Origin of the sequence: Streptomyces sp. NPDC059524, from assembly GCF_042749255.1 — a bacterium.
GTDB classification, from domain to species: Bacteria; Actinomycetota; Actinomycetes; order Streptomycetales; family Streptomycetaceae; genus Streptomyces; species Streptomyces xanthii.
In genome coordinates this window covers 1-56,408 of sequence record NZ_JBHYTK010000022.1, presented here as the reverse complement: position 1 = coordinate 56,408, position 56,408 = coordinate 1, and the positions used below count along the sequence as shown (strand labels likewise).

The 56,408-nt window shown below is 72.8% G+C and carries 50 protein-coding genes; 17 read left to right on the top strand and 33 right to left on the bottom strand.

From position 1 onward, the window contains the following. Nucleotides 1-226: 226 nt before the first annotated feature. A complete protein-coding gene (locus ACFW9D_RS09485) occupies nt 227-1,711 on the bottom strand; it encodes an MFS transporter (protein WP_384619674.1) in 1,485 nt (494 codons plus the stop codon). Between the two features lie 177 nt (nt 1,712-1,888). Here ACFW9D_RS09485 and ACFW9D_RS09480 point away from each other — a divergent pair, with 177 nt between their 5' ends. Further along, nucleotides 1,889-2,332, top strand: a complete 444-nt coding sequence (locus ACFW9D_RS09480; protein ID WP_384619707.1) for a MarR family winged helix-turn-helix transcriptional regulator — start codon at nt 1,889-1,891, stop codon at nt 2,330-2,332. 101 nt (nt 2,333-2,433) lie between these two features. Here ACFW9D_RS09480 and ACFW9D_RS09475 read toward each other — a convergent pair whose 3' ends face one another. Further along, nucleotides 2,434-3,270 carry a diacylglycerol kinase family protein gene (locus ACFW9D_RS09475; RefSeq protein WP_384619671.1) on the bottom strand — a complete coding sequence of 279 codons (837 nt, stop codon included), beginning with the start codon at nt 3,268-3,270 and terminating at the stop codon, nt 2,434-2,436. Nucleotides 3,271-3,452: 182 nt separating this feature from the next. Between ACFW9D_RS09475 and ACFW9D_RS09470 the strand changes: the two genes are divergently transcribed. Further along, complete coding sequence (locus tag ACFW9D_RS09470; protein WP_384619668.1) at nt 3,453-4,736, top strand: adenylosuccinate synthase; 1,284 nt, start codon at nt 3,453-3,455, stop codon at nt 4,734-4,736. Nucleotides 4,737-4,826: 90 nt separating this feature from the next. On the opposite strand, the gene ACFW9D_RS09465 is transcribed toward ACFW9D_RS09470, so the two are convergent. Beyond that, nucleotides 4,827-5,507, bottom strand: coding sequence for a DNA alkylation repair protein (locus ACFW9D_RS09465; protein ID WP_384619665.1), 681 nt, complete (start codon nt 5,505-5,507; stop codon nt 4,827-4,829). Nucleotides 5,508-5,658: 151 nt separating this feature from the next. Between ACFW9D_RS09465 and ACFW9D_RS09460 the strand changes: the two genes are divergently transcribed. Further along, nucleotides 5,659-8,508, top strand: coding sequence for a hypothetical protein (locus ACFW9D_RS09460; protein ID WP_384619663.1), 2,850 nt, complete (start codon nt 5,659-5,661; stop codon nt 8,506-8,508). Between the two features lie 20 nt (nt 8,509-8,528). Here ACFW9D_RS09460 and ACFW9D_RS09455 read toward each other — a convergent pair whose 3' ends face one another. Continuing rightward, entirely contained in the window at nt 8,529-10,388 is a 1,860-nt protein-coding gene (locus ACFW9D_RS09455; RefSeq protein WP_384619704.1) for a serine/threonine-protein kinase, read from the bottom strand. A 232-nt stretch (nt 10,389-10,620) separates the two neighbouring features. Here ACFW9D_RS09455 and ACFW9D_RS09450 point away from each other — a divergent pair, with 232 nt between their 5' ends. The 4 genes from ACFW9D_RS09450 to ACFW9D_RS09435 all read left to right on the top strand — a co-directional run bounded on the left by ACFW9D_RS09450 (nt 10,621) and on the right by ACFW9D_RS09435 (nt 17,152). Beyond that, nucleotides 10,621-11,976, top strand: coding sequence for an aspartate aminotransferase family protein (locus ACFW9D_RS09450; protein WP_384619660.1), 1,356 nt, complete (start codon nt 10,621-10,623; stop codon nt 11,974-11,976). A gap of 1,810 nt (nt 11,977-13,786) precedes the next feature. Beyond that, the gene (locus ACFW9D_RS09445; protein WP_188338151.1) at nt 13,787-15,103 is read left to right on the top strand and encodes a sensor histidine kinase; all 1,317 of its coding nucleotides are present in this window, start codon (nt 13,787-13,789) and stop codon (nt 15,101-15,103) included. Then, a complete protein-coding gene (locus ACFW9D_RS09440; protein WP_188338150.1) occupies nt 15,100-15,753 on the top strand; it encodes a response regulator transcription factor in 654 nt (217 codons plus the stop codon). Before ACFW9D_RS09445 ends, ACFW9D_RS09440 begins: the two co-directional genes overlap by 4 nt. A gap of 184 nt (nt 15,754-15,937) precedes the next feature. Continuing rightward, nucleotides 15,938-17,152, top strand: a complete 1,215-nt coding sequence (locus ACFW9D_RS09435) for a cytochrome P450 (protein ID WP_384619656.1) — start codon at nt 15,938-15,940, stop codon at nt 17,150-17,152. Nucleotides 17,153-17,170: 18 nt separating this feature from the next. On the opposite strand, the gene ACFW9D_RS09430 is transcribed toward ACFW9D_RS09435, so the two are convergent. Next, the gene (locus tag ACFW9D_RS09430; RefSeq protein WP_384619653.1) at nt 17,171-18,802 is read right to left on the bottom strand and encodes an ABC transporter permease; all 1,632 of its coding nucleotides are present in this window, start codon (nt 18,800-18,802) and stop codon (nt 17,171-17,173) included. Beyond that, on the bottom strand, nt 18,799-19,722 hold the full coding sequence (locus ACFW9D_RS09425) for an ATP-binding cassette domain-containing protein (RefSeq protein ID WP_384619650.1): 924 nt from the start codon (nt 19,720-19,722) through the stop codon (nt 18,799-18,801). The genes ACFW9D_RS09430 and ACFW9D_RS09425 overlap by 4 nt, the downstream gene beginning before the upstream one ends. A 102-nt stretch (nt 19,723-19,824) precedes the next feature. Between ACFW9D_RS09425 and ACFW9D_RS09420 the strand changes: the two genes are divergently transcribed. Further along, nucleotides 19,825-20,352, top strand: coding sequence for a GbsR/MarR family transcriptional regulator (locus ACFW9D_RS09420; protein WP_384619647.1), 528 nt, complete (start codon nt 19,825-19,827; stop codon nt 20,350-20,352). 260 nt (nt 20,353-20,612) lie between these two features. Here ACFW9D_RS09420 and ACFW9D_RS09415 read toward each other — a convergent pair whose 3' ends face one another. The 16 genes from ACFW9D_RS09415 to ACFW9D_RS09340 form a co-directional block, all read right to left on the bottom strand. Then, nucleotides 20,613-21,290, bottom strand: coding sequence for a response regulator (locus tag ACFW9D_RS09415; protein WP_384619644.1), 678 nt, complete (start codon nt 21,288-21,290; stop codon nt 20,613-20,615). Nucleotide 21,291: 1 nt separating this feature from the next. Further along, entirely contained in the window at nt 21,292-22,677 is a 1,386-nt protein-coding gene (locus ACFW9D_RS09410) for a sensor histidine kinase (protein ID WP_384619641.1), read from the bottom strand. Between the two features lie 55 nt (nt 22,678-22,732). After that, entirely contained in the window at nt 22,733-23,917 is a 1,185-nt protein-coding gene (locus tag ACFW9D_RS09405) for an acyltransferase (protein WP_384619638.1), read from the bottom strand. Beyond that, on the bottom strand, nt 23,910-24,986 hold the full coding sequence (locus ACFW9D_RS09400) for an alpha/beta hydrolase (RefSeq protein WP_384619635.1): 1,077 nt from the start codon (nt 24,984-24,986) through the stop codon (nt 23,910-23,912). The genes ACFW9D_RS09405 and ACFW9D_RS09400 overlap by 8 nt, the downstream gene beginning before the upstream one ends. A 161-nt stretch (nt 24,987-25,147) precedes the next feature. Continuing rightward, nucleotides 25,148-26,047 (bottom strand): alpha/beta hydrolase, encoded by a 900-nt coding sequence (locus ACFW9D_RS09395; protein WP_384619633.1) that lies wholly within the window; start codon nt 26,045-26,047, stop codon nt 25,148-25,150. Between the two features lie 146 nt (nt 26,048-26,193). After that, nucleotides 26,194-27,393, bottom strand: coding sequence for a kynureninase (gene kynU, locus ACFW9D_RS09390; RefSeq protein WP_384619630.1), 1,200 nt, complete (start codon nt 27,391-27,393; stop codon nt 26,194-26,196). Further along, nucleotides 27,386-28,252 carry a tryptophan 2,3-dioxygenase family protein gene (locus ACFW9D_RS09385; protein ID WP_188338139.1) on the bottom strand — a complete coding sequence of 289 codons (867 nt, stop codon included), beginning with the start codon at nt 28,250-28,252 and terminating at the stop codon, nt 27,386-27,388. Before ACFW9D_RS09385 ends, kynU begins: the two co-directional genes overlap by 8 nt. 144 nt (nt 28,253-28,396) lie before the next feature. Continuing rightward, nucleotides 28,397-28,810: a DUF3151 domain-containing protein gene (locus ACFW9D_RS09380; protein WP_188338138.1), complete on the bottom strand. Its 414-nt coding sequence runs from the start codon at nt 28,808-28,810 to the stop codon at nt 28,397-28,399. Nucleotides 28,811-28,839: 29 nt separating this feature from the next. Next, nucleotides 28,840-29,994 carry a MalY/PatB family protein gene (locus tag ACFW9D_RS09375; protein WP_384619626.1) on the bottom strand — a complete coding sequence of 385 codons (1,155 nt, stop codon included), beginning with the start codon at nt 29,992-29,994 and terminating at the stop codon, nt 28,840-28,842. Between the two features lie 104 nt (nt 29,995-30,098). After that, entirely contained in the window at nt 30,099-31,130 is a 1,032-nt protein-coding gene (fbaA, locus tag ACFW9D_RS09370; protein ID WP_384619623.1) for a class II fructose-bisphosphate aldolase, read from the bottom strand. A 143-nt stretch (nt 31,131-31,273) separates the two neighbouring features. Next, on the bottom strand, nt 31,274-31,828 hold the full coding sequence (gene pyrE / locus ACFW9D_RS09365; RefSeq protein WP_188338135.1) for an orotate phosphoribosyltransferase: 555 nt from the start codon (nt 31,826-31,828) through the stop codon (nt 31,274-31,276). Nucleotides 31,829-31,852: 24 nt separating this feature from the next. Then, nucleotides 31,853-32,641, bottom strand: coding sequence for an aldose 1-epimerase (locus tag ACFW9D_RS09360; RefSeq protein WP_188338134.1), 789 nt, complete (start codon nt 32,639-32,641; stop codon nt 31,853-31,855). Nucleotides 32,642-32,678: 37 nt separating this feature from the next. Continuing rightward, nucleotides 32,679-33,536 (bottom strand): SRPBCC domain-containing protein, encoded by an 858-nt coding sequence (locus ACFW9D_RS09355; RefSeq protein WP_384619620.1) that lies wholly within the window; start codon nt 33,534-33,536, stop codon nt 32,679-32,681. A 374-nt stretch (nt 33,537-33,910) separates the two neighbouring features. Further along, complete coding sequence (locus tag ACFW9D_RS09350; RefSeq protein ID WP_384619617.1) at nt 33,911-35,425, bottom strand: polyamine aminopropyltransferase; 1,515 nt, start codon at nt 35,423-35,425, stop codon at nt 33,911-33,913. 90 nt (nt 35,426-35,515) lie between these two features. Beyond that, nucleotides 35,516-36,040 carry a DUF2617 family protein gene (locus ACFW9D_RS09345; RefSeq protein WP_188338131.1) on the bottom strand — a complete coding sequence of 175 codons (525 nt, stop codon included), beginning with the start codon at nt 36,038-36,040 and terminating at the stop codon, nt 35,516-35,518. Between the two features lie 374 nt (nt 36,041-36,414). Continuing rightward, nucleotides 36,415-36,741, bottom strand: a complete 327-nt coding sequence (locus ACFW9D_RS09340) for a hypothetical protein (RefSeq protein WP_384619614.1) — start codon at nt 36,739-36,741, stop codon at nt 36,415-36,417. A 140-nt stretch (nt 36,742-36,881) separates the two neighbouring features. Here ACFW9D_RS09340 and ACFW9D_RS09335 point away from each other — a divergent pair, with 140 nt between their 5' ends. Further along, complete coding sequence (locus ACFW9D_RS09335; RefSeq protein ID WP_384619611.1) at nt 36,882-38,063, top strand: pyridoxal phosphate-dependent aminotransferase; 1,182 nt, start codon at nt 36,882-36,884, stop codon at nt 38,061-38,063. Between the two features lie 479 nt (nt 38,064-38,542). After that, nucleotides 38,543-39,697: a hypothetical protein gene (locus ACFW9D_RS09330; RefSeq protein WP_384619701.1), complete on the top strand. Its 1,155-nt coding sequence runs from the start codon at nt 38,543-38,545 to the stop codon at nt 39,695-39,697. Nucleotides 39,698-39,706: 9 nt separating this feature from the next. Here ACFW9D_RS09330 and ACFW9D_RS09325 read toward each other — a convergent pair whose 3' ends face one another. Next, nucleotides 39,707-40,243: a YbjN domain-containing protein gene (locus tag ACFW9D_RS09325; protein ID WP_188338128.1), complete on the bottom strand. Its 537-nt coding sequence runs from the start codon at nt 40,241-40,243 to the stop codon at nt 39,707-39,709. Nucleotides 40,244-40,547: 304 nt separating this feature from the next. Beyond that, the gene (gene clpB, locus ACFW9D_RS09320) at nt 40,548-43,145 is read right to left on the bottom strand and encodes an ATP-dependent chaperone ClpB (protein ID WP_384619698.1); all 2,598 of its coding nucleotides are present in this window, start codon (nt 43,143-43,145) and stop codon (nt 40,548-40,550) included. Nucleotides 43,146-43,277: 132 nt separating this feature from the next. On the opposite strand from clpB, the gene ACFW9D_RS09315 reads away from it, so the two are divergent. Then, entirely contained in the window at nt 43,278-43,697 is a 420-nt protein-coding gene (locus ACFW9D_RS09315) for a pyridoxamine 5'-phosphate oxidase family protein (protein WP_188338127.1), read from the top strand. 117 nt (nt 43,698-43,814) lie between these two features. Here ACFW9D_RS09315 and ACFW9D_RS09310 read toward each other — a convergent pair whose 3' ends face one another. Both ACFW9D_RS09310 and ACFW9D_RS09305 read right to left on the bottom strand, forming a co-directional pair. Continuing rightward, nucleotides 43,815-44,138: a (2Fe-2S)-binding protein gene (locus tag ACFW9D_RS09310; RefSeq protein ID WP_188338126.1), complete on the bottom strand. Its 324-nt coding sequence runs from the start codon at nt 44,136-44,138 to the stop codon at nt 43,815-43,817. Beyond that, on the bottom strand, nt 44,135-44,365 hold the full coding sequence (locus ACFW9D_RS09305; protein ID WP_223206065.1) for a hypothetical protein: 231 nt from the start codon (nt 44,363-44,365) through the stop codon (nt 44,135-44,137). Before ACFW9D_RS09305 ends, ACFW9D_RS09310 begins: the two co-directional genes overlap by 4 nt. Nucleotides 44,366-44,508: 143 nt before the next feature. Between ACFW9D_RS09305 and ACFW9D_RS09300 the strand changes: the two genes are divergently transcribed. Beyond that, nucleotides 44,509-45,519 carry a helix-turn-helix transcriptional regulator gene (locus tag ACFW9D_RS09300; RefSeq protein ID WP_384619606.1) on the top strand — a complete coding sequence of 337 codons (1,011 nt, stop codon included), beginning with the start codon at nt 44,509-44,511 and terminating at the stop codon, nt 45,517-45,519. Further along, nucleotides 45,516-46,493 (top strand): LuxR C-terminal-related transcriptional regulator, encoded by a 978-nt coding sequence (locus ACFW9D_RS09295; RefSeq protein WP_384619603.1) that lies wholly within the window; start codon nt 45,516-45,518, stop codon nt 46,491-46,493. Before ACFW9D_RS09300 ends, ACFW9D_RS09295 begins: the two co-directional genes overlap by 4 nt. 31 nt (nt 46,494-46,524) lie before the next feature. Here ACFW9D_RS09295 and ACFW9D_RS09290 read toward each other — a convergent pair whose 3' ends face one another. From ACFW9D_RS09290 to ACFW9D_RS09275, 4 genes are all read right to left on the bottom strand, one after another. Then, entirely contained in the window at nt 46,525-47,649 is a 1,125-nt protein-coding gene (locus ACFW9D_RS09290; protein ID WP_188338122.1) for a sugar ABC transporter substrate-binding protein, read from the bottom strand. A 124-nt stretch (nt 47,650-47,773) separates the two neighbouring features. Then, nucleotides 47,774-48,166 carry a nuclear transport factor 2 family protein gene (locus ACFW9D_RS09285; RefSeq protein WP_384619600.1) on the bottom strand — a complete coding sequence of 131 codons (393 nt, stop codon included), beginning with the start codon at nt 48,164-48,166 and terminating at the stop codon, nt 47,774-47,776. 139 nt (nt 48,167-48,305) lie between these two features. Then, nucleotides 48,306-48,824, bottom strand: coding sequence for a GNAT family N-acetyltransferase (locus ACFW9D_RS09280; RefSeq protein WP_384619597.1), 519 nt, complete (start codon nt 48,822-48,824; stop codon nt 48,306-48,308). Nucleotides 48,825-48,866: 42 nt separating this feature from the next. Then, on the bottom strand, nt 48,867-50,330 hold the full coding sequence (locus ACFW9D_RS09275) for a fibronectin type III domain-containing protein (protein ID WP_384619594.1): 1,464 nt from the start codon (nt 50,328-50,330) through the stop codon (nt 48,867-48,869). A 193-nt stretch (nt 50,331-50,523) separates the two neighbouring features. Here ACFW9D_RS09275 and ACFW9D_RS09270 point away from each other — a divergent pair, with 193 nt between their 5' ends. Both ACFW9D_RS09270 and ACFW9D_RS09265 read left to right on the top strand, forming a co-directional pair. Then, nucleotides 50,524-51,294 carry a calcium-binding protein gene (locus ACFW9D_RS09270; protein WP_188338119.1) on the top strand — a complete coding sequence of 257 codons (771 nt, stop codon included), beginning with the start codon at nt 50,524-50,526 and terminating at the stop codon, nt 51,292-51,294. A gap of 60 nt (nt 51,295-51,354) precedes the next feature. After that, the gene (locus ACFW9D_RS09265) at nt 51,355-53,304 is read left to right on the top strand and encodes a fibronectin type III domain-containing protein (RefSeq protein ID WP_384619591.1); all 1,950 of its coding nucleotides are present in this window, start codon (nt 51,355-51,357) and stop codon (nt 53,302-53,304) included. On the opposite strand, the gene ACFW9D_RS09260 is transcribed toward ACFW9D_RS09265, so the two are convergent. Next, nucleotides 53,291-54,139: a helix-turn-helix domain-containing protein gene (locus ACFW9D_RS09260; RefSeq protein WP_384619588.1), complete on the bottom strand. Its 849-nt coding sequence runs from the start codon at nt 54,137-54,139 to the stop codon at nt 53,291-53,293. The two genes, ACFW9D_RS09265 and ACFW9D_RS09260, sit on opposite strands and share 14 nt — an antisense overlap. 137 nt (nt 54,140-54,276) lie before the next feature. After that, nucleotides 54,277-54,789 carry an ATP-binding protein gene (locus ACFW9D_RS09255; RefSeq protein ID WP_384619586.1) on the bottom strand — a complete coding sequence of 171 codons (513 nt, stop codon included), beginning with the start codon at nt 54,787-54,789 and terminating at the stop codon, nt 54,277-54,279. 167 nt (nt 54,790-54,956) lie between these two features. On the opposite strand from ACFW9D_RS09255, the gene ACFW9D_RS09250 reads away from it, so the two are divergent. Both ACFW9D_RS09250 and ACFW9D_RS09245 read left to right on the top strand, forming a co-directional pair. After that, entirely contained in the window at nt 54,957-55,805 is an 849-nt protein-coding gene (locus ACFW9D_RS09250) for a helix-turn-helix domain-containing protein (protein ID WP_384619583.1), read from the top strand. Further along, nucleotides 55,802-56,002 (top strand): DUF397 domain-containing protein, encoded by a 201-nt coding sequence (locus tag ACFW9D_RS09245; protein ID WP_384619580.1) that lies wholly within the window; start codon nt 55,802-55,804, stop codon nt 56,000-56,002. Before ACFW9D_RS09250 ends, ACFW9D_RS09245 begins: the two co-directional genes overlap by 4 nt. A 16-nt stretch (nt 56,003-56,018) precedes the next feature. On the opposite strand, the gene ACFW9D_RS09240 is transcribed toward ACFW9D_RS09245, so the two are convergent. Further along, on the bottom strand, nt 56,019-56,408 hold a 390-nt coding region (locus ACFW9D_RS09240), incomplete at its 5' end, for a hypothetical protein (RefSeq protein WP_384619577.1).

Here is a 56,408-nt window from a genome sequence, read left to right as displayed (position 1 = left end):
CCCCCAGGGGCGCGGGGAACTGCGCGAGCAACCACGACGGTGGCGCACCCGGCGACGACGCCCGGATCCTATGGCGCGACCCGAACAGCGACTCCGGCCACGGAGCGCGATCAGCCGGCCCCCCGGGGGGCGCACGAAGTGCCCCCCAGGGGCGCGGGGAACTGCGCGAGCAACCACGACGGTGGCGCACCCGGCGACGACGCCCGGCCCCTACGGCGCGACCCGTTCAGGAACGCGCCGCCCCCGGCCGGGAGGCCGCCGCCTCCGCCGACACCCCCGCCTCACCCCCGGCAGCGCCCACCTCGGCGGCGCGATACGGAATCGCCAGCGTGATCAGCGCCCCGATCACCGCCACCCCGCACCCGATCAACATCCCCGTACGGAACGCGTCCTCGGACGGAAGCGTGAACCCGCCCCCCGACACGGTCATCTGCGACAGCACGACCCCGATCACGGCGGCGGAGGCCGACGTACCGATGGACCGCATCAGCGTGTTGAAACTGTTCGCCGCCGCCGTCTCGGACTGCGGCACACCACTCATGATCAGGGCCGGCATCGCACCGTAGGCGAGCCCCACCCCCGCCGTGATCACACACATCACCAGCGTCAGCTGCCACGCGCTGCTCATCAGGAACCCGGAGATCCCGTACCCGACGGCGATCACGACGCTGCCGAGCAGCAGCGTGACCTTCGGCCCGTGCTTGCCGGACAGCTTCCCGCCGAGCGGCGCGACCGCCATCATCATCAGCCCGCCCGGCATCATCCACAGGCCCATCGCCATCATCGACTGCCCGAGCCCGTACCCGGTCTCCTTCGGCAGCTGCAGCAGCTGCGGCACGATCAGCGACGAGGCGTACATCGCGAAGCCGACCACGACGGACGCGGCGTTCGTCAGCAGGACCCGCGGCCGGGCGGTGGTGCGCAGGTCCACCATGGGCTCCGGTACGCGCAGCTCCCACAGCCCCCAGCCGAGCAGCACGACGACGGCGACGGCGAACAGGCCGAGCGTCGTCCCGCTCCCCCAGCCCCAGTCCGCGCCCTTCGACACGGCGAGCAGCAGCGCGACCAGACCGGCGCCGAGCGCGACGGCCCCGACGTAGTCGAAGCCGCCCGTCACCGGCGCCCGCCGCTCCGTGTCGGGCACGGCGAACTTCAGCAGCGCGGCGATGGCCACGCTCAGGCCCGCCGACACCCAGAAGAGCACGCGCCAGCTGCCGTAGTCCGCGATCGCCGAGGCGAACGGCAGCCCGAGCGCGCCGCCGATACCGAGCGAGGCGCTCATCAGGGCGATGGACGTGCCGAGCTTCTCCGGCGGCACGAGATCGCGCAGCAGGCTGATGCCGAGCGGCACGAGACCGACGCCAAGGCCCTGGAGGCCCCGGCCGACGACCATCGTGGTCAGGTCGGAGGCCAGCGCGGCGACGACCGAACCGGCGATCAGCGGCACGGTCGAGACGAGCAGCATCCGCCGCTTGCCGTACAGGTCTCCGAGCCGCCCCATGATCGGCGTGGCGACGGCGCCCGCGAGCAGGGTGACGGTGACGACCCAGGTCGCGTTCGACCGGGAGGTGCCGAGGATGCGCGGCAGCTCGCCGAGCAGGGGCACGACCAGGGTCTGCATGACCGAGGCCACGATGCCGCCGAACGCGAGTACGGCGACGATGCGCCCGGGGTGGCCGGTGGGCGCGGCCCCGGGCTTGCTGGCTTCCATGGCGGTTGAGCTCCTTCGTCCTTGGGATGTGCACCGTACAATCCATGTGCACGATGCACAACACATGTACGGTGCATATCGCCGTGATATACCTGCCGGTAAGCGGAGGAAGGACGGGTCGAGGTGGCTGAGGTGGCTGACGCGAGCGAGGGCTCCGGTGGCGACAAGGACGCCACGATGCGGCAGCTCGAGTTCGAGACGATGCTGTTCAACCGGCACGCGTATCTCTTCGCGCACCGCGCCAGAGCGTCGATCTGGAACCTCGACCGCAGCGCCTACATCCTGCTCACCCGCATCCAGATGGTCGGCCCGATGTCGATCGGCCAGCTCAGCGAGGCGACCGGGCTCGACGCGTCGACGCTGAACCGGCAGACCGCCGCGATGACCCGGCAGGGCCTCGTCGAGCGCATCCCCGACCCCGACGGCGGGATCGCCCGCAAGTTCCGGATCACGGAGGAGGGCGAGCGCGCGCTGGACGGCGACCGCGCCCGCAACCTCGGCATCCTGGAGGACCTGATGGACGACTGGTCCCCCGCCGAGGCCGCGACCTTCACCGCGTCCCTGCACCGCCTCAACCGAGCGATAGAACGCCTCGACGGCCGCCCCTGGCCCCGCCCCTGACCGTCCACCTCCCCGTGGCGCCGCGGTCGGCAGCGCCGTCCAGCCCCGACGGTGACCCCGACGCGGCCCCACCCGCACCCGCGCCGAGCCCCCGCGGCGCGCTACGGCAACGCCAGCGCCCACGCCCCCGCGCGGACCGCCCAGGTCCGTCTCCGTACCGGACCCCCGATCACCGCGTCCGCCCGGTACCGGAAATCGGCCCCCGAGACGGTCACGCTCCGGGCCGCCACCCGGACCGCCCCGCCGGCGGCGCCGACCCGCACCTCGACCTGCGCGAAGCCCGCCCCCGCCCCGACGGACACCCCGTCGACCGGCTGGTCCAGGTCCACCAGCATCACCCCGTCGGCCTCGACCCGGAGCCGGGCCGCCGCCCCCGGCGCGGGCGCCGCGCTCCCCGCCGACCGCGTCCCGAACCCGCGCACCAGCGACCGGCACGTCCGCAGGAACGGCAGTCCGGAACCGCCGGAGCTCTCCCCGGAAGGCCCGACCGGCGGGATCCGGAGCTCGCCGAGCACCACCCCGTCGCTGTCGTCGACCAGCAGGTCGAGCCGCCGCTCCACCCCGTCGAGCGCCGCCCGCGCCGCCGCGACCGGGCTCGCCGGCACCCCGAGGGAGCGCGCGAGCCCCACGGAGGCCCCCACGGGCACCATCGCCAGCACGGCGTCGCCCAGCTCCCGGTCCCGGTGGAGCAGCGACACGGCCCGCAGCAGCGCCCGGTCGTCGCCCACGACCACGGGCCGCCTCCCGCCCCGCCGCGCCAGCGCCCGCGCGAACTCCGCGGGCCCCTCCGGCAGGCACACCTTCGCGGTCGCGGCCGCGCACAGAACGTCCTTCGCGATCCGTACGGACTCCCCGTCCGCACGCCGCGCCGACGGGTCCACGATCACCAGGAGCTGCCGCGACAGCGCCTCGCCCACGCGGTCCGACGGATGGTCCAAAGCCGCCACCTCGGCTCCGCCTCGCTTCCTCGGGTAGCATCTTTGTGCAAGAGCCCCTTGCGCTATTGCGCCAGGGGCTTCGTCTATTCCGGGGTACCCCAAGGTTCACGAAGGCTGTGACGCACATCAGCGGCTGCGGCCCCTGACCTTGGACATGCCCCGCCCGGAAGGGGTGTACGCCTGTGCCCGCACTTGTGCTGCTCGGTGCTCAGTGGGGTGACGAAGGCAAGGGAAAGGCCACCGACCTGCTCGGTGGGTCCGTGGACTACGTAGTGCGCTACCAGGGCGGCAACAACGCCGGCCACACGGTTGTCGTAGGCGACCAGAAGTACGCGCTGCACCTCCTCCCTTCCGGAATCCTCTCCCCGGACTGCACGCCGGTCATCGGTAACGGTGTCGTCGTCGACCCGTCGGTCCTGCTCTCCGAGCTGAGCGGTCTGAACGAGCGCGGCGTCGACACGTCCAAGCTCCTGATCAGCGGCAACGCTCACATCATCACGCCGTACAACGTCACGGTCGACAAGGTGACGGAGCGCTTCCTCGGCAAGCGCAAGATCGGCACGACCGGGCGCGGCATCGGCCCGACCTACGCGGACAAGATCAACCGCGTCGGTATCCGTGTGCAGGACCTCTACGACGAGTCGATCCTCACCCAGAAGGTCGAAGCGGCGCTCGAGGTCAAGAACCAACTCCTGACCAAGCTGTACAACCGCCGCGCGATCGAGTCGCAGCAGGTGGTGGAGGAGCTCCTCGGCTACGCGGACCAGATCAAGGGCTACGTGGCCGACACGACCCTGATCCTGAACAACGCCCTCGAGGAGAACAAGGTCGTCCTCTTCGAAGGCGGCCAGGGCACGCTCCTGGACATCGACCACGGCACGTACCCCTTCGTCACCTCGTCGAACCCGACCGCGGGCGGCGCCTGCACCGGCGCCGGCGTCGGTCCGACGAAGATCAGCCGCGTCATCGGCATCCTGAAGGCGTACACCACGCGAGTCGGCGCGGGCCCGTTCCCGACCGAGCTCTTCGACCAGGACGGCGAGGACCTGCGCCGCATCGGCGGCGAGCGCGGTGTCACCACCGGCCGTGACCGCCGCTGCGGCTGGTTCGACGCGGTCATCGCCCGCTACGCGACCCGCGTCAACGGCCTGACCGACTTCTTCCTCACCAAGCTCGACGTCCTCACGGGCTGGGAGCAGATCCCGGTCTGCGTCGCCTACGAGATCGACGGCAAGCGCGTCGAGGAGCTCCCGTACTCCCAGACCGACTTCCACCACGCGAAGCCGATCTACGAGAACCTGCCCGGCTGGTCGGAGGACATCACGAAGGCCAAGACCTTCGCCGACCTCCCCAAGAACGCGCAGGCCTACGTGAAGGCGCTGGAGGACATGTCCGGCGCCCCCATCTCGGCCATCGGCGTCGGCCCCGGCCGCGACGAGACGATCGAGATCAACTCGTTCCTGTAACCCAGGACACGCCTCACGACCGACGCCCCGCCCCGCCCACCCGGCGGGGCGGGGCGTCGGCCTTTCCCGGGGTCAGCCCGTCGCGGTCTGTCAGCCCTTCGCGGACTGCCTCCGGACGATCTCCGTGATCCAGGTCGGGGCGTAGGGGGACGTGCAGCCGGGTGGGGTCGGGTGGTCCTTGAGGACTTCGAGGCGTTCGCCGATCGCGAGGGCGCGGGGGCGGAGGGGCTCGTGGGAGATGCCGATCTGGGCCAGGCAGTGGTTCATCGCCCACTGGAGGCGGTCGGGGGCCTGCTTCATGCCGGACTCGATCGTGTCGAGGAGGGCGGGGAGGTCCAGGCCGGCCGGCTTCTTCGCGACGCGGTCCGTGGTCAGGGCCCAGCCGGCGCTCGCGACGACCGGGTCGGGGTCCTCCAGCCAGGCCAGACGGAGGTCCTCCGCGTGCGGGCTCTTCTTCACGACGTAGGAGACGAGCCAGTCGTGGACCTTCGGGGTGCGGGCCGTGCGGAGCATCGTGTCCAGCTCGTCGCGGGGGAAGGCCTTGGGGCGGGCGACGAGGAGGGCCAGGAGTTTCGCGGCCGTGTCGTCGGTGGACCACAGGGCGCGGGCCAGGTCCTGGTCGGGGCCGACGCGCTTGGCGAGGGCGCGCAGCCGGGTGAGGTTCACGCCGTGGTCGTCGCCGTGCCTCTCGTTGACGGCGCGCGCCTTCGGGTCCTCCAGCGCGGCCAGTTCGGCCCGGGCCTGCGCGAGCGTCGTCGCCGTACCGGTCACTGCTCTTTCCTCTCGTTCGTCCCCCACCTCACACGTTAGCTCCGCGGACCGACAGCGGCGGCTTCGCCGTTTTCGGCGACTCCGGTCCCAACTCTCCTGTTCTGCCTCATACTTGACCGCCCCATGACATCAAGGCCAAGGGATCGCGACGATGGGATTCCCGAACGACGAGGGCGCGACGGAGTTTCTGCGAGCCTTCAGAGCAGCCGTCTACCCCGAGCGGTGGCAGGTGCTCAAGCCGGCGAGCACTCCCCTGCCCCCGGTCCTGCTGGACACCGGCGGGTTCGGTGACGAGCGGTGCGCGCGCCGGCAGCGGGTGCTCGACTCGCTGGAGCGGGCGCTGCGCACCGGGGACGGGCGGGCCGTCGCCTTCTCGCGCCCCCAGCAGCTGCCGCCGGACCGGCCCGGCGAGGAGCTGCTCACCCTCCGGGTGGGCCGCGACCTGCGCACCCAGCCGCCCCGCCACGTCGGTGAACTGCGGCTGCGGGACTTCGAGTTCGTCGCCCGGATGGTGTCGTACGCGATCCGGCTCGCCCGGCTGCCCCGGGAGGGTGAAGGCGCCCTCACCGACGCCGAGCTGAACGACCGCCTGCAGGGCCGGGAGCTGCGCGACGCCCTGTACGCGCAGCGGGTCGCCGAGTCGAAGGGCCCGGCGCACCACCTGGCGAAGCTCGTGCCGGCGGCGGACGGCGGCAATCTCGTCCTCGCCTACCTGTCGCGGCTGCTGTCCCACCCCCTCTTCTACAGCCTGCCCCGCAAACTGTGGGACCGGCGCTGGGGCCACCGCCTGCTGCGCTCGCGCCGCTACGGCTGGTACCGCGCCTGGCTGCACCTCGCACACCCCGCGCGGTCCGTCTTCGACCAGGTCGGCGACGTCGTCGTGGCGCAGGGCCTCGCGCTGCGCGGCCCCGGGCACGAGCGCCAGAACGCGCTGCTCGAACTGGAGAAACTGCTGCTGCGCGCCCTCCTGTCCGACCTGCACCGCTCGCATCCGGCGCGCCTCGCGGGCCCCTGGAAGCGCCGCCGCCGCACCCGTCGCGTCGTCCTGCTCGAACTGCCCGCCGCGGACACCCCGCAGGGCCACGACGCGGCACGCTTCCTCCAGGCGTACCGCAGCGCCTACCGGGCGCCGGGCTCCGCGTCCCTGTTCGTCGTCGGGGCGGGCGAGCCGGAAGGCCATCCGGAGGCCGCCGGGCAGACCTGGCACCGGCAGGACGTGGAGAGCCTCGCCGTCGTGGGCCAGCACCTGACCGACCCGCCCGCCGAGCACGGGGACGTCGAGGCGGCGCCCTGGATCCTCGGCCGCCGCTTCGCGGACCCGGCGTTCGCGGGCGAGGGCCTGCCGGTCGCCCGGCTGCGCCCGCCCGCGCCGATGTGGGGGCCGCGCCTGGAGGCCGCGGCGATCGGTGTCGTGCTGGCCGCGCTGATCGGGACCGGCGTGAGCATGAGCCCGCTCGGCGGGGCGGACGAGGGCACGTACGCGCGCTGCCTGGACGGCACCAGGGTCTCGCGCGGCGCCGGGAAGCCCGAGGAGATCCTCGATCTGCACGTGGCGCGGAACGCGCTGCGCGACGACGATCCGGCCGCCGCCTACCGCAAGGTGCTCGCGCAGATCGAGAAGAACAACCGGCGGGCCGAGGACGACGAGAAGGCGACCGCGTCGGCCCCGATCGAGGAGCAGTACGTCGTCCGTACGGTCGTCTACGTCGCCCCGTCGCCCACCGAGGGCGCGTACAAGGCGCTGTCGGAGCTGCGCGGCATCTGGCTGGCGCAGTCCCGGTTCAACACCGAGGCGCACCGGGACAGCAGCCGCAGCCGGGTCGCGCTCCGCGTGGACGTGCGGGACGCGGGCCCGCACTTCGAGCGGGCGGAGAAGGTCGCGGACGGCATCGTGCGCGACGTGGAGCGCACGCGTGCGGCCCGGGACCACCGCACGGTCGTCGGCGTCATCGGCTTCGCCGAGAGCCGGCACGAGACGCGGGCGGCGGCCCGCGTCCTCAGCGAGCACCAGGTGCCGGCGATCAGCACGACGGCTTCGGCGGACGCGATGGAGAAGGCCGGGCCGTACTACCGGCCGATGGCCCCCAACGACGACCGCGAGAGCACGCTCGCCGTGCAGCTCGCGCACGAGGGCCCGGTGATCGAGGCGGACGGCGGTGGCGGCGGGGACGGCGCGGGCGGCGGGCCCGCGCGGTGCGAGTCGGCGACCCAGGCCGTCGTCGTGAGCACCGAGGCGGACCTCTACAGCAACGAGATCGGCGCCGAGTTCGTCCGGAAGTTCGACGCGCTGGAGCCGGGCGGCGCCAAGATGCTCCGCTACTCCGGCGACTCGGGCGACCCCGCCGAGATCGCCCAGCAGATCTGCGGATACGTCACGGCGAACCCGCGCACCGTCGTCTACTGGTCGTCCCGCGTGAACAGTTTCAGCAGCTTCCTGTCCAGCTACACCAGGACCGAGTGCACGGGCCGCACGCTGACGGTCATCGGCGGCAACGACATCACCAACGCCGAACTGAACGGCGACTTCAAGTACAACGTGTCGGAGCTGCGGCTCTACCACACGGCCCACGTCCTGCCCGCGGGCCACGAACTGGCGAACAACGTGGCACGCCGCTACGTCCGCAACTACGCCTACTACGCGGGCCCGGACGACAAGTGGCGCGACGACGGGCACGGCCCGATGGCCCACGACGCCTACCTCGTGATGAGCGCGGCCGCGGACGACGCCAACGCCAGCAACCGGCAGGACGTCACCCCGTCCGCGCTGAAGTCCAAGCTCGACAACCGGATCGCCCTGCAGGGCACGAGCGGCGCCATCCGCTACCCGCAGAGCAATCCCGGTTCGAAGCCGCCACGCGACAAGGCGATCGTGATCGAGATGGCCACCGAGGGCGAACCCCGGCTGGTGGCGTACTGCGGCGCGTTCGGCCTCGGCCCGGAGCTGCGCAGGACGACGTGGGGGCCGGACGACAGCCTGGACTGCCCGGCCGACTCACGCTGAGCCGCCCGCACCGGCCGCCGTCAGCCCTCCTTGTCGTACGTGAGGACCTGGCGGTGGCCGGTCGAGTCGATCAGGGTGCGGCGCAGCTCGCCCGAGGACAGGACCGTCACCGTGCTCGGCGTGCCGGGGCGGCACGCGACCTGCGGCTCGGCGACGACCGCCTCCGTGCCCTGGACGTTCAGGGTGGAGTCGTCGGCGGACGCGAGGGCGCCCTCGAACTCGCAGTGGTACGGGGATCCGCTGTCCAGCGTGCCGTCCTGGGTCAGCCTGAGCACGGTGTCGCCGGGCTCGCCCTGCTCGATGACGAGGGTGCGGGTGATGTGCCCGTAGTCGTTGTCCTGCTCGTTCGTCCACGTGCCCAGGAACTTCGCCGGGATGTCGCCCGCCCCGGCCTGCGACGGGGAGTCGGACTGCGACGGGGAGTCGGGCGGCTCGGTGGACTGCTGCCCCGGGGTCGTCTCGCCGCCCTGCTGCGAGGGCGCGGCCGAGGACTGGCCGGACGGCTTCGGGTCGTCCCCGCCCTTGCCCTCGGCCGAGCCGTCGTTCTTCATCAGCGCGTACACCGAGCCGCCCGCGCCGAGCGCCACGATCAGCGCGACCGCGACGAGCGCCGCCGTGGAGCGGCCCCGGCGCGGGGGCTCCTGCGGCGGGACGCCGACGGGGGCGAGACCGGGACCGTAGGGCGGCGTCTGGTTCCACACCGGCTGCGGCTGCGGCTGGGCGTGGAGGTGCGGCTGGGGGTGCGCCTGCGGGTAGCCGTACGCGGGCGGGGCCGGAGGCGTCGGCGCGGCGGCGTCCTGGCCGACGATCATCGTCGGGAGATGGTCGAGCTGCGCCCCGCCCGGAGCGCCCGGCGGCGGCGGCGCGTCCGGCTCCGTGGCCTGCGCGGGCGCCGGGGCGGGCTCCGGGGCGGGCGGCAGCGCGGGCCGGGCCGGGGCCGCCGGCAGGGAGGCCTGCTCCGGGTCCTCCGAGTCGAGCAGCTGCACGGCGTGCCGCCCCAGCTGTGCCACGAGCGCGCCCGGCAGCCACGGGTCCCGGGTGCGCCCGCCGTCGCCGAGCGTGTCCTCCGCGCCCGTCCGCTCCAGGATGTCCTCGAGCGTCGGCCGGTCGGCGGGCCGCTTGCGCAGACAGTCCCGTACGAGCTCCTGCAGGCCCTCCGGCAGCCCGTCGAGGTCCGGCTCCTCCTGCGCGATACGGAACATCAGGGCGTGCACCCCGCTGTTCGACGTACCGAAGGGCAGCGCGCCCGACGCCGCGTAGGCCAGCACCGAACCGAGGCAGAACACGTCGCAGGCCGGGGTGATGCGGTCCCCGCGCACCTGCTCCGGCGCCATGAAACCGGGCGAGCCGACGAGTGCGCCGGTCCGCGTCAGACCGCCGTCCGTGACCGTCTCCAGGGCGCGCGCGATGCCGAAGTCGATGACGCGCGGGCCGTCGATCGTCACCAGCACGTTCGACGGCTTCAGGTCGCGGTGGATCAGGCCCGCCGCGTGGATGTCCTGCAGCGCGTGCGCGAGACCCGCCGCCAGGATCCGTACCGAACGCTCGGGCAGCGCGCCGTGATCGTGCGAGACGACCTGCTGGAGCGAGGGGCCCGCGACATAGCCCGTGGCCAGCCACGGCACCGCGGCCTCCGTGTCGGCGTCGAGCACCGGCGCCGTCCACGCGCCGCCCACCCGCTGCGCCGCCTGCACCTCCTGCCGGAAGCGATTGCGGAACTCCTCCTGCTCGGCGAGCTCCTCGCGCACCAGCTTCACGGCGACCGTGCGGCCCCGCTCCGAGCGCGCCAGGTAGACCTGCCCCATCCCACCGGCCCCGAGCCGCCCCAGCAGCCGGTACGCGCCGATGTGCTGCGGGTCGCCCGGCCCCAGCCGGTCCAGTCTGTCCATGTCGCGCCACCCTCCCCCGAATCGTGACCAACAGCACGAGAATAGTGCGGGCCTACGACACAGAGGACCGATGCGCCTTCTACGGTTCCGTAACGCCCGGGAACGGACGGTCCGTAACGCCCGAGAACCGTCTGGGAACCCCGACAAACTGTCGCGTTCGGCGGCGGCGGGCGTACAGGACGCCGATGGTGCGCCCACAGTGCGGACATCTACCCTCGGGCTCATGACCCCTCAGCCGAATCCCCAGGTCGGCGCCGCCGTCAAGGCCGCGGACCGCAAGCACGTGTTCCACTCCTGGTCCGCGCAGGAACTCATCGACCCGCTCGCCGTCGCCGGCGCAGAAGGCTCCTACTTCTGGGACTACGAGGGCAACCGGTACCTCGACTTCACGTCCGGGCTCGTCTACACGAACATCGGGTACCAGCACCCGAAGGTCGTCGCCGCGATCCAGGAGCAGGCCGCGACGATGACGACGTTCGCGCCCGCGTTCGCCGTCGAGTCCCGCTCGGAGGCCGCCCGCCTCATCGCCGAGCGCACGCCCGGCGACCTCGACAAGATCTTCTTCACCAACGCCGGTGCCGACGCCGTCGAGCACGCCCTGCGCATGGCCCGTCTGCACACGGGCCGGCCCAAGGTGCTCGCCGCGTACCGCTCGTACCACGGCGGCACCCAGCAGGCGATCAACGTGACGGGTGACCCGCGCCGCTGGGCCAGCGACACGGGCTCCGCGGGCGTCGTCCGGTTCTGGGCGCCGTTCCTGTACCGGTCCCGCTTCTTCGCCGAGACGGAGGAGCAGGAGTGCGCCCGCGCGCTGGAGCACCTGGAGACGGCGATCCAGTTCGAGGGTCCGGCGACGATCGCCGCGATCATCCTGGAGACCGTGCCGGGCACCGCGGGCATCATGCTGCCGCCCGCGGGCTACCTGGCCGGGGTGCGCGAGCTGTGCGACAAGTACGGCATCGTCATGGTCCTCGACGAGGTCATGGCCGGCTTCGGGCGCACCGGTGAGTGGTTCGCCGCCGACCTGTACGACGTGACGCCGGACCTGCTGACCTTCGCCAAGGGCGTCAACTCGGGGTACGTCCCGCTGGGCGGTGTCGCGATCTCCGGCGCCATCGCGGAGACCTTCGCCAAGCGGCCTTACCCGGGCGGTCTCACGTACTCCGGGCACCCGCTGGCCTGCGCCGCGGCCGTCGCCACCATCAACGTGATGGAGGAGGAGGGCATCGTCGCCAACGCGGCGCGGCTCGGGACGGAGGTCGTCGAGCCCGGGCTGCGGGAGCTCGCCGAGCGGCACCCGTCGGTGGGCGAGGTGCGCGGCGTCGGCATGTTCTGGGCGCTCGAACTCGTACGGGACCGGGAGACGCGGGAGCCGCTCGTGCCGTACGCGGCCGCGGGCGAGGCCAACGCTCCCATGGCGGCGTTCGCGGGGGCCGCCAAGGCGAACGGTCTGTGGCCCTTCGTCAACATGAACCGCACGCATGTCGTGCCGGCCCTCAACATCACCGAGGCCGAACTGAAGGAGGGCCTCGCGGCCCTGGACGCGGCGCTCTCCGTCGCCGACGAGCACGTGGCCTGACGTCCCCTTTTCACCGGCCCGCGACTGCGGTTCGCGGCTGCGGTTCGCGGCTGCGGTTCGCGGCTGCGGGCTGGTGGGGCGGGGCGGTGCCGTCGGGGGGCGGTGCCGCAGGGGGTGCAGTGCCGCCGGGGGGGGCGGTGCCGTCGCCGGGTGCCGCGCCGTCGTGGCTGGTCGCGCAGTTCCCCGCGCCCTTGACGGGGCGTCCCTGGCCCGGCACTTCCAGGTCTCCGGGGTTGGCTTCTTCGGCGTCCGGACTCCGACTTCTGATCTCTGGCGTAGGGCCTCTCATTTGGCCCGCCGCCTGCTCCCACCATCCTGTCCCCTCCGGGGGCGTCGGCCCGGCGCCCGGCCTCGGGGCAGCGCTTCGGCCCCGGGTACGGCTTCCTCAGGCCCTGGTCTCGGCCCAGCCCCGGCCTCCCGGGCGGCCCGCCCGGTTCTCCCACACCCTGACGGCATCGCCCCAGCGCCCTGCCTCCGGCCGTACTGGAGCCCTGGGTACGGCTGCCGACCGCGCCGGCCTCGGCCGTTCAGGCCCCTGGCCCGCCCCGCCCGGCTACGCCCTCAGCACGCCGCCTCCGGCCGTACTGGAGCCCCGGCTACGGCTGCCGACCGCGCCGGTCTGGGCCACACTCCGGGCCCCCTGGCCCGCCGCCCGCTCCCACACCCTGACGGCCTCGCCCCAGCGTCCTGCTTTGGACCGCACTGCAACCCTGGATACGGCTTCCGGCCGCCCCTGTCTCGGCACCCCGGCCCCTGGCCCGCGCCTGCTCCCACACCCCGACGACCTCGGCCCAGCGCCCTGCCTCCGGCCGTACTGGAGCCCTGGGTACGGCTGCCCGCCGCGCCGGCCTGGGCCACTCCGGGCCCCCTGGCCCGCCGCCCGCTCCCACCCGCCCGCCCCCTCCGGGGGCGTCGGCCCGGCGCCCGGCCTCGGGGCAGCGCTGCGGCCCAGGGTGGGTATGCGGTCTCCCTGGCCTGGAGCGAGGCAGCGCCCCAGCATCGGGTGCGCGTTCCAGTCAGTCCCGGTTGCAGCGCTCTCGCCGTAGCGGGCGAGCATCGTCGCCGGGTGCGCCAGCGTCGGGGCTGGTCGCGCAGTTCCCCGCGCCCCTGAAGGCACACTTCGTGCGCCCCAGGGGCCTGTCGGGCGTGCCCCGCGATGGAGTCGCTCCGTCGGGGACAGCCCGCAGCCCTTGCGCGGTGCGCCCGGCGCTGGGACGGCCCAAGCCCTTGTGGGGTGCGCCCGGCGCCGGGCCGACTGCCCCCGGAGGGGGCGGGCGGGTGGGAGCAGGCGGCGGGCCAGGACTGGGCCCCAAGGCAGGGCCAGCGGCGGGGGCACACGGTTCCGGGTGCACTGGGTGCAGGCCTCGCACGGGGGCAGGGCTTCGGGCTGCCGTCGCCCGTCGTACCCCCGCGAAGGAGGCGCCGGTCGGAGGCAGTCCAACAGCCCTTCTGGGGTACGCCCGGCGCTGGGGACGGCCCCGAGCCCTTGTGGGGTGCGCCTGGTGCCGGGCCGACGGCCCCCGGAGGGGGCGGGCGGGTGGGAGCAGGCGGCGGGCCAGGGCTGAGCCCCAGCCTGCGACCCGGCCCCCGAAAGGCACCCGCCCACCCGAAAGGCACCCGCCCCACCCGAAAGGCACCCGCCCCGCCCGGAAGGCACCCGTCCCCGCCCGGAGGGCCAAGGCAGCACCCGCCCGGAAGGCCGGGCCACCCGCCCCGCCCGGAAGGCCGCGCGTAGTACTTGAGGGGGACCCGGAGGGACCCGTCCCGGTGGGGACGACTCGGGGTGGGTGGGGCGCCTACCGTGAGGCGCATGACCGAGACGACCACCTCCGCCAGCCCCGAGCTCAGCCTGGTCAAGGCGGCGCTGAGCGGGCTCCGCGCGGACCTGTTCCGGGACGTGCGGGCGTACCGTCCGCTGCCCCGCGCCGCGGCCGACGGCCCCTGGACCCGGATGTTCCCGCGCCGGATACGCGGCGAACTGGGGGTACTGCCGCACGCCGCCGTGCTGGCGCTCGCCCTGCTCACGTTCGCCGTCGGCGCGGAGAGCGTCAGCTTCGGCGCCGACGCGTACGTCGCCGTGCTGTGCGGAATCCTCGTGGCGGCGCCGGTGGCACTCACGCTGCTGCGCCCCGTCCTCGCCTGGTGGGTCTCGCTGGGCGCGGCCGCCGTCCTCGTCTTCGTGACCGGCGGCTCCCCGACCCCCTGGCCCGCAGGCAGCCTCGTCGGGCACACCCTCGTGATGATGATCGTCGCGGCCCGCACCGGGCCCCGCACGGCGGCCGGCATGTGGGCGCTGAGCACGCTCTACGGGTTCGTCGTGACGCCGGTGACCGGCGGCGACTGGTACAACAGCGACGCCGTTCCGATGCTGGTCGCCTCGGGCATCGCGGTCGCCCTGGTGACCCTGGTCCAGGTCAACCGGACAGCCCGCCGCGAGGTCGTCCAGGAGCGCACGGCAGGCGCCGTCGAACGCGACCGCCGCACCCTCCTCGAGGAGCGTACGAACATCGCCCGCGAGCTGCACGACGTCGTCGCCCACCACATGTCGGTCGTCGCCATCCAGGCCGAGGCGGCCCCGTACCGCGTGGAGAACCCGCCGCCGGAGCTGGAGCAGGCGTTCGTGACGATCCGGGAGAACGCGGTGGCGGCCCTCACCGAGCTGCGCCGGGTCCTGGGCGTCGTACGGGCCGAGGACTACGAGGCGCCGGACGCGCCGCAGCCGACCCTCGCCGACCTCGACCGCCTCCTGGACAACGTCCGTGACGCCGGCCTCACCGTCGACCGTGCCGTGACCGGCGCCGTCCGTGAACTGCCGCCCGGCGTCGAGCTGTCCGCGTACCGCATCGTCCAGGAGGCCCTCAGCAACGTCCTGCGGCACGCGCCCGGCGCCCCGGCCCGGGTGGAGGTCGCGTACGTGCTCGGCGGGCTCGGTCTGCGGATCGTGAACGGGCCGCCCGGCGCCCTGGTGAAGCCCAGCCCCGGCGCGGGGCACGGGGTCACCGGCATGCGGGAGCGGGTCGCGATGCTCGGCGGCGAGATGACGGCGGGCGCGACGGACGACGGCGGCTACGAGGTCTCGGTGTTCGTGCCGGTCGCGGCCACGCCGGACGCGGAGGGCGACGCATGATCAGGGTGCTGATCGCCGACGACCAGATGATGGTCCGCGAGGGCTTCTCGGTGCTGCTGGGCGCCATGCCGGACATCGAGGTCGTCGGCGAGGCCGTCAACGGGGCGGAGGCCGTCGCCCGGGTCCGCGAACTGCGCCCCGACGTCGTCCTCATGGACATCCGCATGCCGGAGCTCAACGGCATCGACGCCACCCGCGAGATCGTCGCCGCGGGCGAGGGCGCCAAGGTCCTCGTCCTCACCACCTTCGACCTCGACGAGTACGTGTACCAGGCGCTCCGCGCGGGCGCCTCGGGCTTCCTGCTCAAGGACGCCTCGGCCCGCCAGCTCGCCGACGGCGTCCGCGTGGTGGCCTCCGGCGAGGCGCTGCTCGCACCGACGGTGACCCGCCGTCTGATCACCGAGTTCTCCAAGCTCGCCGAGACGCCCCGGGTCCGCGCCGAGGCCTACGGCGAACTCACCGAACGGGAGACGGAGGTCCTCGTCCTCATCGCCCAGGGCCTGTCGAACGCGGAGATCGCCACGCGTCTCGTCGTCGCCGAGTCCACGATCAAGACGCACGTCAGCCGGATCCTGGTGAAGCTGGGGCTGCGCGACCGCACCCAGGCGGCGGTCTTCGCGTACGAGGCCCGCCTCGTGACCCCGAGCTGACTGCGCCTTCCTCGGGGAAATGCGAACCGGAGGGTCTGCGTTTCAGGGGCGCGGGGCTGTGTCCGTCAGCGGGTCCGCCGCGGGGTGCGAGAAGCCCGACCGGGGCCGCGGACGCCGGCCGGACCCGAGCCACCCGAGCTCGTGGGCCTGTCCCCGCCCCGGACGGCAGGACTAATGTCCGCTCATGAGCGACACCGTCACCGCCTTCGACCCCTGGTCCCCGGAGTTCCTGGCCGACCCCTACCCCGCGTACCGCGCGCTGCGCGCGTCCGGCCGGGTCCACCGCTACGAGCCCACCCGCCAGTACCTGATCCCGCACCACCGGGACGTCTCCGCCCTGCTCCGGGACCGCCGTCTGGGCCGCACCTACCAACACCGCTGCACGCACGAGGAGTTCGGCCGGACCGCGCCGCCGCCGGAGCACGAGCCGTTCCACACCCTCAACGACCACGGCATGCTCGACCTGGAGCCGCCGGACCACACCCGCATCCGCCGCCTGGTCTCCAAGGCCTTCACCCCGCGCACGGTCGACCGGCTGCGCCCGTACGTGGAGAAGCTGGCCGGCGACCTCGTCGGGGACCTCGTCGCGGCCGGCGGCGGCGACCTCCTGACGGCGGTCGCGGAGCCCCTCCCCGTCGCCGTCATCGCCGAGATGCTCGGCATCCCGGAGTCCGACCGGCCCCTGCTGCGCCCCTGGTCGGCGGCGATCTGCGGCATGTACGAGCTGAATCCGCCGGAGGAGACGGCACGGGCCGCGGTCCGGGCGTCCGTCGAGTTCACGGCGTATCTGCGGGAGCTGATCGCCGCCCGCCGCACCGACCCCGGCGACGACCTGGTCTCCGGTCTGATCGCCGCGTACGACGAGGGCGACCGGCTGACCGAGCAGGAGATGATCTCCACCTGCGTGCTGCTCCTGAACGCGGGCCACGAGGCCACGGTCAACTCCACGGTGAACGGCTGGGCGGCCCTGTTCCGCCACCCCGGGCAGCTGGCCGCCCTGCGCGCGGACCACTCCCTGGTCCCGTCCGCGATCGAGGAGCTGATGCGCTACGACACCCCGCTCCAGCTCTTCGAACGCTGGGTCCTGGAGGACATCGAGGTCGCCGGGACGGTCATCCCCCGGGGCTCCGAAGTGGCGCTGCTCTTCGGTTCCGCGAACCACGACCCGGAGGTCTTCCGCGACCCCGAGCGTCTGGACCTGACCCGCGCCGAGAATCCGCACATCTCCTTCAGCGCGGGCATCCACTACTGCATCGGCGCCCCGCTCGCCCGGATCGAACTCGCCGCGTCCATGCGGGCGTTGCTGACGCAGGCCCCGACGCTGCGGGCGACGTCGGAGCCTGTGCGCAAGCCGAACTTCGTGATCCGGGGCCTGGAGGGACTGCCCGTCGAGCTCTGAACCGCAGCCGGTGACCGGCTAGTTGGAGAGGTCGCGGCGGCGCAGGGCCGCGAGGCCGGCGGCGACGAGCACCGCCGCCAGACCGGTCAGGACGAGCACCGGCGGCCAGTCCATCGTGCCGCCGGGCAGCTTCGGGAGGTGGCCGAACGGGGACAGGTTCATGACCGCCTGCGGGAGCTTCAGGGCCGGGCCGAGCCAGCCGAGGAGCAGGGCCGCGCCGGCCACGGCCCAGCCCGCCGGGGCGGCCTGCGGGGCGAGCCCGTACAGGAGCGCGGCGACCGCGCCGAGCACCCACACCGCGGGGAGCTGGACCAGGCACGCGGCGAGGATCGGGCCCAGGTCGTGGCCGTATCCGGCGGCCAGGCCGAGCCCGCCGAGCAGCATGATCAGCACGGCGCCGCCGAAGGCGATGACCAGGTGGCCGGCCGCCCAGCGCAGCCGGCCCACCGCGCCGGTCAGGACGGGCTCGGCCCGCTGTCCGGTCTCCTCGGCGTGCAGGCGCAGCACGGCCTGGACGACGTAGAGCGCGGCGACCATGCCGAGCATGCCGACCATCGCGGCGAGGAACGCGTCGGTGAGCCCGGACTGGCCGCCCATCCGCTCGATGATCTCGCGGGTGTCCGCGCTGCCGCCGACGAGATCGGTGGCCCCGTTGGTGACGCCGCCGAGCGCGGCGCCGGACGCGAGGAAGGCGAGGGACCAGCCGAGGACGCTGCCGCGCTGGAGCCGCCAGGCGAGGGCGGCCGCGGAACCGATCCGGCCACGGGCCGGTCCCGGGCGGCTGGGCAGGAAGCTCATCCCGATGTCGCGGCGCCCGGCGAGGACGTAGGCCGCCGCGCCCTGGGCGAGCACGGCCGCGGCGAACAGGAGCAGCACCCACCAGCGTTCACCGGCGTAGGCGCGGGTGTTCTCCAGCCAGCCGATCGGGGAGAGCCAGGTCATGACGGACGAACCGTCGACGCTGCCGGCGTCACCGGCGGCGCGCAGCACGAAGGCCACGCCGAGCAGTCCCGCGGTCGCGCCGCGGGCGAGCCGGGCGCTCTCGGTGAACTGGGCGACGATCGCGGCCATCGTCGCGAAGACCATGCCGGCGCCGCCGGTCGCGAGGCCCAGCGCGAGCGCGCCCGCGAGCCCGTCACCGGCCGTGACGGCCATGCCGACGGTGATGAACACGGCGATCGTCGCGTTCGCGATCAGGGCCGCGAGCAGGGCGGCGGTGAGCGGGGCGCGCCGGCCGACCATCGCGGCGGACACCATCTCCTGGCGCCCGCTCTCCTCCTCGTCGCGGGTGTGCCGCACGACGATCAGCAGGCTCATCGCCGCAGCGAACACGGCCGCGTACGCGCCGACCCGCCATACGGTGAGCCCGCCGAGGGAGTCGTCGAGGGCCGGTCCGTAGAGGGCGCGCAGCGAGCTGTTGGTGCGCATGGTGTCGAGCACGCCGGCCCGCTCGGCGTCCGTCCCGTACAGGCCCTTCAGGGTCTTCGGCATGGTGACGACGGTGAGGGCCACGACGTAGATCCAGACCGGCATCATGATCCGGTCGCGGCGCAGGGCGAGCCGCAACAGGGCGCCGGTCCCGGCGAGTTGGCGGCTGCCGCCGGTGCGCGGGGCGTAGCCGGTGGTGGTGGCAGTGACGGCGGCGCTCATCGGGTCACCTCGGAGGGGGCGGCCCCGGTGAGGTCCTCCTGGTAATGGCGCAGGAAGAGCTCTTCGAGGGTGGGCGGCGTGCTGGTCAGGGACCGGACGCCGGAGGCGGTGAGGGAGCGCAGTACGGCGTCGAGCCGGTCGGACTCGACCTGGAGCCGCACGCGGTGGCCCTGGACGTCGAGGCCGTGCACGCCGGGCAGGTTCGCCAACCCGTTGGGCGGGCCCGCGAGTTCGGCGGTGACGCTGGTGCGGGTGAGGTGGCGCAGCTGGGCGAGGGAGCCGCTCTCGACGGTGCGGCCCTTACGGATGATGCTGACGCGGTCGGTGAGCTCCTCGACCTCGCTGAGGATGTGAGACGACAGCAGGACGGTCTGTCCGCGTTCGCGGGCGGCCTCGCGCACGTACGCCTGGAAGACCTCCTCCATCAGCGGGTCGAGTCCCGAGGTGGGCTCGTCGAGGATGAGCAGGTCGACGTCGGCGGCGGCGAAGGCGGCGACGAGCGCGACCTTCTGCCGGTTGCCCTTGGAGTACGTGCGGCCCTTCTTGGTGGGGTCCAGCTCGAAGCGCTCGACGAGTTCGGCGCGGCGCCGCTCGTCGAGGCCGCCGCGCAGCCGTCCGTACAGGTCGATGACCTCGCCGCCGCTGAGGTTGCGCCACAGGGTGACGTCGCCGGGGACGTACGCGACCTTGCGGTGCAGCTCCACGGCGTCGGCCCAGGGGTCGCCTCCGAGCATCTGCACGGCGCCCGAGTCTGCGCGGAGCAGTCCGAGGAGCACGCGGATGGTGGTCGACTTGCCGGCGCCGTTCGGGCCGAGGAAGCCGTGCACCTCGCCGGCCTCGACGTCCAGGTCGAGCCCGTCCAGGGCGTGGGTCCTGCCGAACGACTTGTGCAGTCCGGAGACCGTGATTGCCTTCGTCATGATTCTGAAACTACGCGGGCTTCACAAATTTGTGAAGTTAAGGAAGCGTATAAACTCGGGGGCTCAGGCGGGGGCGGTACGGGCAGGGGAGATGATCAGGACATGAGCGGCGCCGACGACGACACGAAAGCGGTGGACTCCGCGGGGTCCGCGGACCCGCGCGCCCGCTTCGTCGAACGCTTCGCGGGTCAGCTCGTCGAGGCCGGGATGCCGCGGATGCCGGCCCGGATCTTCGCCGCGCTGCTCGCCTCCGACTCCGGGGCCCTGACCTCGGCGGAACTCGGGGAGCGGCTCACCGTCAGCCCGGCCGCGGTCTCCGGCGCGGTGCGGTACCTCACGCAGCAGCACATGGTCACGCGCGAACGGGAACCAGGGACGCGGCGCGACCTGTTCCGGGTGCACAGCAACCAGTGGTACGAGGCGCTGGGCAACCGGGACAGCGTCCTCAAGCGCTGGGAGGACGCCCTGCGCGAGGGCGTCGACAACCTCGGCCCCGACAGCCCCGCGGGCCGCCGCATCGCCGAGACCCTGGCCTTCTTCGAGTTCATGCAGCTCGAACTGGCCGAAATGATGGCCCGCTGGCGAGCCCACCGCAAAACCCTCGGCCTGGACGACCCTCAGCCCCGCTGAACCCTGCCCCTTCCCGGGGACGGCATCGACGGGCGGCCCCACCTGCCCGGACCCATCCACCCCCGGGCCCAGCCGTGGTCCAGCCCTGCTCCGGGCCGCACGGGAGGCACCGCGCCAGAGGCGAGAGGCGTCGGGGAGTCGAGCCCCGGCAGAGGGGCGCGGGGAACTGCGCGCTCAGCCATCGCAGCGGTCCGGCCGCGATGCGCGCTGAACCGGCGCGGCCCCCGGCGTACCCCGCCCAAGCCCCGCAGGGAATCGGCTCAGCGCGACGAACGCGGCGTCACCAGCCCGGACTCGTACGCGAAGACCGCCGCCTGGGTGCGGTCGCGCAGGCCCAGTTTCACGAGGATGCGGCCTACATGGGTCTTCACCGTCTGCTCGGCGACGACGAGACTCGCCGCGATCTCCGCGTTCGACAGCCCCTGGGCGATCAGCACGAGGACCTCCGACTCGCGGTCGGTGAGCTCGGCGGGCCGCTGCCCCGGCACGGCCCCCGCCCGGGCGCCCCCGTCCGACAGCCGCGCGTACTCCGCGATCAGCCGCCGCGTGACGGTCGGCGCGAGCAGAGCCTCGCCGGAGGCGACGACGCGGACCGCCTCCGCGAGCTGCTCCGCGGAGGCGTCCTTGAGCAGGAACCCGGAGGCCCCCGCGCGCAGCGCCTCGTACACGTACTCGTCGAGGTCGAAGGTGGTCAGGACGAGGACCCGTACGGCGGGGTGCGACGCGGTGACCCGGCGGGTCGCCTCGATGCCGCTGAGCTCAGGCATCCGGATGTCCATGAGGACGACGTCCGGGGCGAGTTCGGCGACCTGCGCGAGCGCGTCGAGCCCGTCGACGGCCTGCCCGACGACCTCCAGGTCGGGCTGGGTGTTCAGGAGCACGGTGAACCCCTGCCGGACCATCATCTGGTCGTCGGCGATCAGGACCCGGATCGGCATGTCAGTTCTCTCCCCCGGCAGGACGTGCGCCCGGGCGAGGACCGCCGGACGCGGGCAGGAAGGCCCGTACCTCGTAGCCGCCGGCCACGGCGACGGGCCCGGCGTCGAGCGTGCCGCCCAGCATCGCGGCGCGCTCCCGCATGCCGAGCAGCCCGTGCCCCGCGCCGGGCGAGGGCGCCGCAGGCCGCTCGGGCGCGGTGTTGGTGACCCGGACCCCGAGCCCGTCCGGGCGGTGGTCGAGCGCCACCTCGACCGTCGAACCCGGCGCGTGCCGCAGCGCGTTGCTGAGCGCCTCCTGCACGATCCGGTACGCCGACAGTTCGACGCCGGGCGGCAGCGGGCGTCGCTCCCCGGTGCCGAGGACGGTCACGGCGAGCCCGGCGGCCCGGGTGCCGGCGACGAGCGTGTCGAGCCGGTCGAGGGTGGGCTGCGGGCGCTGCGGCGCGGCGGCCGTCCCGGGATCGTCGTCGCCCACGCCGCCCGCCCCCGGATCCTCCGCGCGCAACACCCCCAGCACCCGCCGCAGTTCGGCCAGCGCCTCCAGGGCGCTCGCGCGGATGCCGTCCAGGTTCTCCTTCAGGGCGTCCGGCGGGTTCTCGACGAGGTGCGGGGCGACCTGCGCCTGGATCGAGATGACGGACATGTGGTGGGCGACGACGTCGTGCAGTTCGCGGGCGATGTTCGCGCGCTCCTCCAGGACCGTGCGCCGGGCCCGCTCCTCCGCCGTGATCTCCTCCTGGACGACGAGCCGGTTGCGCGCCTCCCTGCGGCCGCGCAGCGCGATCCCGAGCAGGGCGACCATCCCGAACACGACGATGGAGAGTGCCGTCGTCGAGGAGTAGCGGGCGATGTCCGCCCCGGAGCCCTGGACGAGCGGCCCGGCGGCCGCGCTCAGCGCGAACGCGACGACGGCCGCCCGCGTCGGCACCCGCAGCGCGAGCAGCAGCAGCACGGCCCCGTGGGCGACGACGGCGGGCGCGGCCCACGGCCACGCGTCCTCGCCGGACGCCGCCTGACCGGACAGCCAGGGCAGGGCGAGCCGTGCCACGAGGACGCTGTCGAGCAGCGACAGCCAGAACGCGCACGCGGGCCGCCACAGCGCGAGCAGCATCGCGCCGCCCTGCACGCCCATGAGGGCGATGGCGGCCGGTGTGCCCAGGTGGTAGCCGTTGCCGATCTGGTCGATGCCGGAGAGCGTCGTGCCGAGGGCGATCCAGGCGAGCAGCAGGTGCGGCACCCAGCGCAGCAGCCGCGGCCGGCTCAGCGGCGGCAGCGGCCTGCGGTCGAAGGTGAGCAGGTCGCGCCGCAGGGAACGCAGCAGCGCCCCGAGATCGTCCGCCTCGGCTGCCCCGCGCTCCCTCCGGCCCCCCGCCCTGTCCCCCACCATGTCCCCCACCATGTCCCCCACCCTAGAGGGGGACATGGGCGCCCGGCGCCGCCGTTCAGCCATGACGGACCACGGCCCGCGGGCTCCGGCGGCGCCGCTCCCGGACCACGCGCGAGCCGCGCCGGCCCCCGCCCTGCTCGTACGTGCGGAACGCCGCCCAGCACACGGTCAGGGCGAGCGCGAACACCGGCAGCCAAGCCGCCCGCGCCGCGACCCAGGTGAGCGAGTCGGGCACGGTGTGCAGGCCGGGCAGCCGGCCCGCGAGCAGGCCCGTCGCGGTGACCGCCATCAGGGCCGTCTGGTGCCACAGGAAGATCGTCATCGCGAACAGGTTGACCACCGCGACCGCCGCCCAGGCCACCGGCCGGCGCAGCCAGGACCGCAGCCGGTCCAGGAGCAGCAGCGCGAGTCCGCACTGGGCGAGCCCGAAAGTGACGGCGGCGAGCGTCGGCGGGTTCAGGTTCGACACGGGGGCGCCGGGCACGCCGACCATCGACGCCGGGTACCCGGCCCACAGGACGAGCCCGGCCGTCGCGGCTGCCCCGCCGGCGAGCAGCACCACCCCGGCCCGCCGGCCCAGCGCCTCCCGCGTCCAGGCCGCGCCCAGCGTGTACGGCACGAGCCAGCCGGCCGCCAGGTTGATCCAGCCGAGCCAGGCCGGGCCACCGAAGCCGAACCGTACGAGGTCCACATGGAGGACGACGGCCAGCGGCCACAGCGGGTTGAGCCGGGCCACGAGCGGCGTCGCGGCGGTCAGCGCGGCGAACACCAGCAGGAACCACAGCGGGGACAGCGCGAGTTTCCCCAGGGTGTGGACGGTGTCGTACGGCACCCCGGACAGGAGCATGCCGAGCGCCGCCGCCGTCCACACCCCGAGCACCGCCGCGACCGGCCGGAACAGCCGCCCGAGCCGGGCCGTCAGCCACGCCCCGTACGTCTCGCCGCGGGCCCGCGCCGACGCGTACCCCTTGGTCGCCATGTGCCCGCCGACCAGGAAGAACACGGCGAGCGTCTGGAACAGCCAGGAGACGGGCGCGAGCCAGGACAGGTGCTGGAGCGGGCTCGCGGTGTGCAGGGCGCCGTCGCCGCCGGGCACCAGGGCCGTGACGAACCAGTGCCCGAGGACGACCCCGCAGATCGCGAGGGCGCGCAGCGCGTCGACCGCGCGGTCCCGGTGCGCGGGGGTCGCCGCGTCGACCCGCCGGACGAACGACCGTGCGGGCAGCAGGAGTTCACGCATGAGAAGCCTCCGTCACATCGGACACGCCTGCGGGGGACACGGGGAACGACGGGGAGCCGGGGGATGCCTGGGAGCCGGGAGATGCCTGGGATGCCGCCGCGCCCCGCACATCGCCGGTGCGGGGATCCGAGCCCAGGACGATGCGGGCCATCCCCGCGAGGGAAGGGGTGCCGGGGCGGAAGTAGTCGCTGTGGCCGCCGGCCCCGGCGGCGAAGACCCGGGCGCCGAAGCCGGGCGAGACAGGGTCGGCGCCGAGACCGACCGTCGTGCCGAAGAACCCGGCGCTCACGTGCGGCACATGGGCGATCCAGTCGCCGCCGCCCCGCGCCGCCCACACCCGGGCCCGGGTGCCGAGCCCCGAGGCGCTGTCCGCGCCGGTGCCCGGGCTGCCGACCAGGACGAGGTCGGACACCGCCGCGGGACCGCGCAGCGCGCCGGCCGCGCGCCCGCACACCACGGATCCGTACGAATGGCAGAGCAGGGTGACCGACGGGCGGTGGCCGCCGCTGCCCAGCGACCTCAACTCCCGTACCGCGTCGACCAGTCGGGGCGCCGCCTCTTCGGCGCGGCCCGGAGTGGCGACGGCGGCGCTGACGGTGGCCGGTGTCTCGTAGCCGAGCCAGGCGACGACCGCGGCCCGTCCGCCGAGCCGGTCGCGCAGGGCGAGCGCACCCGCGCGGAACCGGTCGTAGGTGTCGAGGGACGTGTCCGAGCCGGGGACCAGGACGGCGATCCGGCGGGCGCGGGCCAGATCGCCGAACACCTCGACGGCCCGGCCGGAGCCGCGCGCGTCGAAGTGCAGGAACGTCCGGCCGTCCGCGGCCATCTCGCGCAGCTCACGGGCCCGGCTCACGGCCCCGAACCCGGCGGCCATGCGGGCGGCCTCCCGCGCCACGGCCCGGTTCGCGTCGTACGCCGAGTCCAGCGAGCCCGCGGTGACCGGGCCGGTGCGGGCCGGCGGCGGGGCGGGGACGTCGGGGTGCGCGGCCGCCGAGACCGGCACCGCCACGGCGCCCGTCACCAGCGCCGCAAGCAGCGTCCGGCGGATCCGTCCCGGCCAGCGGCCCATGCCGTCACTCCCCCTCCGGGCACCGCCGTCCGGTGCCTCTGGAAAGGAAGTTATGAATCACGGGCCGTAACCGGCATCACGCCACGGAGCCAACCTCGCGCGTAGCTCCCAGGTATCACCCGTCATACCCGGGTAGGGGTACTCCTTCTCAACCCATCGCCCTACCAGGCGAGTTGGGCGATCTCCTCGGCGACGACCGCGCACGCGTCGGCGGCCGGGTCGATCAGCGGGAAGTGGCCGACCTCCTCCAGGTACGTGACGCCGACGACCTCGCCCGCCTGCGCCGCCGCGTCCGCGTACGCCTCGGTCACCGCGAACGGGACAGTGGTGTCGGTGCGGCCCTGCACGATCGTCGTGGCGATCCCGGTGGGCAGCAGCAGCGACGGATCGGCCCAAGGCCGCCGCTCCTCGAACAACTTCGGTGAACCGCCGAGGAGTTGGCCGCTCGCCCCGCCGCACACGCCCAGCTCCTCCGACAGCGCCAGGTCGGCGATCGGCGCGAGCGCGACGACGCCGCGCAGCGCGGGCGCGGCCGGGGTGAACCAGGGGGCGTCCACGGGCAGTACGTGCCGGGCCGCGGCCCACAGCGCGAGGTGTCCGCCCGCCGAGTGCCCGGTGACGACCGTGCGGCGCACGTCCGCGGCGGGCAGGTGCTCGGCGACGAGCGCGGGCAGCGCGTCGAAGGCGGCCGCCACGTCGTCGAAGGTCTCCGGCCAGCGCCCGGCGACGGGCCCCTTCACCCCCTGATGAGGAACGGCTGCGCCTTGCGGGGGGACATCCCCCGGCCCCCGCCGGTACTCGACGTTGGCGACGGCGAAGCCGCGCCGGGCCAGGTAGTCGCAGAAGGGGCTCAGATGCTTCCGGTCGTAGGGCGCCCGCCAGGCGCCGCCGTGCAGGGCCACGACCAGCGGGGCCGTGGCCACCGCCGTCCTCGGCGCGTGGAAGTCGATCACCTGGTCCGGGTGATCTCCGTACGCGGCGCTGACGTCCGGCTCGACGACGGGGTGCGAGAAGGCCGACGCCTCCTCGGCCGCGTCGCGGGCGGCGGCTTCGTCCGGCATGCTCCAACCTCTCGGCGTCAGGGGCGACGGTGCCGGGCCATGTCCGGGGCACCGCGGGGTACGCGGACGCTACCAGGCCCGTGACGTGCGCCGACGCCCCGCCCGATGAGGACGGGGCGCCGGCGGACCGTCACGTGTTGATCAGGTCACCCGAGCGTGTCGGCGAGGACCCGCGCCGCGCGCTCCACCTCCGCGAAGGACAGGTACAGCGGGGTGAATCCGAACCGCAGCACGTCGGGCGCCCGGAAGTCGCCGACGACACCGGCCGCGATCAGCCGCTCCATGACCTCGCCCGCGTCCTCGCAGGCCAGCGCCACCTGGCTGCCCCGCTCGGCGTGCGCCCGCGGGGTGACCGTGACGACCCGCCCCTCGGGCACGTACGCGGCGACGCACTCCAGGAAGAAGTCCGTCAGGGCCAGCGACTTGGCCCGCACCGCGTCCACGCTCACCTCCGGCCGCGACCAGACCTCGAGCGCCGCCTCCAGCGCCAGCATCGACAGGATGTCCGGCGTCCCGACCCGGCCGCGCACCGCGCCGTCGGCGGGCGCGTACTCGGGCCGCATGCCGAACGGTTCGGCGTGCGAGTTCCACCCCGGCAGCGGAGAGTCGAAGCGGTCCTGGAGCCCCGCCCGCACGTACAGGTACGCGGGCGAACCCGGGCCGCCGTTCAGGAACTTGTACGTGCAGCCGACCGCCAGGTCGACGCCGTGCGCGTCGAGCCCGACCGGCAGCGCGCCCGCGCTGTGGCACAGGTCCCACACGCTGACGGCGCCCGCCGCGCGGATCGCCGCGGTCAGCGCGGGCAGGTCGTGCAGCCGGCCCGTGCGGTAGTCGACGTGGTTGAGCAGGACCGCGGCCGTGCGCGGGCCGAGGGCGTCCGGCACCTCGGCGGGGGCCAGCGGGCGGACCGTGCAGCCGGTCATCCGCGCGGCCGACGCGGCGATGTAGCCGTCCGTCGGGAACGTGGAGGCGTCGACCAGGATCTCGTCCCGGCCCGCGTCAGGGCCGCCGGAGAGCCGGACCGCGCCCACAAGTGCCTTGAACACGTTGACACTTGTGGAGTCGCCGACGACGATCTGCCCGGCCGCGGCCCCCACCAGCGGGGCGACGAGATCGCCGATCCGCTCGGGGGCCGTCCACCAGCCGGACTCCGTCCAGGACCGGATCCGCAGCTCGCCCCACTGCCGCCGTACGACGTCCTCGACGGCGCCCGGCACGTTCGCGGGCAGCGCGCCCAGCGAGTTCCCGTCCAGGTACACCACCGCGTCCAGGACGAAGTCGCCGCGCACCGCCGCCAGCGGGTCCCGCGCGTCCAGCTCCCGCGCCCGCTCGATCAGGTCAGACATGGGACCTCGCCGTCCACAGCTCGGGGAACACGTTCTTCTGCGCGCGCTTCTCCAGCCACGCGACACCGGCGCTGCCGCCCGTGCCGGTCTTGGCGCCCATCGCGCGCCGCGTCGCCACCAGGTGGTCGTTGCGCCAGCGCCAGATCAGCTCGGCGACGTCGGTGAGGGCCTCGCCGAGCCGCGCAAGCTCGCCGCTCTCGTCACCGGCGTACAGCTCGGTCCACACCGCCTCGACCTCGGGCGAGGGCACGTAGCGCTGCGACACGTCCCGGTCCAGGACGGCCCGCGGCACACCGTGGCCGCGCCGGGCGAGCAGCCGCAGCACCTCGTCGTACAGGCTCGGCTGGTGCAGGGCCTTCTCCAGCTCCGCGTACACGCGCGGGGCGCCCCGGTGCGGCACCAGCATCGACGCCGACTTCTCGCCGAGCAGGAACTCCATGCGCCGGTACATCGCCGACTGGAACCCGGAGCCCTCGCCGAGCGCGCTCCGGTACGAGTTGAACTGGGCGGGGGTGAGCTGCGCCAGCGGGCGCCACGAGTCGTTGAGCGCCTGCAGCTCGCGCACCGAGCGCTTGAGGGCCGCCACGGCGGTGGGCACGTCGTCCTGCGCGAGCGCCCCGCCCGCGGTCTCCCACTCGTGCACGATGACGGTGAACCACAGCTCCATGACCTGGGTGGTGACCAGGAAGACCATCTCGCCCGGGTCGTCCGAGCGCAGGTGCTGGAGGTGGGTGAGCACATCGGCCTGGACGTAGTCCTCGTACGGCGTCGTGCCCGCGAAGTCGAGATGCGGGGTGGCGGGTGCGTCCGCGTCCTGTGGGGTCGCGTCTTCCGCTACGTGTTCCGCGTCGTGGGACATCGCTGTCTCCTGAATGTGTATCCGGGTAGCGGTCCGCCCTGCCGTTACCGGCACGGGGCCCCGGTCCCCACCTGCATCCTCCGCAATCCTCCCCCGAAACGGCAAGGCCCGCCTGATCACAGGCGGGCCTCGACTCGGTCCTGCTTATCCGAGGGTCTGCGCGGCGGTCTCCGAGGAATCCTTCAGGAACTGCGTGCAGCGCTCGTACTCCGCCTGCTCGCCGATCTCGCCGGCGGCCCGCGCCAGGGCGTGCAGGGCCCGCAGGAAGCCGCGGTTCGGCTCGTGCTCCCACGGCACCGGGCCGTGGCCCTTCCAGCCGTTGCGGCGCAGCGCGTCGAGCCCGCGGTGGTAGCCGGTGCGCGCGTAGGCGTACGACTCGACGACGCTGCCGCGCTCGTACGCGGCGTCCGCGAGCTGCGCCCAGGCGAGCGAGGAGGTCGGGTACTTCGCGGCGACGTCCGCCGGGTCGGTGCCGCCCGCGAGCAGCTCCCGCGGCTCCGGCTCGTCCGGCAGGTGGGTCGGGGGCGGTCCCCCGAGAAGGTTCTCGTGAAGGCTCATGGGTCCAGTGTGCCGCGTGCGCCCGGCGCTCAGGCGATCACCCTGCTCAGGGCCCTGACCAGGGCGTCCACCCCGGCCTCCGCCTTGCCGCGCGGGCAGCCCACGTTCAGCCGTACGAAGCCGGGCGCCCCGTACACGGATCCGGGCATGATCGCGACCTTCTCCTCCTCGACGAGCACCCGCTGCAGCCCGGCGTCCTCGGTGATTCCGAGCGGCCGCAGATCGATCCAGGCCAGGTAGCCGGCCTCGGGCACCCGCCAGCCGAGCCCGGGGAACGCGGCGCCGAGCCGCTCCTCGACGAGCCGCAGATTGCCGTACGTGTACGCGCGCAGGGCGTCCAGCCAGGGGCCGCCCTCGCGGTAGGCGGCGATGTGCGCGGTCAGCGCGAGCACCGGCGGCGACTCCAGGCCCTCGTCGTGCCCCATCCTGCGGACGAACTCGGCATGGTCGCCCGGGTCGCCCACGAAGCCGTAACTGCCGCTCAGCGCGGGGAAGTTGAAGGACTTGCTGCCGGAGGTGACCAGCGCCCAGCGCAGCCCGTCCCCGTACCGGGTCCACGGCAGGTGGCGCCGGCCCGCGTGGGCGAGGTCGGAGTGGATCTCGTCGCTGATCACGGCGACGTCATGCCTGCGGGCGAGGTCCGCGATCCGGCGCAGTTCGGCGTCGGTCCACACGTGCCCGGTGGGGTTGTGCGGGGAGCACAGGACGAGGACGCGGCTGTCGGGGCGGGCCAGCTCCCGCTCCAGGCCCGCCCAGTCGTCGACGCCGACGGCGCGCAGGTCCCGGCGGGCGCCGAGCACCGCCTTGCGGAAGCCGTCGTAGGTGGGGGTGTGCAGGACGACGCCGTCGCCCTCGCGGGTCCACATGCGCAGCAGCTGGGCGATCTGGTTGAGCACGGAGGGCCCGAAGACGAGCCGCTCGACGTCCACCTCGGTCGCGTACCGGTCCCGGTACCAGTCGCGGATCGCGCCCTTGAAGTCGTCGTTGCGCCAGTCGGTGTAGCCGAACACGCCGTGCGCGAGCCGCTCCCCGAGCGCCGTCAGCACCTCGGGCGGGCACGCGAAGTCCATGTCGGAGATGGTGAACGGCAGCAGGTCCGGGTCCGGGAAGCGGTCGGTGATGCCGTCCCACTGCACGCACCAGGTACCGCGCCGGTCGACCGGGGTGTCGAAGTCGTACGTCACTGAGGGGCCCTCCGGGCAGCGGGGAAGACGGCGGGGAACGGGACGGGCCCGGCGCCCCCTCGCAGTGCCGAGGGAGGGCCGGGCCCGCAGGGGTACCGGTCGGGCTACTTGATGCGGGTGCCCGAGGAGCGCAGGTTGGCGCAGGCCTCGACGACACGGGCGGTCATGCCGGTCTCGCCCTTCTTGCCCCACACGCGAGGGTCGTACGTCTTCTTGTTGCCGACCTCGCCGTCGACCTTCAGGACGCCGTCGTAGTTCTCGAACATGTGCCCGGCGATGGGGCGCGAGAAGGCGTACTGGGTGTCGGTGTCGAGGTTCATCTTCACGACGCCGTTCTCCAGCGCGGTGTGGATCTCCTCGATCGTGGAGCCCGAGCCGCCGTGGAAGACGAAGTCGAACGGCTGCGAGCCGGCCGGCTTGCCGTACTTCGCGGCCACGCCCTCGTTCAGCTCCTTGAGCAGGTCGGGGCGGAGCACCACGTTGCCCGGCTTGTACACGCCGTGCACGTTGCCGAACGAGGCGGCCAGCAGGTAGCGGCCGTTCTCACCGAGGCCGAGGGCCTCGACCGTGCGGATCGCGTCGTCGACGGAGGTGTAGAGGTTGTCGTTGATCTCGTGCGAGACGCCGTCCTCCTCACCGCCGGTCGGGGTGATCTCGATCTCCAGGATGATGTTCGCCGCCTTGGCCTTGGCGAGCAGCTCCTGGGCGATGTCGAGGTTGTCGGCGAGGGTCTCGGCCGAGCCGTCCCACATGTGCGACTGGAACAGCGGCAGACCGCCGTCGGTGACCCGCTTCGCGGAGATCTCGAGCAGCGGGCGCACATAGCCGTCCAGCTTGCCCTTGGGGCAGTGGTCGGTGTGCAGCGCGATCTTGTTCGAGTACTTCGCGGCGACGACGTGCGCGAACTCGGCGAGGGCCTGCGCGCCCGTCACCATGTCCTTCACGCCCTGGCCCGAGAGGTACTCGGCGCCGCCGGTCGAGATCTGGATGATGCCGTCGCTCTCGGCCTCCGCGAAGCCCTGGAGGGCCGCGTTGAGGGTCTGCGTCGACGAGACGTTGATGGCCGGGTAGGCGAACTTCCCCGCCTTGGCCCGGTCGAGCATCTCGTTGTACTGCTCCGGGGTTGCGATGGGCATCTGCCGTCTCCTCGTGAAGCGCGCGTTGCGGGTTTGGGTTGTTCTGGTGTCCTGACCGGTGGTCCGACCCTCACCAAGCACCATGGGGTGACTTCATCGTCGCCCCCATCTTTCCAGACTTGTGGGGTTACCGGCCGGTCGCCTCAGTCCAGGCCGAGCTCGTCCTTCGAGAACGCGAAGAGGTACGGGACCCCGGCGCCCTCGGTGATCTTCTCGGCGGCACCGGTGGCCCGGTCGACGATCGTCGCGACGCCGACGACCTCGGCCCCGGCCTCCCGCACGGCCTGCACGGCCTCCAGCGGCGACCCGCCCGTCGTGGAGGTGTCCTCGACGACGAGCACCCGGCGGCCCTTGATGTCCGGGCCCTCGACGCGGCGCTGCATGCCGTGCGCCTTGGCGGCCTTGCGGACCACGAACGCGTCCAGGCGCTGCCCGCGCGCGGCGGAGGCGTGCAGCATCGCGCCGGCGACCGGGTCGGCGCCCATCGTCAGACCGCCGACCGCGTCGAAGTCGAGGTCGGCCGTCAGGTCGAGCAGCACCTGCCCGACCATCGGGGCGGCCTCGCCGTCGAGGGTGACCCGGCGCAGGTCGACGTAGTAGTCGGCCTCCAGACCGGAGGAGAGCGTCACCTTGCCGTGCACCACGGCCTTGTCCTTGATCTGCTGGAGCAGCGCGTCGCGCACGTCGTTCGAAGTCATGCCTACGAGCTTAAGCGCCGCGTTTTACAGCCGTCGCCAGGTCCAGGTGGTGCTCGCCTCCAGCGGATCGACGGGGGTCACGAGCCGGGGCTGCGTGTTGAGGCCGTTCGGGGGGCCGGTCTGCGGTTCGACGCAGACGGCGGCGTCCTGCTCGTCGTAGACGACGACCCACGGCTCGCGGCTCTTCACGTTCACCTCCAGCTGCCCCGGCCAGGTGAGCGTGACATCGACGCCGTCCGGCATGCCGAAGCAGTCGTCCCACGGGCCGGGCTTCGGGTCGATCCGCCGGCCGGTCGGCAGATGGTCGTCGCCGCGCTCCTCCTGCCAGGCGGGCTCGAAGTCGACGCGCACGTCCTCACCGCCGAGGTTCCGGTTGAACCAGGGGTGCCAGCCGGCCTGCGCGGGGAACGAGTCGCCGTACGTCTCGATGCCGAGCGTCAGCGTCAGGCTGTCCTCGGTGAGCGCGACGATCTGGGTGACCCGCCCGGGGTGCGGCCACGGCTCGGTCAGGTCGTACGTGAACACGGCCTCGGCCGCGCTCGTACGGGCCGTCTTCCACTCGGCGTCGCGGGCGAAGCCGTGGATGGCGTGCGGCGGCGAGTTGAGCGGCATCTGGCGGACGTGCCCGCCGTCCAGGAACCGGCCGTCCCTGATCCGGCCGCACCACGGCACCATCGGGAAGCAGCCGTACTTCTGCCCCTGCCGCAGCAGCTCGGTCCCGGCGATCTTCAAGCTGCTCACCCGGCAGCCGTTGCCCGGCGCCACGGTCACTTCCGCGTCGCCCGCGGTCAGCGTCGTCTCCTGAGTCGTCACGAGCCTTGAGCCTAAGCGGTGTCGGGGCGGCGCACCGTCAGCGGCGTCGGCGCAGGGCGCGGCCCACGACGATCACGGAGGCGACGACGAGGGCGGCGGCGGGGGCCGCCCAGCGCAGGGTGGCGCTCGCGGCGGCGCCCTCCGGCCCGGGGACCGGGGCGTAGCGGCCGCGCGGCGGGGCGTGGTCGACCTCCTCGGCGCTGCGGCCGATCATCGTGCGGCGGGCGTGCGCGGCGGCGGGCTCCGCCGGGAGCTCGCCGTTCTCGAAGTCGCCCTCGTAGTCGCCCTGGAAGTCGGTCTCGGGGCCGAGCGAGGAGGGCGGCACCTCGGTGTCGAACACGGACAGCGCCTCCGGCCCGGCCGCGCCCTCCGGCCCCTCCGCGCCGCCGGCGTCCTCGATGCCTTCGGCGTCCTCGATGTCATCGGCGTCGTCGATGTCATCGACGAGCTCGTCCTCCGGCTCATCCGCGCCCAGGTCCTGGCTCTCCGTGCCGAGGTTCTCCGCGAAGCGGCCGAGCAGGCGCTGGGCGGCGGAGGTCACGGCGTCCTCGTCCAGCTCGGCCACGCGGCCGTCGCCGGTACCGGTGCCGGTGAACGTGACGCGGGAGCCGCCGTCCGACGCGGCGACCCGGGCCGTCAGCTCGAAGGCGACGGCGCCCGTGCCGCGGGCCTCCGTGCCGTCGCCGGTCAGCGTGAACGAGCCGTCCGGGGTCTCGGTGACCTGGACGCTGCCGCGGTACGTGATGGCGGTCCCGCCGATGCGCACCTTGAGCCGGCCGCCGCCGCCGGAGGCGTCACGCTGGAACCCGGGCAGGGCCCGGGCCACGCGGAGGGGGTCGCAGAGCACCGCCCTCAGGGACTCCGCCGGTACCGGAACGAACACCTCATGCTCCATGCCGCCCGAGCCTAGCGACGCCGTCGGGAACGTGTCTCCCTCTTCGCCGCCGCTGGTCCCGGTTTCATCGGGGTCCGCGGGCCGGTGGGGCTTCTCGCGCAGTTCCCCGCGCCCCTGAAATGCAGACCCTTCGGGTCGCATTTCCCCGATGCCTCAGCCCCCGACGAGACAGCGCACGAAGTGCGCCTTCAAGAGCGCGAGGCGTCCCCGATCAGCGACCCCGCCGCAGGGCGCGACCACCGGGGCCCCTGGGGCGCACGAAGTGCGCCTTCAGGGGCGCGGGGCTGTGTCTCTCAGCGACTCCGTCGCGGGGCGCGGCCAGCCACGACGGAGGGGCTGCCGCGAGACGGACTCGGGCCGCTGGGCCATAGGCGTCAATAGCGCGGATGCACCAGCGTCGACGGAGCCCGTCCCAGGTCGACCTCGGCCACCCGCACGCCCCACAGCCGCGGCACCGCTCCCTCACCCCCGACGGCATAGCCGGGCCCGTACCCCACGACCTGGAAGCCGGCCCCCCGCAGGGTCGAGGCGACCGTCGCCCCGCCGCGGACCACCACCCGCCCCTCGTCCCCGAGCACCCGCTCCACCAGCCCGTAGAACTCCTCGGAGTACAGCTTCGCGCTGTCCACCGAGAGCGCCGGATCCGGCAGGTCGGAGATGACGAGGTCGTACCGCTCGCCCCGCGCGGCCGCGCCCCGTACGCGCGCGAAGACGTCCCCCGTGACCACCCGCACCCGGGGATCGGAGAACGCCCGCCCGTTGAGCGCGACGAGCCCCGGGTCGGTCCGGGCCAGCCGCACCACGGCGGGGTCCGTGTCGACGACGTCCACCCGGCGCACCCCGTCGCCGCCCGCGCGGAGCACCTCCCGCACGGTCACGCCGTCCCCGCCGCCGAGCACGAGGACCCGCTCGTGCGGCCCGCCCCCGAGCGCGGGCCGTACGAGCCGGGTGGCGCGGCGCCGGGCATCGGGTCCGCCCGCCCGGAGCCGGCCGTCGAGGTAGAGACCGGGCGGCCGGCCGGGGTCTCCGGTGAGGACGATCTCCTGCTCCGCGCTCTGCTCGGCGACCCGCACGGGCGCCCCGAACAGCGCTTCCCGCGCCGCCCGTTCGAACGCGTCTACCTGGAGCCAGGCGAAGGCCAGGACGGCGAGGACCGTCGCGTTGGCCGCGAGGAGGAGCCAGCGGCCGCGCGGGCTCAGGTCGCGGCGGAACAGGCCGAGGACGAGGGCGCCGCCCGCCACCGCGTTGACCACCCCGGTGAGCAGGGCGCCGGTGAGCTGGCCGAGCATCGGCAGGAGCAGGAACGGGAAGGCGAGTCCGCCCACGAGCGCGCCCACGTAGTCGGCGGCGAACAGGTCGGCGACGGCGCCGCCGGGATCCTGTCTGCGGATCCGCTGGATGAGGACCATGAGCAGCGGCACCTCGGCGCCGATGAGCACGCCGATCGCGAGGGAGAACCCGACGAGCAGGAAGCGGGGTCCGTCGCGCCAGGCCCCGCCCCAGTCGCCGGTCCAGGCGAAGACCGCGTACAGGGCCATCGCGCTGCACCCGCCGACGAGCGCGAGCACGGCCTCGACCATGCCGAAGCCGGCGGCCGCCCGGAAGCGCAGCCGTTTGGCGGCGAGGGAGCCGATGCCCATGGCGAAGACCATGACGGACAGCACGACGGAGGCCTGGGTGACCGAGTCGCCCATCAAGTAGGAGGCGAGCGCCACCAGTTCCAGCTCGTAGACGAGTCCGCAAGCCGCGCACACGAAGACGCCGACGAGGACCAGGAACCGGCCCGTGCCGGGCTTCACCGGCAGCGGGGCGCGGGCACGCTCCGGCGCGCCCAGGGGCCGGGGTGTCCCGGCGCCCCCGGGCGGGGCGGGCGCGTGCGGTTCGATCACTCCTGGAACGCTACGTCACCACATGACCGCACCCTGTCACCCACACGTGTGGAACAGGGCCCGGGACGCATACCCCGCACCGGACGGGACCTAGGCCATCGCGCCGACCGGGACGCGGACGCCGACCCGGCTGCGGGTGGCGACGAGTTGGCCGTCCTGCGGGTAGGCGTGCCAGGTGCGCCAGTGCACCTGGCCCTCGTGGCGGTGGGCGAGCATCGCCGTGAAGGCGTGCGGGCTGCCCGGGAAGACGCCCGCGAGCCCGTTCGGATGATCGGCGACGAGGGCGAGCAGTTCCTGGGCGCGCCCCGCGAACTGCCCTTCCGTCAGATGTTCGACCCGGGCGGCGAATTCGTACTCCCAGTCGCCCACCCGCTTGGCGACGCCGAGCGGGAGCGGGGTGCTGCTGCCGGGCATACAGGCGACGGTCTCCGAGCAGGCGCCGCTCTCCTCCTCGAGGAGCACCTGGTGAGAGGCGCCGAGAAGACGCAACTGCATCTTCGCGCCCGCGAGTTCGATGTCGAGTGTGGCGAGCGCGGGAAGGGGCTCGCGTCCGAGTGTCCAGGCCAGGTCGGCCGCACTGGTGTCGGAGTAGGCGGTGTTCAGGGTCGTGAGCATGGGTCGGCTCCGCTAGCACGCAAAGGGAGATGGGGCCGGCTACGTCAAAGGGACCGGCTCGTGCCCACGCGAACGCGATGAGTACGTAGTACGAGGGCTGAGTTGACGCTTAAAGGGAATCATGGGCGGCCCCGACCTCACAGCGTTTTTACCCAACTTTCGGAGGGTTTCCATCCCCTCGGGCGCCGTGCAGCTCAACTGTTCAACTTTCCGTGCGACCTTTCGCGCCCGGCGCACCACCTGCGGGTACGTGACCGGACGGATGTCCGAGTCGCCACTGGTCCAGATGTGCGCCCGTACGCGCGTGCGGCCCACCCGGACACCACTGCCCCGTGTCAGTGGTCCCCGCGTGAGCCGCACCTCCCGGGCCGGCGTCAGCTGCCGCCGCCGCACCCGCCCCCGCCGCCGCACGACGAGCCGCCCCCGCAGGAGGAACCGCTGCTCCCGCAGGAGGAGGAGCTGCCGCACGAGTGGCCGTGGTGTCCGGACGAACCGGAGGACGAGGAGGAGCAGGAGCTCCCCACCGACGAGTTCCCGCCGCCCGCCCACCAGCTGTTGCTGTTGCTGCCGCCGCGCCGGGCGCCGCGGGCGCCGCTCTTCTTCAAAGACGTGCGCTGCGGCTTGCTGCCGCCCGCACGAGCCGTACCGATCACGATGGCGACGACCACCGCGACGAAGACCACGATGACGACTGCTTCCATCACCGGTCCTCCTTCCGTTCCCCCGAACCCCTCGGAATCCCCGTGATCCCCGAGGGCCGCCGCTACCGGCGTGGAGTGGGGATTCCCGCACCGGATCGAAGCCAAAGCAGAGTTGAGGAAGTCCAGAGGTTCGGCGGAGGATGGCCCGCATGACCTCCAGCGCGCGCCCTCTGCTGAACCGCCGTCTCGCCGAGTTCGGGACCACGATCTTCGCGGAGATGTCCGCGCTGGCCGTGCGGACCGGCGCCATCAACCTCGGGCAGGGCTTCCCCGACACCGACGGGCCCGAGCAGGTCCGGGAGGCCGCGGTGCGGGCGCTGCGCGACGGCCGGGGCAACCAGTACCCGCCGGGTCCCGGCGTCCCCGAGCTGCGCACCGCGATCGCGGACCATCAGCGGCGCCGCTACGGCCTGGAGTTCGACCCCGACACCGAGGTGCTCGTCACCGCCGGCGCGACGGAGGCCATCGCGGCCTCGCTGCTCGCCCTGGTCGAGCCCGGCGACGAGGTCGTCGCCCTGGAGCCGTACTACGACTCGTACGCGGCGAGCATCGCGCTCGCGGGCGGCACCCGGGTCCCGGTGACCCTGCGCCCGCACGAGGGATCGTTCCGCCTCGACCTGGACGAGCTGCGCGACGCGATCACGCCCCGCACCCGGCTCCTCCTGATCAACACCCCGCACAACCCGACCGGCACCGTCCTGACGCGCGCCGAGCTGACCGCCGTCGCCGAGCTCGCCGTGGAGCGGGACCTGCTCGTCGTCACGGACGAGGTGTACGAGCACCTGACCTACGACGACGCCGAGCACGTGCCGCTCGCCACGCTGCCCGGGATGCGCGGGCGGACCGTGACGATCGGGTCGAGCGGCAAGACGTTCTCGTTCACGGGCTGGAAGGTCGGCTGGGTGACCGCCGCGCCGGAGCTGGTCACCGCGGTCCGCTCGGCCAAGCAGTTCCTCACGTACGTCTCCGCGGGCCCCTTCCAGTACGCGGTCGCCGAGGCGCTGGCGCTGCCCGACTCCTACTTCGAGGAGTTCCGCGCCTCGATGACCGCCAAGCGGGACCTGCTCGCGGCCGGTCTCACGGACGCGGGCTTCACGGTCTTCCGCCCCCAGGGCACCTACTTCATCACCACCGACATCCGTCCCCTGGGCTTCGACGACGGTTTCGCGTTCTGCCGCGCCCTGCCCGAACGCTGCGGCGTCGTCGCCATCCCGAACGCGGTCTTCTACGACGACCGCACGGCCGGCGCCCCCTTCGTCCGCTTCGCCTTCTGCAAGCGCGACGAGGTACTGAGCGACGCGGTGACCCGCCTCAAGGCGTAGCCAGAAGAGCCCGGCTGGACGAGCCCGTCCGGGAGGGGTCCGGCTGGACGAGCCCGTCCGAGAGGGGCCGGCTGCAGGATCCCGTCCGAGAAGGCCGGTCCGGAAGAGCCCGGCTGGAGGGGGCCCTCCGGAAGAGCCCGTCAGAGAGGGCCCCTCCGGAAGAGCCCCTCCGAGAAGGCTCGGCCGAGAGAACCCGCCCGGAAAAGCCCGTCCGGGAGGATCCGTCAGAGAGGGCCCGTCCGGGAGGGCCCCGCCGGGAGGGCCCGTCAGAGAGAGTCCGTCCGGAAGAACCCCGCCGGGAGGGTTGTCACGTCGCCGCGCCGGGTCACCCGCGCGGCCCACCCGATCCGGGACGAGCTGGGTCCGGGCGGAGGCGTTCGGGTGGCGCGGGGCGCGCGCGCCGCTCAGGGTGCGGTGGTGTGACCCAGCAGCAGTTCGCGCAGGTGGCCGGGGAGCGGGAGGGGGCGGCGGCCGTCCCCGTGCCGCGCCGGATCCGTCCCCCGAGGCGCCCCTCCTCCGCCCTGACCGCGCTCGGCCTGTTCGCCGCGGCCCGGCTCACCGGGGCCGCCGCCCTCGCCCTCGCGGCCTGGCTCGGCGGGCAGCGGCCGCTCGCCGTGCTCGGCCGCACCTGGGACTCGCTCTGGTACCTGGGGATCGCCGCGCACGGCTACGGCGCCCGCACCCTGCGCTTCGGACCCGACATCGTCCAGAGCGACCTCGCGTTCTTCCCGCTCTACCCCGCCCTGATCCGCGCCCTGCGCACCCTGCTGCCGTTCCTGTCCGGCGGCGCCTGCGGCCTCCTCGTCGCCTGGACCGCCGCGCTCGCCGCCGCCCTCGGCATCCACCGCGTCGCCGCCCGCCTGTACGGCCCGGTCACCGCGTCCCTGGCCGTCGTCCTCTGGGGCCTGCTGCCGCACGCGGTCGTACTGTCGCTCGGCTACACGGAACCGCTGCTCACCGCGCTCGCCGCCTGGGCGCTGTACGCCGTCCTGAACGGGAACTGGCTGTGGGCCGGCTCCCTCGCCGCCCTCGCAGGCCTCGCCCGCCCCAACGGCTGCGCGGTCGCCGCCGCCGTCGTCGCCGCGGCCCTGCTCGAAGTCCTCCGCCGGCGCGGCCGCGTCGTCCCCAGGCTGTGGACGGGCGCGCTGCTCGCGCCGATGGGCTGGTGCGCGTACGTGCTGTGGGTCGGGGTGCGCACCGGTGATCCGCTCGGCGGCTACTTCACCGTGCAGCGGCACTGGGGCTCGTCCTTCGACCTCGGGGCGGGCGCGGCCCGCACGGTGAAGGAGCTGCTGCTGCACGGGGACCGGTTCGCCGTGCCCAGGACGATGAGCCTGCTGATCGTCGCGGCCGCCGTCCTGCTCTACGTGCTCCTGCTCCTGGACCGCGCCCCGCTGCCGCTGCTCGTGTACAGCGGGGTCCTGCTGCTCGTCGCGGTGGGCGGCTCCGGCTTCTTCGAGTCCAAGCCGCGCTTCCTGCTGCCCGCGTTCCCGCTGCTGCTGCCCCTCGCGGCCGCGCTGGCCCGGACATGGAGAACCCGGCCCGCGCAGGCCCTGACGGTCCTTGGCGCGCTGGCCGGGTTCTCGACGGCGTACGGGGCGTATCTCGTCGTCTACGCGCACACCCCGCTGTAGGCCTCGGTCCTACTCCGAGTCGTCCTCGGGCTTCTCGTCCTCGGCCGAGTCGACCTCGGCCTCCAGGCCGAGCTGCTCCACGAGCCAGCGGTCGAACTCGATCGCGGCGCGGACCCAGCTGACGGTCGACGACACGAAGTGCTCCAGGGAGACACCGGTGCCGATCAGCATCTGGGCCTCGCCGATGAGGCGGACCTGGCCGTCGTCGTGGGTGTGGCTGTAGACCTTCGGCCACAGCGTCCGGCGGTTCCAGTCGTCGATGGACTCCAGGAGCTGCGGCTTGGACTCGATGCCGTGCGGGCGGTCGTAGAACGTCCGCACCGAGAAGACCTGCTGGTCGCCCTCGCCGCGGAACATGAAGTAGGTGCGGAACTCCTCCCACGGAGCGGCGAGGTCGCCCTCTTCGTCGAGGACGTACTTGAGCTCCATCTGGTCGAGCAGCTGCTTGACCAGGTCCTGGTCGGGGATGACGGGGCCCGACGGTCCCGCCCCCTGGGGATCGGGCTGCGCCCCGAAGTTCGGAATCGAGGACGGGTCGATGCTCATGTCTGTCCCTTCGTATGGATACAACTCATCCTCTCTCAGAGGGGGCCCCCGGGGGCAAGCCCGGCCCCCCGTCTGCCGTGTCCTGTTCGCTCCCGGCGTGCGGCCCGGTGGTGGGCTGGTCGCGCAGTTCCCCGCGCCCCTGAAATGCAGACCCTTCGGGTCGCATTTCCCCGATGCGCCGACGCCCCTATGGAGATGGCGCACGAAGTGCGCATCTCCATAGGGGCGCGGGGAACTGCGCGACCAGCCCCCACCGGGGCCGCGGCCGGCAATCGACCGCGACCCGGCAGACGATCGGCCGGCCCTACAGCGACTTCCCCGTCGCCGGCCCCACGATCAACCCGTCGCCGAAGGCATCCACCCGCACCGTGTCCCCGTCCGTGACCTCCCCGGAGAGGATCTCCCGGGCGAGCCGGTCACCGATCGACGTCTGGACGAGACGCCGCAGCGGCCGCGCCCCGTAGGCCGGGTCGTTGCCCTCCTCCGCCAGCCAGTCCAGTGCCGCGTCGGAGACGTCGAGCGTGAGCCGCCGCTCGGCGAGCCGCCTGGCGAGCCGGTCGATCTGCAGCCCGGCGATGCGCCGCAGCTCGTCCTTCTCCAGCGCGGAGAAGACGACCAGGTCGTCCAGCCGGTTCAGGAACTCCGGCTTGAAGGAGGCCCGTACGACGTCCAGGACCTGCCGCTTCTTCTCCTCGGCGGAGGTCAGGGGATCGACGAGGTACTGACTGCCCAGGTTCGACGTGAGGATCAGGATCGTGTTGCGGAAGTCGACCGTGCGGCCCTGCCCGTCGGTGAGCCGCCCGTCGTCGAGCACCTGGAGCAGCACGTCGAAGACCTCGGGGTGCGCCTTCTCGACCTCGTCGAGCAGCACCACGCTGTACGGGCGCCGCCGCACCGCCTCGGTGAGCTGGCCGCCCTCCTCGTAGCCGACGTAGCCGGGGGGCGCGCCGACGAGCCGGGCCACGGAGTGCTTCTCGCCGTACTCGCTCATGTCGATGCGGACCATCGCCCGCTCGTCGTCGAAGAGGAAGTCGGCGAGCGCCTTGGCCAGCTCGGTCTTGCCGACGCCGGTCGGGCCGAGGAAGAGGAAGGAGCCGGTGGGCCGGTCGGGGTCGGCGATGCCCGCGCGGGTGCGCCGGACCGCGTCCGACACGGCCCGTACGGCCTCGCCCTGCCCGATGAGCCGCTTGCCGAGCTCGTCCTCCATGCGCAGCAGCTTCTGCGTCTCGCCCTCCAGGAGGCGTCCGGCGGGGATGCCGGTCCAGGATCCGACGACGTCGGCGATGTCGTCCGGCCCGACCTCCTCCTTGACCATGGTGTCGTTCGCCGCCTCCTCCTCGGCCTCGGACGCGGCCTCCAGGTCGCGCTCCAGGGTCGGGATCTCGCCGTAGAGCAGCTTGCTGGCGGTGTCGAAGTCGCCGTCGCGCTGGGCGCGCTCGGCCTGGCCGCGCAGCTCGTCGAGCTTCTCCTTGAGCTCACCGACGCGGTTGAGGGACTGCTTCTCCTTCTCCCAGCGGGCGGTGAGGCCGCGCAGCTCCTCCTCCTTGTCGGCGAGGTCGCGGCGCAGCTTGTCGAGGCGCTGCCTGCTGGCCGGGTCGGTCTCCTTGCCGAGGGCGAGCTCCTCCATGCGCAGCCGGTCGACGGAGCGCTGCAGCTCGTCGATCTCGACGGGCGAGGAGTCGATCTCCATGCGGAGCCGGGACGCGGCCTCGTCGACGAGGTCGATGGCCTTGTCGGGCAGGAAGCGGGAGGCGATGTACCGGTCGGAGAGGGTCGCGGCGGCGACGAGCGCGCTGTCGGCGATCTGGACCTTGTGGTGCGCCTCGTAGCGGCCCTTGAGTCCGCGCAGGATCGCGATGGAGTCCTCGACGGACGGCTCGGCGACCAGGACCTGCTGGAAGCGGCGCTCCAGGGCGGGGTCCTTCTCGATGCGCTCGCGGTACTCGTCGAGCGTCGTCGCGCCGACCATGCGCAGTTCACCGCGGGCGAGCATGGGCTTCAGCATGTTCCCCGCGTCCATCGCGGAGTCGCCGCCGGCGCCCGCGCCGACGACGGTGTGCAGCTCGTCGATGAACGTGATGATCTGGCCGTCGCTCTCCTTGATCTCGGAGAGGACGGTCTTGAGCCGCTCCTCGAACTCACCGCGGTACTTCGCGCCGGCGACCATCGCGCCGAGGTCCAGGGAGACGAGCCGCTTGTTCTTCAGCGACTCCGGGACGTCGCCCTTCACGATGCGCTGGGCGAGGCCCTCGACGACGGCGGTCTTGCCGACGCCGGGCTCGCCGATGAGCACCGGGTTGTTCTTCGTGCGGCGCGAGAGCACCTGCACCACGCGGCGGATCTCCTGGTCGCGGCCGATGACCGGGTCGAGCCGGCCCTCGCGCGCGGCGGCGGTGAAGTCGGTGCCGAACTTCTCCAGGGCCTTGTACGAGCCCTCCGGGTCGGGTGTCGTCACCCGGCGTCCTCCCCTGCTCTTCGCGAACGCCTCGGCCAGCGCCTTCGCACCGGCCCCGTTCTGGATCAGTACGTCACCGGTCGCGCCGCCCTTCGCTGCGGTCCCGATCAGCAGATGCTCGGTGGAGAGGAACTCGTCGCCCAGCTCCTTGGCCCGCTCCGCCGCGTCGGCGATGACCGCGAGCAGCTCGCGGTTGGGCTGCGGGGGCGCGACCGTCGAGCCGGTCACGCTGGGCTGGGCCGCGAGCACGCGCTCGGCGCCGGCCCGGATCTGTGCCTGGTCGGCCTCGACGGCGGCCAGCAGATCGACGATGTTCTCGTTGTCCTGCCCCTCCAGCAGGGCAAGCAGCAGATGCGCCGGGGTCAGATCCGGGTGTCCCCCGGACACGGCCCGGCTGGTGGCCGCGTTGATCGCGTCACGGCTCCGGTTCGTCAGCTCGGCGTCCACGTACTCGTTCTCCTCCACGTCCGACCCCGTCCGGGGTCCTCCTACGACAACTCTGACTTATTCAGCGTACACAAAGTTGAGTCTATTCCGCTCAAGGTAAGCCAGGGAGGTGTCCCGGGATAGGTTCCGGGCATGGCGAAGCGCATCGACCTGGACGATCCGGCGCAGGCCTTCCTGGACTTCTGGCGGGAACGGCACCTGTGCACCCTCACGACCCTGCGCGCGGACGGCACCCCGCACGTCGTCCCGGTCGGCGTGACCTACGACGCCGAGCGCCGGGTGGCCCGGGTGATCACGAGCAGGACCACGCGCAAGGCGGTCCACGTGCTCCAGGCGGCGGGCGCGGCCCGGGTGGCGGTCTGCCAGGTGGACGGCCGGCGCTGGGCGACGCTGGAGGGGACGGCGACGGTGCGCGCGGACCGGGAGAGCGTCGCGGACGCGGAGCGGCGGTACGCGGAGCGGTACACGCGTACGCCCCGGCCCAATCCGGACCGGATCGTGATCGAGATCGCGGTGACCCGTGCGACGGGCAACGGCGTCTTCGACGACTGAGCCGCGGCGCGGCGGTCCCGCGCGAAAACTGCAGCGGCGCCACCGTGGTTCAGGTTCCACGGTGACGCCGCTGCGGGGGGAAGCACCTGCGCGATCTACAACGACGGGGGAATCGCGTCAGGCACTGCGGGGGGTGGCTGTGGTGCCGGTCGTCTCGCCGACCAGCTGGTGGTCCCGCTGGTCGAGGTTGACGAAGATCATTCCGTACCGGACGACGGTCCGCACCGGCTGGGGGGCGCCGCGCGGCCGACGCAGACACCGGTAGGCCCGGATGTCGTCGTCGTCGTCCCGCGCCACGACGATCGGCTCCCCGAACAGGGTGACCATGAGCGAGTCACCCGGATTCGGGATCGCCGTCACGAGATCGACCGTGTGCCAGCCGGACCGGTAGGCGATCGCCATCTCGCGGCGCAGGGATTTGTCGTCGGGTGGCGTGATCACGCGCCCGGACCGTTCCAGCCGAGGTCCTGGGGGGCGACGTTCCATCCGAGGTCCGGAGGGGCCACGGCGGAGCCGTCGGTGGTCGCGGGGCTGCTGTTCCAGCCAAGATCCGGCGGGGTCGCCGCCACCGTGCTCGCCGGGCTCGCGTTCCACCCGAGATCGAGACCGCTCGCGACACTGGCGGCCAGCCCGGCGGAAAAGGCGGCGATCACCACCGAGCGAAGCATGCGCTTCAACATAGTCGGCTTCGTCCTCACTTGGTCGGTTCCTCTCCCCCGGCTGTACCAAGACGATGTCTCAATCCGGCACGTCAAAGCCACAGGGTCGATGCATCATGTTCCTGCACGTTCAGGACCCTGGGGGGTGGAGATTGTTCTCAATAGGTACGAAACCGACACATCCTCATCCCTCGACCCCGCTCTGCGACGAGGGGGCACGGCTCTACGCGCTCGCCCTGGCCGAGGGACGCCTCGCGCGCGCGACCGCCGAGGACGCGCCGTGCCTGCTCGCCTCGGCCCTGCTGCACCCGGATCCGGACGACGCGAGCCGGCTCCTCCCGGTTCCGCCCAACGCCGCGCTCGCCCAATGGCTGACACCGCTGGAGCGCGAGATACAGGAGCGGCGCAAGACCGCCGTGGCCCTGACAGAGCTCTTCGAGCCGTTCATGGCCATCACCGCACGAGCAGAACCGGCCACGCACGCCATCACCGTCCTGGAGGGCGACGCCCGGATCAACGCGGGCATCGAGCAGCTCACGTCGGAGTGCAAGTTCGAGGTGCTCACCGTGCAGCCCGGCGGCGGCCGCAGCGAGAACACCCTGAACGTGGCCCTCAAGCGCGGCCAGACCGTCCTGGACCGCGGCGTGGCCATGCGGACCATCTACCAGCACACCGTCCGCCACAGCCAGGGAACGCTCGCCTACGCGGCCCGGATCAACCGCAAGAACGTACAGATACGCACCCTCGAAGAACTCATCGACCGACTGATGATCTTCGACCGGACCGTCGCCCTGATCCCGGTCGGCGAGGAGCGCCAGGTAGCCCTCGAGCTCCGCCACCCCGGACTCGTCGAGTACCTCACCAAGGTCTTCGAAGACCTCTGGCGCCGCGCGACCCCCCTGCTCGACGAGCCCCCGTACCCACCGGCCACCGACGGCATCACCGGCGTCCAGCGCTCCATCGCCAAGCTGCTGATCGAGGGCCACGTCGACGAGGCCATCGCCCGCCGCCTCGGGATGAACGTCCGCACCTGCCGCGCCCACATCGCGAAGATCGCGGCCGCCCTCGGCAGCGGGAGCCGGGCCCAGCTCGGCTTCCTGATCGCCCGATCGGGGATCCTGGACCACGAACCGGACCTGCCGAGCAGAGAGAGCGACGCGTGACCGCCAAGGCCCACCCGCACGGAGCCGAGGAGTTCTGCGAGGAAGGCTCGCGGCTCTACGCGCACGCGCTGCACTGGGGCCGGCTGCGCAGGTCCGACGCGTCCACCGCGCCCTGCCTGGCCGAACTCGGCCTCCTGCGGCCCGACCCCGGCGACGCGGACTGGCTCCGCCCCGTGGCCCCCGCCGTCGCCCTGCCGGCCCTCCTGAACAGCATCGAGGACGAAATAGCGCAGCGCCGCAGCCGCGAGGCCCGGCTCGCCGCCGCCTTCGCCCCGCTCATGGAGCTGGACGCCCGCCGCGCCGCCGTCCCCGACTCCCCGATGATCTCCATCCTCATGGGCTTCCAGCGGATCAACGCGGCCATCGCCGAAGCCATGCGCGGCGCCTCCCAGGAACTGCTCACCATCCAGCCCGGCGGTTTCCGGCCACCCGACCAGCTGGCCATGGTCCTCCCTCGCGAGCAGGAGCTGCTCGCCCGCGGCTGCCACATGCGGACCCTGTACCAGCACGCCTCACGCCACTCGCCCGCCGTCCGCGCCCACTACGAGCAGCTCGACGGCCGCGTGGAGGTGCGCACCCTCGACGAGGTCACCGAGCGCCTCGTCCTCCTGGACCGCTCCGTCGCCTTCATCCCCGCCAGCACCGACCGGACCGTCGCCATGGAGATCCGCCACCCGGCCCTGATCTCCTACCTGGTCACCACCTTCGAGCGGCTGTGGCGCCTCGCCACGCCCATGCACCCCGCGACCGCGCCGGGTCCGGCCCCGCACAGCGACCCGACGAACCGCCAGCGGACCATCGCCGCGCTGCTCATCGAGGGGCACACGGACGCCGTCATCGCGGAGCGGCTCGGCGTCAACATCCGCACGGTCCGGCTCCACATCGCCAAGCTGGCGGCCGCGCTGGGCAGCGAGAGCCGCGCCCAGCTCGGCTACCGGATCGCCGAGTCGGGGATCCTGCACAGCGGCGAGTGAGACGCGGCGCCCGGCCACCGCACCGGCCGGACTACTTCGTCAGCCCCGCCTCCGCGCACGCCGCCGCGTACTTCGCCGTGCAGATCTCGGACACCTTGAAGAACTTGTCCTTGATCACCGTGGACTTGATGTTGTCCCGCTTCAGCGCCACGACACTCACGCTCGCCGTGCGGATCTGCTTCGTCGTCGGACTGTTCGTGCGGTCCGCCGCGAGCGCCTCGAACTCGATCGTGCGGCCCTGAGCGATCCGCACCGCCATCTCGGCGGCCGTCGCGGCCTCCTTGGCGTACGGCTTGTAGACGCTCATGTACTGGTCACCGGTGAGGATCCGCTGCACCGCCGCGAGCTCCGCGTCCTGCCCCGTGATGGGCGGCATCTTCGTCACGCCGGCCTCGCGCAGCGCCTCGACGACGCCCGCGGCCATGCCGTCGTTCGCCGAGTACACCCCCGCGATGCGGCCCGCGCCGATCGAGGTGATGGCCTGCTTCATCTCCGCCTTGGCGTTCTGCGCCTTCCAGTCGGCGGTGTCGTAGGACTTCGCGACGGTGACCGTGTTCGCCAGCTCGGCGCGCGCGGCCTCCTTGAACTGGGCGGCGTTCGGGTCGGACGGCGCACCGTTGATCATGACGACCTGGCTGCTCTTACCCGCCTTGTCACCGAGCGCGAGGAGCAGTTCCTTGCCCTGGGTCTGGCCGACCAGCTCGTTGTCGAAGCCGACGTACGCGTCGACGGGGCCCTGCGCGAGCCGGTCGTACGCGATGACGGGGATCCCCGCGTCCTTCGCCTTCTGGACGGACGGCGCGATCGCCTCGGCGTCGACCGGGTCCACGATCAGCGCGTCGACCTTCGCGTCGATCATGCGCTGCAACTGGCGGCTCTGCTGCTGCGCGTCCTGCTCCGCGTTCGCGTAGACCAGCTCGCCCTGGCTCTCGGTGAGTTCGGCGACCTTGGCCTCGATGCCCGGGTGATCGAACTTCTCGTAGCGGGTCGTCTCCTTCTCCGGCAGGAGCAGACCGATCTTGACATCGTTTCCCTTGTGCGTGGGCTCGCTGCTGCCACCGTCCCCACCGGGCAGCAGACCACCACAGGCCGAGAGCGAGACCAAGAGGACGGATACGACGCCGGTCGTCGTGACGCATCGTATGCGCGTGTTCATGTGCGGATACCTCCCTGACATGGCCGCAGTGGTGCGACCGAGGTGGCTCGAAGCCAACTCGGCCGCCCACCGAGCGTCAAGAGGTGAAGCCACAATGCAACGAAACCGGGTCCTTAGATTCCTTTTATGAAGACATAGGGACCCGGTCGAGGAAGCCGTGGACCGAACGGATCCGGCCGTCCTCGTCGAGCTCGACCACGTCGAAGCCGGCGACCGGCGCGGACCCGTCGGCCTCGGAGACGAGCTCCCAGCCGAAGCGGGCGATGCCGTGGTGCCCGTCGACGGCCCCGAGCGGGCGGAAGAAGAAGCCGGGGAACTGCTCGTGCGCGGCCGCGATGACCGCGGCGACGCCCTCGTGTCCGGCGACGTCGGCGAGCGGGTCGGTGTAGGTGCCGCCCTCGGTCCAGGCGGCGGCGACGGCCTTGGCGCGGGCCTCGGCGCCGCGGGCGTTCCACGCCTCGAAGTAGCGGTCGGCGGCGGCCTCGTGGACGGTGCGGCTGGTTCCGGTGGTCGTCATGGCGGTCGGCCTCCTGGGCGTCGTCACTACGTCTGTCGGGGCCGGAGCCCGGACGGAGTGCGCCGCCCGGGTTCCGGTGACTTCAGAGTGCCGGGGCGTGCCCGGGACCGCGATTACGCCGAAGGTAATGAGGGAGGGCTCAGCCCTCGTACTCGGTGAGGTCGATCGCGTACAGCCGCATGCCGTCGGCCTCGCCGGTGAACTCCATGCCCAGCTTGGCCAGCACCTTCACGGACGATGTGTCGCCCTCCGCGGTGGCCGCGACGACCCGGTCGATGCCCCGGTCCTGGAGGGCGAACTCCAGCGTCGCCTGGGCCGCCTCGGAGGCGTACCCCTGCCCCCAGAACTGCCGGCCGAGCCGCCACTGGATGCCGATGTGCCCGGCGACCGGAGCCGGGGCGTCCGGCACGTGGAGGCCGACGGCGCCGGCGAGCTCGCCCGATCCGAGCAGCTCGACGGCGAAGATCCCGAACCCCTCGTCGTCCCACTCCTCCTCCCAGCGCTCGATGTCCTCGGCGGTCTCGTCGAGGGAGCGCGGTGCGCCGTCACCGACGTACCGCATCACCGCCGCATCGGCCTGGATCTCGGCGAGCGGGACCAGGTCGTCGTCGGGCAGCCAGCGGCGCAGGAGGAGGCGAGGGGTACGGATCTCGGTCATGGGCCCAGTATGGGCGGGCCCATGAACCGTGCCGCGTGCCGGTCAGCCGGTGGTGGGCCAGGAGATGTCGTCGACGCGGATCGACTGGATCTCGGTGGCCGGGGAGAGGTTCCCGGACGGGTCGTAGGTGAACGCCCGGTACTCGTAGGTGCGCCCGTCCGTCTGCAGCCCGTCGCAGGTGGTGGCGCTGGGCATGTCGGTGCGCGGGTCGAAGCCCTGGTGCAGGACGACGGTCCAGTCGCCGGTGGTGCCGGCCTCGCGGCGCTCGACCTGGAACCCGACGAAGTCGCGGATCGGGGCGGGCGTGGAGTCGGACACGGTGACGCGGACACCGGCGTCGCAGCGCACGAGCGGGCTCAGCTGGGGCGCGTAGGCCGGGCCGATCTGGTCCGGGATGTTGAGCCAGACCTCGTTCTCGGCGTACGCGTTGAGGGAGCCGTTGCCCACGTACTCGGTGGTGCCGCCGTCGTTGGTGACGATCACCTTGTACTGGTTGGCCTCACCGTCGGCGACGACCGGATCGGTGGTCCAGGTGTTGCCCTTGGTGGTGCCGATGGCCACCCACGTGCCGCGCCCGTCGATCATCTCGTTCGACATGACGGTGTAGTGGTCGAAGTGCGGCTCGGTGTTCTGCGTCCACTTCAGGCTGACCCGGCGGGTCTCCGGGTCGTACGAGCCGGTCATCCCGGTCGCCGTGGGGACCGGCCGCACGATGGTGTCGGCGGAGCCGGACGAGGTGTTGCCGGCCTTGTCCCTGGCGCGGACCTCGTAGTAGTACGGCGTGCGGTCGTCGGGGTTGACGAGCGGGTCGGTGTAGCTGCGGCCGGTGGTCGTGGACGCGACCTTCGTCCACGTGCTCCCCGTCCGCGCCTCCCTGCGGTACAGGCTGTACCCGGCGAGGTCCATCTCCTTGTTGGCGGACCAGGAGACGGTCGTGCGGCGCGTGGTGGTGTCGTACGCGGTCTTCACACCGGTCGGCGCGAGCGGCTTCACCGAGTCGTACGTGGCCGAGGTGCGGGGCGCGTACGTGTAGGAGACCTTGGCGGCGCCGGTCCAGTTGACGTAGTCGACGCGCAGGGTGTGCTTGCCGGACGGCATGGTGAGGTTGACGCTCTTGGAGCGGGCGGTGTCGCCGGTGCCCTGCCAGAGGTCGATCTTGCGGACGCCGTCCAGGTACACGCGGACGCCGTCGGTGGCGGACACGTTGAACGTGAACGGGCCGCCGGAGCCGAAGTCACGGGTCACGGACCAGCGCACGCCGAAGTTGTTGGTGGGCACGCCGGTGGCCGGGGAGCCCGTGCCCCAGTTCTGGCTGATGGCGCTGTCGCAGTCGGTCTTCACCGGAGTGCCGGAGAACGTCGTGTTCTTGTAGAAGGACCGCTGGTAGACGTTGGTGGAGCAGGTCGTGGCGGCGGCCGCCTGGGGAGCGACGGCGAGCAGCCCGCCGACCGCGGCGACGGACAGCGCCCCCGCGACAGCGGCGGCGCCGGATCTCTTCTTGTGCAACGGGATCCTCTCGGCCTCTCGGACGAGGCAAGAAAAACGGGTGGGGAGCGGCGTATCGGCTTCATGACCCCTGACCTGCCCGGAAGGTTGTACGAAGCCCGTACACCCGCCGTACAACCAAGCGAACCCTCCACGTGTCTTCTCCACGCCCGGACGAAGCGTCGAAGATCCGGACCGTTCTGCCTGGAGAACCATGCGAATCCGTACGGCCGCCACCGTCGCGGGCGGCGCCCTCGTGCTGCTCCCCTTCCTCACGCCCGCCGCGCAGGCGGACACCCACAAGGGGGACACCACGTTCACGTCGGTCACGTTCAGCAAGTCGACGGTGAACGTCGGCGTCAGCGCCACCCAGTACCTGACCGTGACGGCGACCGCCAAGGACGGCTCGGGGATCAAGGGCATCTACGGCGGCAAACTGGTCAGCCCCGCGGGCCGCATCGCGTTCCCCTACTCCGCGTCCTGCACCCGCCCCACGTCCACGACGATGAAGTGCGCCTGGAAGTACTCCTTCGACGCGAACGCCTCCGACGACTACGCGGACCTGCGCAACGCCGACGCGGGCACCTGGCACCTCGACGCCGAGGCGGCGGCGAACGACCAGGACTTCTACACCCTGGACACCAGCAAGACGGTAAGGATCAAGCGCTACGCCAAGCTCACCGCCACCCAGGCCACCCCCGAGCCGGTGGTGAAGGGCCGCACCCTGACGGTGACCGGCACCCTGACCCGCGCCAGCTGGGACTCCAACGCCTACTGGGGCTACGCAGGCAAGTCCGTCTCCCTCCAGTTCAAGAAGTCCGGCACCTCGACCTACACCACGGTCAAGTCCGCGACCACGGACAGCGCGGGCAAGCTGAAGACGACGCTCACGGCGAACGCGTCCGGCACCTGGCGCTGGAAGTTCGCGGGCTCGGGCACGACGAGCCCGGTGACGGCCACGGGCGACAGCGTGGCGCTGAAATAGCCCCCGCTCTTCCCCTTCCCTTCCCTTCCCTTCAGGAACTCCACTCCTCTCAGGACCGCCATGACATCCGCCAGACCCCTCGGTGCCGCACTCCTGGTGGCGGCCACCACCGCCGGCCTGCTGTGCGCCGCCGTCCCGGCCGCGGGCGCCGCGACCGTCACCTGCGCCTCTCCCGTCTTCAAGCGGGAGTTCTTCGCCAACACCACGTTCTCCGGTACGCCGAAGAAGACCGACTGCGACTCGGCGATCGACCAGAAATGGGGCACCGGCGCCCCGGCCACCGGCCTGCCCACGAACAACTTCGGCGTGCGCTGGTCCGTCACCCGCGACTTCGGCTCCGGCGGCCCGTTCACCTTCGCCGCCTCCGGCTACGACGGCATCCGCGTCTACCTGGACGGCAGCCGCAAGATCGACCTGTGGTCCAACACCGGCTCGTCACACGCGAAGACCGTGAACCTGACCGTCCCCAAGGGCCGGCACACCCTCCGCGTCGACTACGTGAACTGGACCGGCACCGCACAGGTCAAGTACACGTACGTGCCCCGCACTTCGGCCACATACGACAAGACGGCGCCGCTCGCTCCGGCCGGATTCAAGGCCGTCTACGACAACGGCACGCGCAAGGCCACGCTGTCCTGGGCCAAGAACGTCGAGATGGACCTGGCGAACTACCGCGTCTACCGCAAGGCGGCGACCGCGAGCACGTGGGAGTACCTGGCGACGACCACGTCCTCCCCGTACACCGACGCCCCGCCGGCCACCGGCGCCGCGTACCAGTACCGGATCCGGGCCGTCGACAAGGCGGGCAACCGTTCCGCCGCCTCCGCCGAACTCGCCGTCACCACGGCCGACAAGACCGCGCCCGCCGCTCCCGCCGGCCTCGCGGTCGAGCGGTCCGAGGGCGGCGTCACGGCGAAGTGGCAGACCTCGGCCGGTGCCACCGGCTACCAGGTGCGGCGGGCGGCCGCCGCCGACGGGACCTACACCGCCGTCTCGGGATGGCTGACCGACACCTCGTTCCGTGACACGCCGTCGTTCTCCACCACCCCCCGCTGGTACTACCAGGTGGTCGCCCGGGACGCCGCGGGCAACGTCTCCGCCCCGTCCGCGGTCGCCGACACCGGCGAGCCCGACGTCACCCCGCCCTCCCAGGTGCAGGACGTGACGGCGGACGGCACGACCGCGGGCAACAACGTCCGCTGGCAGGCGGCCACGGAGGACACCGCGCACTACGAGGTGTGGGTGTCGACCCCCGAGAGCACCGACGGCGGCGGCCCGCGCATCGTCCTCGGCACCTCCTACCTGGACGCGACGGCGACCGCCGGCGTCCCCACCTCGTACCGCGTGTACGCCGTCGACCACTCGGGCAACATCTCGCCGGTCTCCGCGACCGCCACGGCCACACGCCCCGCGGCCTCCGCGCTGGCCGCGCCCGGCGCCCCGACCGCGACCCCGATGGACAGCGCCACCCGGCTCGCCATCCCCTGGACCCTCAACGACCAGGGCTACCGCGTGTACCGCCGCACGGACCCGAACGGCGCCTGGACCCTGCTGACGGAACGCCCGGTCACCGCCCAGGTCTTCGACGACACGACGGCCGCCGCGGGCAAGGCCTGGTACTACGTGACCACCGTCGACCAGAACGGCCTCGACTCGGCCCCGTCCCCGACCACCGCGGCGGACCGCCTCACCCCGGCCACCCCGGAGGCGCCCGCGGCCGCGACCCTCACTCTGTCCGCCCCGTTCACCGAGTGCACCGCCAACGACTGCGCGGGCCACGGCTTCGGCCAGGACGTCACGGTGACTGCGACCCCGGCGTCACAGCCGGGGCATACGCCGGGGCGCTACCGCTGGCTGGTCGCCGGCCCGAACGGCTTCACCCGCACCACCACCGAGAACACGCTGACCTGGCGGCCGACATCCATCGGTACCTACATGGTCCAGGTCGAGGTGGGTGACACGTACGGCCGCTACGGCGCGCCCACGAGCATCACGTTCAAGGTCGGCTGACGCACCCGGGGCAGCGACCCGGTTCCGGGCCTCGGTAGGCGTGGTCGCACACGTCGCAGTTGTGGAGCCGATGCCGTACGGGTGGCTCCACCGGCCCCAGTCGGTCGAACGAGCGTGACCAGGCCGGCAGTTCGGCTTCCAGTCTGTGGGCGAGGAAGGCTGCCGGACGGTGGATCGGGCCGCCCTCCGGCAGGCCTCTGCTGAGGGCGTGGCGGACGGCGGCGGGACTGACGCCCCGCTCCAGCCAGGCCGCGACACCCGGGGTGAGAAGTTCGACGTCGCGGGCCGGGAGCGCGAGGCGGGAGTCCGTGCGGTGCAAGCTGACGAGCAACTCGGTACAGGCGCGGAGGAGCGCGGGGCCGGGCCGGTGCTCCGGCTGCGGCACCGTCAGTGGCCTGGGCTTCCTCGGTGCGGGAGGACGGCGGCGCGGCTGGGCGGGTGGGGCGCCTGGCCGGTTGCAGGAGACCGTACGGGTCCGGACCCGCCCGTCGGGCGTCCGGTGCCGCTCGCGCCGCAGATACCCGTGCGCTTCGAGCTCGCGCAGGGCGGCCGAGATGCGGGTGGTGCCCTCCGGGAAACGGGCGGCGAGGGTGCGTACGTCAGCCTTGGCGCCGGGCGGCAGGGACTGGATGTGGACGGCCAGGCCGATGGCGAGGCCGGAGAGTTCGCGGTGCTGGGCGAGGTGGTTGCCGACGACCGTGAAGTGGCTGTCGTGCCGGGCGTTCTCGTGGACGATCCCGGCGCCGACGGGTACTCCGGTGCACTCGTCCGGGCGGTCGTTTCCGGCATCGCGGGACTGCGCGTGCGCGGGCACGCTAAGGTCGTTCGCATCCATGGGGAAGGGTGATTCTTCCTTGATGGTCAGGCCCTCGATCGGGATCGCTAGTCCCGTCGGGGGCCGACGTCTGTCTGGGTTGTTGCGGTGAGCGTAGAGCCACCAACTAGGGCAATTGCCAGCGGAATTGGCAAGGTTCACCAGTGCGGGTGAACCGGCTCGCAGGCGGGGAGAGGTGGGGCTTGGAGGGGTTCCTTTCCCCCGGCCGAGAGTTCCTTGTACTGACCGCCCCTGGCACCGGCGACCGGGTCCCCGTGCCCCGGTCGGGCGAGCCGCAGTTCGGCCCACACGGTCTTACGCGGGAACGGCCCCTGGGTGACGCCCCACCGTTCGGCCAGTGCCTCGACGAGGACGAGCCCGCGCCCCGACTCGCCCTCGGCCGCGTGGAGTCGAGGGAGCCGGTCGGCGCGGGTGTCGGTGACCTCGATGCGCAGGACGACCTCGGTCACGTACACCCTGAGGACGAAATCGCGGGCGGGGAGGCGGCCGTGCGTGACGGCGTTCGCGGTGAGTTCGGCGACGACGTGCGCCGCGTCGTCCAGGACGTGGGCGAGGCCCCAGCTGCGGAGTTGTTCGGTGGCGAGGAGACGGGCGAGGCGGGCCGCGCGCGGGGTCGGGGACAGCTGGACGCTGAAGTTCTCTCGATTCACGTCACTCAGCGTGGCCGGATCCGCCTACTCTGATCCGCGACTCGCCTGTCACGTACGGTCACTGTCCAGCGTTTGTCCAGAGCTGTACAGGCTGTCCAAGACCCGTGGTGGGTAGGGCGGTTCACGGAACGTGGGCGGGGAGCCGAACGGGCGGGAGGTACGCACGGATGACCGGTGCGACGGACGGTGACGGCTGGGAGATCGAGCCCGGTGACGTACAGGGAGCGGCGGTGATCGCCCTGGTGGGACACCAGTTGAGGGCGCTGCGCGAGGCGGCCGGACTCAAGGTCGCGGAGCTCGGCGCGGCACTCGGGTACGGCGAGGGGATCGTCTACAAGGTGGAGACCGGTACGCGGATCCCACGCCCTGAATTCCTGGACAAGGCAGATGACGTACTCCGCGCCAACGGCCTGCTCAAGGCCATGAAACCGGACGTCGCCGAAGTCCGGTACCCGAAGAAGGTGCGGGACATCGCCGCCCTAGAGGCGAAGGCTGTCGAGCTGACCTCGTACTGGAACCACAGCCCGCACGGCCTGCTCCAGACCCCCGAGTACGCGCAGGCCCTCTTCTCGATGCGCCGCCCCGCGCTGTCGTCCGAGCAGATCGAACGCGCGATGGCCGGCCGCACGGCCCGCAAGTCCGTCTTCGACCGCGACCCTGCCCCCGCCCTCAGCTTCGTCCAGGAGGAGGTGACCCTGCGCCGCCCCATCGGCGGCCGGGCCGTCCTGCGCGGTCAGCTCGAACACCTTCTGGAACTGGGCCAGTTGCGCACGGTCGAGATCCAGGTGATGCCGACGGACCGGGAGGATCACGCGGGGATGAGCGGGAACATGGACGTGCTGAAATTCGAGGACGGAACCGCGATCGGGCGCTGTGACGGCCTGTACAACGGCCGCCCGGTCTCCGACCCGAAACAGCTCCGCAGCATCGAACTCCGGTGTGGCATCATCCGAGCTCAGGCCCTCTCGCCAGGGGAGTCACTGGCCTTCATCGAGCGAGTGCTGGGAGAACTATGAACCGCGAGACCAACGCCGGGTCCCCGACCGAGCTTGCCTGGTTCAAGAGCACCTACAGCAGCGGCGGCGACGAGCCCGACTGCGTCGAGGTGGCCCACACCCCCGGCACGACGCATGTCCGGGACTCCAAGAAGGCGGATGGCGCCCGCCTGACCGTGAGCGGAACGGCCTGGGCCGGATTCCTTGGCGGTCTGTGACCTCGGGGCAGACTTCTCAGCTGCCGGGTTTCGGGCCCTGGGTCGCGTTCGGCCTCAGGAGACTGATGCCGAAGCCGAGCACCGAGACCCCGAAGAGGCACATCACCAGGCCCACGATCTTGGCCTCGGCTTCGGTGTCCGCGCTGCGCCCCGTGTTCGCCGAGTCGGCGACGACAGAGGCCGGATCGGCGATCGCGTCGATCCCGACGTACAGCAGGCCCGCCCCGAGGAGAACCAGGACGACGGCGCCGATGACACGCTTGGCCGACCGGCGGACCGGCCCAGCAAGCTGGGTGTTCTCCTCGAGCATGGCCAGGACGCTATCACCGCCGTCGGCGCGGGCCGTCTGGGACGACGTGAGGTGAGACCCGGAACGCCGTGTGGCCCCGGACGGGTCGTCCGGGGC

What these genes read in the sequence shown, in the direction of transcription:
- ACFW9D_RS09485 (WP_384619674.1), bottom strand. Translation starts at nt 1,711, where the DNA reads ATGGAAGCCAGCAAGCCCGGGGCCGCGCCCACCGGCCACCCCGGGCGC.
- ACFW9D_RS09480 (WP_384619707.1), top strand. Translation starts at nt 1,889, where the DNA reads ATGCGGCAGCTCGAGTTCGAGACGATGCTGTTCAACCGGCACGCGTAT.
- ACFW9D_RS09460 (WP_384619663.1), top strand. Translation starts at nt 5,659, where the DNA reads ATGGGATTCCCGAACGACGAGGGCGCGACGGAGTTTCTGCGAGCCTTC.
- ACFW9D_RS09450 (WP_384619660.1), top strand. Translation starts at nt 10,621, where the DNA reads ATGACCCCTCAGCCGAATCCCCAGGTCGGCGCCGCCGTCAAGGCCGCG.
- ACFW9D_RS09445 (WP_188338151.1), top strand. Translation starts at nt 13,787, where the DNA reads ATGACCGAGACGACCACCTCCGCCAGCCCCGAGCTCAGCCTGGTCAAG.
- ACFW9D_RS09440 (WP_188338150.1), top strand. Translation starts at nt 15,100, where the DNA reads ATGATCAGGGTGCTGATCGCCGACGACCAGATGATGGTCCGCGAGGGC.
- ACFW9D_RS09435 (WP_384619656.1), top strand. Translation starts at nt 15,938, where the DNA reads ATGAGCGACACCGTCACCGCCTTCGACCCCTGGTCCCCGGAGTTCCTG.
- ACFW9D_RS09430 (WP_384619653.1), bottom strand. Translation starts at nt 18,802, where the DNA reads ATGAGCGCCGCCGTCACTGCCACCACCACCGGCTACGCCCCGCGCACC.
- ACFW9D_RS09425 (WP_384619650.1), bottom strand. Translation starts at nt 19,722, where the DNA reads ATGACGAAGGCAATCACGGTCTCCGGACTGCACAAGTCGTTCGGCAGG.
- ACFW9D_RS09420 (WP_384619647.1), top strand. Translation starts at nt 19,825, where the DNA reads ATGAGCGGCGCCGACGACGACACGAAAGCGGTGGACTCCGCGGGGTCC.
- ACFW9D_RS09415 (WP_384619644.1), bottom strand. Translation starts at nt 21,290, where the DNA reads ATGCCGATCCGGGTCCTGATCGCCGACGACCAGATGATGGTCCGGCAG.
- ACFW9D_RS09410 (WP_384619641.1), bottom strand. Translation starts at nt 22,677, where the DNA reads ATGGTGGGGGACAGGGCGGGGGGCCGGAGGGAGCGCGGGGCAGCCGAG.
- ACFW9D_RS09405 (WP_384619638.1), bottom strand. Translation starts at nt 23,917, where the DNA reads ATGCGTGAACTCCTGCTGCCCGCACGGTCGTTCGTCCGGCGGGTCGAC.
- ACFW9D_RS09400 (WP_384619635.1), bottom strand. Translation starts at nt 24,986, where the DNA reads ATGGGCCGCTGGCCGGGACGGATCCGCCGGACGCTGCTTGCGGCGCTG.
- ACFW9D_RS09395 (WP_384619633.1), bottom strand. Translation starts at nt 26,047, where the DNA reads ATGCCGGACGAAGCCGCCGCCCGCGACGCGGCCGAGGAGGCGTCGGCC.
- kynU (WP_384619630.1), bottom strand. Translation starts at nt 27,393, where the DNA reads ATGTCTGACCTGATCGAGCGGGCGCGGGAGCTGGACGCGCGGGACCCG.
- ACFW9D_RS09385 (WP_188338139.1), bottom strand. Translation starts at nt 28,252, where the DNA reads ATGTCCCACGACGCGGAACACGTAGCGGAAGACGCGACCCCACAGGAC.
- ACFW9D_RS09380 (WP_188338138.1), bottom strand. Translation starts at nt 28,810, where the DNA reads ATGAGCCTTCACGAGAACCTTCTCGGGGGACCGCCCCCGACCCACCTG.
- fbaA (WP_384619623.1), bottom strand. Translation starts at nt 31,130, where the DNA reads ATGCCCATCGCAACCCCGGAGCAGTACAACGAGATGCTCGACCGGGCC.
- pyrE (WP_188338135.1), bottom strand. Translation starts at nt 31,828, where the DNA reads ATGACTTCGAACGACGTGCGCGACGCGCTGCTCCAGCAGATCAAGGAC.
- ACFW9D_RS09355 (WP_384619620.1), bottom strand. Translation starts at nt 33,536, where the DNA reads ATGGAGCATGAGGTGTTCGTTCCGGTACCGGCGGAGTCCCTGAGGGCG.
- ACFW9D_RS09345 (WP_188338131.1), bottom strand. Translation starts at nt 36,040, where the DNA reads ATGCTCACGACCCTGAACACCGCCTACTCCGACACCAGTGCGGCCGAC.
- ACFW9D_RS09340 (WP_384619614.1), bottom strand. Translation starts at nt 36,741, where the DNA reads ATGGAAGCAGTCGTCATCGTGGTCTTCGTCGCGGTGGTCGTCGCCATC.
- ACFW9D_RS09335 (WP_384619611.1), top strand. Translation starts at nt 36,882, where the DNA reads ATGGCCCGCATGACCTCCAGCGCGCGCCCTCTGCTGAACCGCCGTCTC.
- ACFW9D_RS09325 (WP_188338128.1), bottom strand. Translation starts at nt 40,243, where the DNA reads ATGAGCATCGACCCGTCCTCGATTCCGAACTTCGGGGCGCAGCCCGAT.
- ACFW9D_RS09315 (WP_188338127.1), top strand. Translation starts at nt 43,278, where the DNA reads ATGGCGAAGCGCATCGACCTGGACGATCCGGCGCAGGCCTTCCTGGAC.
- ACFW9D_RS09305 (WP_223206065.1), bottom strand. Translation starts at nt 44,365, where the DNA reads ATGCTTCGCTCGGTGGTGATCGCCGCCTTTTCCGCCGGGCTGGCCGCC.
- ACFW9D_RS09290 (WP_188338122.1), bottom strand. Translation starts at nt 47,649, where the DNA reads ATGAACACGCGCATACGATGCGTCACGACGACCGGCGTCGTATCCGTC.
- ACFW9D_RS09285 (WP_384619600.1), bottom strand. Translation starts at nt 48,166, where the DNA reads ATGACGACCACCGGAACCAGCCGCACCGTCCACGAGGCCGCCGCCGAC.
- ACFW9D_RS09280 (WP_384619597.1), bottom strand. Translation starts at nt 48,824, where the DNA reads ATGACCGAGATCCGTACCCCTCGCCTCCTCCTGCGCCGCTGGCTGCCC.
- ACFW9D_RS09270 (WP_188338119.1), top strand. Translation starts at nt 50,524, where the DNA reads ATGCGAATCCGTACGGCCGCCACCGTCGCGGGCGGCGCCCTCGTGCTG.
- ACFW9D_RS09265 (WP_384619591.1), top strand. Translation starts at nt 51,355, where the DNA reads ATGACATCCGCCAGACCCCTCGGTGCCGCACTCCTGGTGGCGGCCACC.
- ACFW9D_RS09260 (WP_384619588.1), bottom strand. Translation starts at nt 54,139, where the DNA reads ATGGATGCGAACGACCTTAGCGTGCCCGCGCACGCGCAGTCCCGCGAT.
- ACFW9D_RS09250 (WP_384619583.1), top strand. Translation starts at nt 54,957, where the DNA reads ATGACCGGTGCGACGGACGGTGACGGCTGGGAGATCGAGCCCGGTGAC.
- ACFW9D_RS09245 (WP_384619580.1), top strand. Translation starts at nt 55,802, where the DNA reads ATGAACCGCGAGACCAACGCCGGGTCCCCGACCGAGCTTGCCTGGTTC.